The following is a 56,115-nucleotide window of genomic DNA, read 5'->3' as shown; positions in this document are numbered from 1 at the left end:
TGCAGCAATGGAACGCGGCCAGCGTCTATCAGCAGGCCATCGCGATCATGGCTGCCCGAATCGATGAATGACGCCTGGCTGGCACCACCGGCCGCGCCCCCAATTTTGCCACAATGTCGCCACAGTGCCCAAGATTTCGGGCTAATTTCTTGGTTTCCAAAGCGTAATCAATCGGCGGAATTCCACACTTTTTTGCAGAATGGTCAAATTTTCTCCCCGATGTCCTGCTAGTTTGCCGTCAATGATGCCGACTTGAAGGAAAGTCTTGTGACCTCGAAGCACTCATATCACGGTGGCCTGCAGTTCCAGGGCGACCCGGATGGCGCGCTTGAACGCTTCGGTGAGATCGCGGCGGCCACGCTTGAGGACTACGGCCATCTGGTCGAGCGCAAGGCTCTGCTCAGCGCGACCGAGGCCAGTATCGTAACCAGCCAGTATCTGGTTTCCCTCATCGTCGAAACGGACGATCCGGAAACGCCTCCGCAATGCCGTCGCGATCAGATGGCCGGGCTGAAAGCGATCATCCGCCCCGCCGCGGCCCGTCCCAGAAACCGTCTGACGGTGACGTTGTCGCCCGTGTCCGGGCTGCTCGACGATTCCGAGATCTCGGAACTGATGCTGGTGGTGATGCTGTACCGGATGGTCGATATCTGCACCACCCAGCGCGTGGAATGGCTGTCGCCGAAAACCGTTCTGACGACCGAGCAGTTCATGGGCGCCTTCGACACGTTCATGCCGCGCAAGGCTCGCAGCCAGCGCGACGCATTCCGGGTCATCAGCGGACCGTTTGCCGGGCTGCAGACCGAAAGCACCGACGCCGAGAGCGTCGAACCGCCGGCCCCGAAGGCAAACAGCGGCCGCCCGATCCAGCTGACGGATGACCAATTGCTGAGCATCGCCTTCAGGGCCGAGGCGGACGAACCGCAGGAACAGGTGACCGAGGACGAGGACCGCCCCAGCGATGCGCTGCGTCTGGCAAGCTGGGCGCTGACCGGCGCTGTTGCCACGATCTCGGCGCCGATTGCCTTGTCCATGACGGCGGTGAACCTGATACGCGGAGAAGATTTCCGACTGAACACGCAAGTCCTCGCCTATACCGTGGCCATCGTTTCGCTGAGCTCCAGCGGTGCGATTGCCGGAGCGGCCAACGCGCTGGGCATGTAGCCGAAATTCGAAGAACCCTCCTTGGAGGCCCCGCCGTCAGGCGGGGTTTTCCATTACCGGCAGGTGCCCGACCGGCACGACATAGGTGTGGATCGAGAACACCACGGCCCGTGTCTCGGGCAACCGCAAAAGCGCTTGTCGCTCGCTGCGCAGGTATCGGGCAGTACCACGGTCACGGATCTCGCGCGGGGTGCTGGCACTGCGGGGCTGGTGCAGTTCGGGGTCGTCGTACCACAGCGCGTTGAAGCGCCACAAAGGCCGGCCGACCTGAATCCCGTCGAACAGGCGCTGTACCCGGCGCGCGATGTTGGGATCATAGCTGTCGACCGGCGCGTGAATGGCGATCAGCGGTCGCATGAATTTCTCGGACAGACGCCAGCTGGCGGGAAAGCACAGGATGGCGCCGGTCAGCACATGCTCGTCGCCCCGTTTCTGCAGGATGCAGAAATCCTCCTGCGCCAGCAGGCAAAGCGTATCCAGAGGGTTGTCGCGGTCAATCGGAACGGCCACGCCATCCGGGCGCTGCGCAGCGTCGGTCGCCTCGGGATAGGCCTGCGCCAGAACCAGATCCAGCAGTTCGACGGCGGCCGGATGGGCCTGCCCGTCCAGCGCCAGAACGTCGTCCCGACGGGTTTCCAGCAGGTGCTGGCGGTGGCGCATCTGCGCGGCGAAGGCATCATCGCGATGCAGCCAGTCCTCCATCGTCGTCGGCGCGATGCCCGGCAGCGGGCGCTGTTGGGTCGGATCGTAGGGCAGTGTTCTTTGCAGAATGGCTGTCATGGCGCTGGGTTAGCACCCCAAACGGACCTTGTCGGTCAAAAAGCGACTGGCAAATCGTCGCAATTCACCCAGACGGGGCCGCCCTGCCCCGTCAGGCTGAACCGGCAAGCAGGGAGGCGCGCCGTGAACCACCACTACCGAGACACCCGCAAGATCGACCCAAGCCGTGGCGCGACGTTGGGCGACGGCACGCCGAACGACAATGACCGGATCGAGATCGGCCCCACCCAACTGGCGTTCAGCGAATGGGCCGCCGCTGGCCTGCAACTGCCCAACCTGGACCGGATGCGCGAATATCGCTGGAAGCGGCTGACCCAGGCGATCGTCGACCGGGGCTATGGCGGGCTGCTGATGTTCGACCCGCTCAACATCCGCTATGCGACCGACAGCACCAACATGCAGCTTTGGAACACCCACAACCCGTTCCGGGCCGTGCTGCTGTGCGCCGATGGCTACATGGTGATCTGGGACTACAAGAACTCGCCCTTCCTGTCGAAATTCAACCCGCTCGTGCGAGAACAGCGCTCGGGCGCGGACCTGTTCTATTTCGACCGGGGCGACAAAGTAGATGTGCAGGCGGACGTGTTCGCCAACGAGGTGCGGGTTCTGATGCAGAACCACGCCCCCGGCCACACCCGGCTGGCGGTGGACAAGATCATGCTGCACGGCCTCCGCGCGCTCGAGGCGCAGGGCTTCGAGATCATGGAAGGTGAGGAGGTCACCGAAAAGACCCGTGCCATCAAGGGTCCCGACGAGATCCTGGCCATGCGCTGCGCCAGCCACGCCTGCGAAACCGCCGTGGCCGAGATGGAGAAGTTCGCCCGCGCCCATGTCGGAGACGGCAAGACCTCCGAGGATGACATATGGGCCGTTCTGCATGCCGAGAACATCAAGCGCGGCGGTGAATGGATCGAAACCCGCCTGCTGGCCTCGGGGCCGCGCACCAACCCGTGGTTTCAGGAATGCGGGCCGCGGATCACGCAGAGAAACGAGATCATCGCCTTCGATACCGATCTGATCGGCAGCTACGGCATCTGCGTCGACATCTCGCGCACCTGGTGGATCGGCGATGAAAAGCCGCGCCCCGACATGATCTATGCCATGCAGCACGCGCACGAGCACATCATGACCAACATGGAGATGCTGAAGCCCGGCGTGATGATCCCCGACCTGACCGCCAACTGCCACAGGCTGGACGACAGGTTCCAGGCGCAGAAATACGGCTGCCTGATGCATGGCGTGGGACTGTGCGACGAGTGGCCCTTGGTGGCCTATCCCGACAAGGCGGTGCCCGGCGCCTATGACTATCCGCTGGAACCCGGCATGGTTCTGTGCGTCGAGGCCGCCGTGGGCGAAGTGGGCGGCGATTTCTCGATCAAGCTGGAAGATCAGGTTCTGATCACCGAAGATGGCTATGAAAACCTGACCACTTATCCGTTCGATGCCGCCCTCATGGGGCTCGAATAACCCTCATTCCGCCCAGTGCGAACGACGCACATTTCCGTGCCAATCCTCGGGCGCGGGCCGCTCGATGCCGGCTTGTTCGGAGTCCAACGGCCAGGTCTGGCCCGCAGCGAAACCCAGCGCAGCAGCCAGCAACAGCCCCGGCAAAAGCCGGGGGTGATGGCGGTGACGGAGATGGATCGGTTCAGCATGTGTCATCGAGGAACTCCTGTTTCATTGTTCGACGAACCATGAACATGGGAGCAGATTCAACATTCCTGAAACGAATAATTGACGGGATCATCATCACAATTGCTGAACCAAAACTGTCCCGAGACAAACAATCCGCTGGCCTCTCACGATTCGACGCTCCCCCCTCACCTTGGCGTGACGAGCGTGATACAGGGGTTGAGGCCCCCGCGCGCGGACCCCAGTATTGCCGGAACCCGATCAACGTAAGGAGCGGCCATGCCCACCGAACGCATCACCTTTGCCGGACATGACGGCAGCCAATTGGCCGCACGCCTGGATCTGCCCGACGGGCCGGTGCTGGCGACGGCGCTGTTTGCCCATTGCTTCACCTGCTCCAAGGACATCCCCGCCGCCCGACGCATCAGCGCGCGGCTGGCGGCGATGGGCTTTGCGGTGCTGCGGTTCGATTTCACGGGCCTTGGCCATTCCGAAGGCGAGTTTGCCAACACGACCTTTACCACGAACGTGCAGGACCTGATCGCGGCGGCGCAGTATCTGGCCGGGCGTGGCATGGCACCCGATCTTCTGATCGGGCATTCTCTGGGCGGGGCGGCGGTGTTGCGGGCGCGGGCCGGGATCCCCTCGGTCAAGGCGGTGGTCACCATCGGCGCCCCGGCTGACCCCGGCCATGTGGCTCATCACTTCGAGAGCGCGCGCGGGCAGATCGAACAGGATGGCAGCGCCGAGGTTCTGTTGGGCGGGCGTCCGATCCGCATCGGGCGGGACTTCGTGCGCGACATTTCGGAATCGGCGCTGATCCCGGCAATCGAGTACCTGAAGGCCGCGCTGCTGATCCTGCACGCCCCGCGCGACGAAACCGTGGGCATCGACAATGCCAGCACGATCTTTCTGGCCGCCAAGCACCCCAAAAGCTTTGTCACGCTGGACGATGCCGACCACCTGATCACCCGGCCCAGGGACGCGGACTATGCCGCCGACGTCATCGCCGCCTGGGTGTCGCGCTATGTGCCGCTGTCGCCGCCCGCCCCACCGCCGGGCGCCCCCGAAGGCGTGGTGCGCGTGACCGAGGTGGACCCGAACGGATTCCTGCAGGACATCCAGTCAGGCCCGAACCACCATGCCGTCGCCGATGAACCGGTTTCCTACGGCGGCACCGATCGGGGCATGTCACCTTACGGATTCGTGTCCGCGGGCCTTGGCGCCTGTACCTCGATGACCATCCGCATGTACGCCCGGCGCAAGCAATGGCCGCTGACAGGGATCACCGTGGATGTCTGTCACGACAAGGTGCATGCGCAGGATGCGGGGCTGGCCGGCGATGGCAAAGTGGACCAGTTCCGCCGCAAGATCCGCCTGGATGGGCCTCTGGACGAGGCCCAGCGGGCCAGGCTCCTTGAAATCGCCGACAAATGCCCGGTACATCGCACGCTCGAGAACTCGGCCCATATCACGACCGAGTTGCTTCCGGCGCAGGACCGGGTCGTTACGGTCTGACCCGGCCCGAGGCAAAGACCGACCGGGGATCGGCGGGCGGGCCGCCAGAACGGCGCTTGTGCAGGGGCAAACCGTCTCAGTCCGCCCGTCGCGGCTTGTCCCATGCGCCGGAGGCGGCTAAGACCCGCACCGTCACCCATTGCCAATCACGAAGGTGCTGCCGCCCATGATCCCCCGCTATTCCCGCCCCGAAATGGTCGCCGTCTGGTCGCCCGAGACCAAGTTCCGCATCTGGTACGAGATCGAGGCCCATGCCTGCGACGCGATGGCCGATCTGGGCGTCATCCCGCGCGAAAACGCCCAAGCCGTCTGGAAGGCCAAGGACGTGGAATTCGACGTGGCCCGCATCGACGAGATCGAGGCCGTCACCAAGCATGACGTCATCGCCTTTTTGACCCATCTGGCTGAACATGTCGGCAGTGAAGAGGCCCGCTTCGTCCACCAGGGCATGACCAGCTCGGACGTGCTGGATACCTGCTTCAACGTGCAGCTGACCCGCGCCGCCGACATCCTGATCGCCGATCTCGAAGGCCTGCTGGCCGCGCTCAAGCGCCGCGCCTACGAGCACAAGGACACCGTCCGCATCGGCCGCAGCCACGGCATTCATGCCGAACCCACCACCATGGGGCTGACCTTCGCGCGCTTCTACGCCGAGATGGACCGCAACCTGTCGCGGATGCGCGACGCCCGCGCCGAGATCGCCACCGGCGCCATCAGCGGCGCGGTCGGCACCTTCGCCAATATCGACCCCCGCGTCGAAGAGCATGTCTGCGAAAAGCTGGGCCTGGTGCCCGAGCCGATCAGCACGCAAGTCATCCCGCGCGACCGCCACGCGGCCTTCTTTGCCACGCTGGGCGTGATCGCCAGCAGCATCGAGAACATCGCCATCGAAATCCGCCACATGCAGCGCACCGAGGTTCTGGAGGCCGAGGAGTTCTTTTCCAAAGGCCAGAAGGGCTCGTCGGCGATGCCGCACAAACGCAACCCGGTGCTGACCGAAAACCTGACCGGCCTGGCCCGGCTGGTGCGCATGACCGTGATCCCGGCGATGGAGAACGTGGCGCTGTGGCACGAGCGCGACATCAGCCACAGCTCGGTCGAGCGCAACATCGGCCCCGACGCCACCGTGACCCTGGATTTCGCCCTGCACCGCTTGACCGGGGTAATCGACAAGCTGGTGGTCTATCCGGACAACATGCTGGCCAACATGAACAAGTTCCGCGGTCTGGTCATGAGCCAGCGCGTGCTGCTGGCCCTGACCCAGGCCGGCGTCAGCCGCGAAGACGCCTATCGCCTGGTGCAGCGGAACGCGATGAAGGTCTGGGAAGAAGGCAAGGACTTCAAAACCGAACTGCTGGCCGACCCGGACGTGACCGCAGCGCTGAGCAAGGAAGAGATCGAAGAGAAATTCGACCTCGGCTATCACACCAAGCATGTCGACACGATCTTCGAGCGGGTGTTCGGCGAGTAACCCTCGACGCAGGAACGGCTTTTTGGGGGCCCGGGTCGCACGGCGCGATCCGGGCCGCTGTCTTTTGCGGAAACGTCCGAAATCGGCTATGCTGGGTGGGCAATTTCCGTTCAAGGAGAGCCCACCATGATCCGCACGACCCTCTGCGCACTGGCCCTTGCCCTGTCTGCGTCGTCCGCAATCGCCTGCCAAGGCCACAGCAAGCAGACTCAATCCTGTGCGCCCGGCACGACTTGGGATTCGGCCTCGGAAAGCTGCGTGAAAAACGCCAGCAGCTGAGCGTCTGACCCAGTTGTGAACTGACCCGGACGATTTCCTGTTAGCTTTTCCTCGGAACGCGCTATGGTTTGCCCAAGCCAATTTCGAGATGGAGTTTGACATGCGCCTTTTGTTGGCCTCGGCGATTGCCCTTCAAAGTTTTGCCTTTGCCCCCGCGGTCAGCGCCGCGGGCGGGGACAGCAGCCCCCCGAAACCGACGAACACCACCAAGAAATGCCTGTTCGGCCGGGTCTATGACGAGGCCGCAGGCCGCTGCGTCAAGCCCAACAAGACCAATTTCACCGACGACCAGCTGTATCAGGCCGTGCGCGAGATGGCCTATGCCGGCCAATACGAAAACGCCCAATCCGTGCTGCGCGTCATGGATCAGGACGATGACCGCGTCCTGACCTATTGGGGCTTCACCTACCGCAAGATGGGAAAGGTCGATCTGGCCAACGCCTTTTACCAGCGCGCGATTGCGGCGAACCCCGACAACATCTTGGCACGCAGCTACATGGGTCAGGGTTTCGTGGCCGAAGGCAAGACCGACCTTGCCATCGCCCAATGGCGCGAGATCAAGGCCCGGGGCGGTGAAGGCAGTTGGGCCGAAGCGTCGCTGCGCCGGGCGATCCGCACGGGGCTCACCTACAGCTACTAGGGTTCAGCTTTTCTTTACGCGACTCTCGCTAATCTGTCTGCGCAACGAATTTGACAGCACAGGCAGATGCAAGACTCCAACGCTTTGGTACAGACGGCCCCGGGCGCCGCGCCTCCGGTGGCCGAACAACAGGACGACGCGCCGCGCGTCGTTCCCCGTCACCTGACACCCGGACAAAAGGCCGCGATCATCGTGCGCCTGCTTTTGAACGAGGGCGCGGATTTCCCGCTCGAGGAATTGCCGGACGAGTTGCAAGAACGGTTGACCGTGCAACTGGGGCAGATGGGTCTGGTCGATCGGGTGACGCTGGCGGCGGTGGCCCAGGAATTCGCCGATGCGCTCGACAGTGTCGGGCTGGCGTTTCCGCACGGGTTGGCGGGTGCGCTGGACGCGGTGAACGGCAAGATCGCCCCCACGACGGCCGCGCGGCTGCGCAAAGTGGCGGGTATGCGCCAGGTGGGCGACCCGTGGCAGCGCCTGCGCGACGTCCCGGTCGAGGATCTGGCCCGCATGGCCCAGGCCGAAAGCACCGAGGTGGCGGCGGTCATGCTGTCCAAGCTGGATACGGCAAAGGCCGCGAAACTGCTGGGGCATCTTCCCGGCCCGGTGGCGCGCCGGATCACCTATGCGGTCTCGAAAACCACCAATGTCTCGCCCGAGGCGGTCGAACGCATCGGCTGGTCGCTGGCCGCGCAGTTGGATCAGCGCCCGACCCCGGCCTTCGGCGACGACCCCGGCGCCCGGGTGGGGGCAATTCTGAACCAATCTTCGGCGGCCACCCGGGAGGAGTTGTTGAGCGCCCTCGAAGAAGAAGACAAAAGCTTTGCCCAAGCGGTGCGCCGCTCGATCTTCACCTTTGCCCACATCGCCAAGCGCATCGCGCCGCGGGATGTTCCGGCAATCTTGCGCGGGATCGAGCAGCCCGTTCTTGTCACCGCGCTGGCCGGGGCAAACAGCGAAGAAGACAAGGCCTCGGCCGAATTCCTGCTTTCCAACATGTCGTCGCGCATGGCCGACAACCTGCGCGAAGAAGTCGCCGAGCGTGGCAAGGTCAAGCAAGCCGACGCCGAAGACGCCATGACCCAGGTCGTGGGCGCCATCCGCGCGCTGGTCGATGACGGCACGATCACCTTGATCGAAGAGGAGGCCGAGGGCGGGGACTGATCCCGCCCGGCCGCCCGCCCATACGGTGCTTGTGGTCGCCCGGCACCCTCTGTATGTCTGGCCTCGCAAATCACATAACCCGTCGAGACCCTCGCATGCCCGCCGAAAAGTCGGAACTGAGCCGCATTCAGCTTGCCAAATACTATGTTGCCAACCTGTTCCTGAAGGGCGTGATCGGCACCATGCGCCTGCTGCCGTACGAGCGGCGGATCGCCGCGATGGGCGCGATTGCACGCGCGCTGTCGCCTCTGGTGGGGTTCACCAAGCGGGTGCGCAGCAACCTGAGGTTGACCTGCCCCGAGCTGCCCGAAAGCGAGGTCAAACGCATCTGCCGCGCAGTACCGGACAATGCGGGCCGCGCGATCATGGAGCATTTCTCGCCCGAGGATTTCACCGAACGGCAGAAGACCGCCGTCGTCACCGGGCCGGGCGTGGCTGCCTTTGACCGTGCCGTGGCCGAGGGCCGCCCGGTGATGATGATCACCGCGCATTTCGGGCATTACCTGGCCGCGCGGATCGCACTGCAGGCGCGCTGCGGCAAACAGATCGGCTGCCTGTACCGGCGCATGGCCAACCCCTATTTCAACGAGATGTATGTGGAAGCCTTCCACAAGACCGGCAAGCCGATGTTCGAACAGGGGCGCCGGGGCATGGTGGAAATGGTGCGGTCGTTGAAGAATGGTGGCATCATCGCCATCGTGTCCGACCTGCACGCCCATGGCGGCGAAGAGCTGACGTTTTTCGGCAAACCGGCCGTGACCTCGGTTCTGAATGCCGAGCTGGCTATGAAATACGATGCAGTGCTGATCCCCTGCTATGCGGTGCGCCAACCCAATGGCATCGATTTCGAGATCGTTCTGCATGACCCGGTGCCGCATTCCGACCCCAAGACCATGACCCAGTTCATCAATGATGATCTGGAAGGAATAGTGCGCCAGCACATGGGTCAGTGGTTCTGGATCCACCGGCGCTGGAAAGCCTGGAACGGCCTGGGCGTTCAGCCCGAGGACATGCCCTGAACCCTCAATCCACCCGCGCGGCCGCGATGATCGGCCCGTGCCCGGCCTGCTGAACCAAGACCACGGCCGGCAACTCGGACACCCCCGAGACCTGGAACACCTGCGGCCCGGCGCCATCCCATTGCCCGCCGGCATGCCAGGCGTCGACCACGTTGGCATAGTCCAGCTCGCGCCCGGCCAGTTCGCCCCGGCGGATCGAGGCGTGACGCAATGGCGTGTATTGCACGACCCGGACGTCATAGACGGCGCCCGATGGCAGATCGACCGGGGCGACCTGGACCGAAACGGTGTCACCGGTTCGCGTCGCCGACACCTGCGCCATCGGCGGCGCACCCAAATGGGCATCGATCACCCGTTCCAACTGTTCATGTCTGGCCCCCACGATATCCTGCTGACCGTTGACCACCATCTGCGGCGTATAGATCATGTCGCGCCCGCCCCGGCGCGCATAGATGCGCTGGCGCGTGGTGTGGAACGGGTCGCCGTATTCGTCCGTCCAGCCGATATAATCCCAGTAATCCACGTGCAGGGCCAGGCCGATCACGTCATCACGCTTGGCCAGTTCGTGCATGATCGCATCCGCCGGCGGACACGAGGAACAGCCCTGCGAGGTGAAAAGTTCGACCACCACCGGGCCGTCGGCCGCGGCCGGGACGGCAAGAAACAAGGACAGAACGGCGGCAGTCAGGCGATGTCGCGGCATGGTCGGCTCGGGGGCTTGTGGTTCACGGGAACCGGTTTACAGCCCGGCCGCATCAAGGGCCAATCAAGGTTTCTTGAGACCGGTTTCGGCGGCAATCCGCAAAAATGTGTGCAATGGTATACAAAAATTGCCGCACCCGCCCTGTTGGACCTTGAACCGCAGGCCTTGGTGATGCAGATACCGCTCAGCGAATCCCAATTCCACGTCATTTGAGAGGGAGGCCACAGATGCCCATCAAAGTCGGACAGGATACCGCCAAGACACGCCGCAGCCTGAGCGTGAATGGCAAGTCCATCTCGTATTACTCGATCCCCGCCGCGCAAGAGGCCGGCCTGGGCGATTTCTCCAGGCTTCCCGCCGCACTGAAAGTGGTGCTGGAAAATATGCTGCGGTTCGAGGATGGCGGTTTCTCGGTCTCGGTCGATGACATCAAGGCCTTTGCCGAATGGGGCGCCAACGGCGGCAAGAACCCGCGCGAGATTGCCTATCGCCCGGCCCGCGTGCTGATGCAGGACTTTACCGGCGTTCCGGCCGTGGTGGACCTGGCCGCGATGCGCGACGGCATCAAGGCGCTGGGGGGCGATCCGCAGAAGATCAACCCGCTGAACCCCGTCGATCTGGTCATCGACCACTCGGTCATGATCGACGAGTTCGGCAACCCGCGCGCCTTCCAGATGAACGTGGACCGCGAATATGAACGCAACATGGAACGCTATCAGTTCCTGAAATGGGGTCAGAAGGCGTTCAACAACTTCCGCGTGGTGCCGCCGGGCACCGGCATCTGCCACCAGGTGAACCTGGAATACCTGGCCCAGACCGTCTGGACCGACACCGACCAGAACGGTGAAGAGGTCGCCTATCCCGACACGCTGGTCGGCACCGACAGCCACACCACCATGGTCAACGGCATGGCCGTTCTGGGCTGGGGCGTCGGCGGGATCGAGGCCGAGGCCGCGATGCTGGGTCAGCCGATCTCGATGCTGATCCCCGAGGTCGTCGGCTTTGAACTGACCGGCGAGATGGTCGAAGGCACCACCGGCACCGACCTGGTTCTGAAGGTCGTCGAAATGCTGCGTGAAAAAGGCGTGGTGGGCAAGTTCGTCGAGTTCTACGGCGAAGGTCTGGACCGTCTGCCTCTGGCCGACCGCGCGACCATCGCCAACATGGCGCCCGAATACGGCGCGACCTGCGGCTTCTTCCCCATCGACAACGAAACCCTGCGCTACCTGCGCAACACCGGCCGCGACGAGGACCGCATCGCGCTGGTCGAAGCCTATGCCAAGGAAAATGGCTTCTGGCGCGACGAGAACTATGCCCCGGTCTACACCGACACCCTGTCGCTGGACATGGGCACCATCGTCCCGGCCATCTCGGGCCCCAAGCGCCCGCAGGACTATGTGCCGCTGACCAACGCCAAGGCCGCCTTCCGCAAGGAAATGGAAGAGACCTTCAAGCGTCCGATGGGCAAGGAAGTGCCGGTCAAGGGCGAAGACTACACGATGGAATCGGGCAAGGTCGTGATCGCCTCGATCACCTCGTGCACCAACACCTCGAACCCCTATGTGATGATCGGCGCCGGTCTGGTGGCGAAAAAGGCCCATGAACTGGGCCTGAACCGCAAGCCCTGGGTGAAAACCTCGCTGGCACCGGGGTCGCAGGTCGTGTCCGAATACCTCGAGGCCGCCGGCCTGCAAGAGCATCTGGACGCCATCGGCTTCAACCTGGTGGGTTACGGCTGCACCACCTGCATCGGCAACTCGGGCCCGATCCAGAAAGAGATCTCGGAAGCCATCGCCGAAGGCGACCTGGTGGCGACCTCGGTTCTGTCGGGCAACCGCAACTTCGAAGGCCGGATTTCGCCCGACGTGCGCGCCAACTACCTGGCCTCGCCGCCGCTGGTGGTGGTCTATGCGCTGGCCGGCACGCTGGACATCGACCTGACCTCGGAACCGATCGGTCAGGACAAGAACGGCAACGACGTCTACATGAAGGACCTGTGGCCGAGCCAGAAGGAAATCGCCGATCTGGTCGAAGCCACCGTGACCCGCGAGGCGTTCCTGAAGAAATACGCCGACGTGTTCAAGGGCGACGAGAAATGGCAGGCGGTCGAGACCACCGATGCCGAAACCTATGACTGGCCGCCGAGCTCGACCTATATCCAGAACCCGCCCTACTTCCAGAACATGAGCCCCGAGCCGGGCACCATCTCGAACATCGAGGGCGCGCGCATTCTGGCCATTCTGGGCGACATGGTCACCACCGACCACATCTCGCCGGCCGGGTCGTTCTCGACCACCAGCCCGGCGGGCAAATACCTGCTGGAACGCCAGGTGCAGCCGCGCGAGTTCAACTCGTACGGGTCGCGCCGCGGCAACCACGAGGTGATGATGCGCGGCACCTTCGCCAACATCCGCATCAAGAACGAGATGCTGGACGGCGTCGAAGGCGGCTATACCAAGGGCCCCGATGGCGAGCAGACCTCGATCTATGACGCGGCGATGGCCTACAAGGAGAAGGGCATCCCGTTGGTGGTCTTCGGCGGCGAACAGTACGGCGCCGGTTCCTCGCGCGACTGGGCGGCCAAAGGCACCGCGCTGCTGGGCGTCAAGGCCGTGATCGCCGAAAGCTTCGAGCGTATCCACCGCTCGAACCTGGTGGGCATGGGAGTCATCCCGTTCGAGTTCACCGGCGGCGACAACCGCAAGACGCTGGGCCTGACGGGTGATGAAACCATCTCGATCCACGGTCTGGACACGATCCAGCCGCTGCAGGAGGTGCCCTGCACCATCACCTATGCGGACGGGACCGAGAAGACCATCACGCTCAAGTGCCGCATCGATACCGCGCCCGAGATCGAGTACATCGAAAACGGCGGCGTGCTGCACTATGTGCTGCGGAACCTGGCCAAGGCCAGCTGAGCAGGCACAAAGCCAAGAACGCAAGGGCGCCCCGAACGGGCGCTCTTTTTCGTTTCAGGTCTGGCCACTATCGCGTTGTGTTCCGTGCAGAGAAGCGGTCTGCTGGGGGCATGGAAAAAGTTGCCTTGATAACCGGCGGCGCGCGTGGAATTGGCCGCGCCATCGCGTGCGATCTGGCCGCGGATCATCGCGTCGCCCTGACCTGGCACAGGACCGAACCGCAGCCCTTGCCCAATGATCGGCCGGCGCTGACCCTGCACAGCGATCTGACGCAGGAAAGCCAGCCCGAAGACGTGGTGCGCCGCGTCATCGACAGTTTCGGCCGGCTGGATGTGATCATCAACAATGCCGGGCTGGTTCAGGCCACGCCCAAGGACCGGTTCAGCCAAAAGGATCACAGGGCCATTCTTGACCTCAACCTGCTCGTTCCGGCCGCGCTTCTGGCTGCCGCGTTGCCTCACCTGCGGCGCGGGGCGTCGATCGTCAGCATCTCGTCGGTCAACGCCGAACTTCCCCCGCGCGACGCCGCGACCTACGGGGCCAGCAAGGCCGCGCTGAACCTTTGGACCCGCGCCATGGCGAAAGAACTGGGTCCGGACGGCATTCGCGTCAACGCGGTGGCACCCGGAGCGATCAACATCCCCGAAGCCCCCAGGCCAGACGACCTGACCGCTTTGTTCGTTCAGAACACCGCGCTGGGGCGTGTTGGCACCCCCGAAGACATCGCGCGCGCAGTTCGCTTTCTATCATCCGAAGACGCGTCCTTCATCACCGGAGAGGTTCTGACCGTCTCGGGCGGGTATCGCCTTTAACCCCGGCGTTACTGCGCGGCGGCTTTCTCCAGCGCCGGGCGAATGGTGTTTTCGATCACGCGCTGGGTGATCGGGCCGGCAAACCGCAGGATGATCGTGCCGTCACCATCGATCACGTAGGTCTCGGGCACGCCGTAGACGCCCCAGTCCAACCCCATGCGGCCATTTTCATCGCGCCCGATGGCGGCATAGGGATCGCCCAGTTCAGCCAGGAACGCATCGGCATTCGCCAGTTTGTCCTTGTAGTTGATCCCGTAGACCGGAATACCTTCCTGCGCCAGTTTCTCGAGGTTCGGATGCTCGGCACGGCAGGGTGCACACCAGCTGGCCCAATAGTTCACCAGCTTGACCTGGCCGTCGCGCAGGGTCGCGTCGTCGAACCTCTGTTTGCCTGGAAACTCGGCCAGGACAACGGGCGGCGCGGGCTGGCCTTCGCGGGCCGAGGGCAGCGCGTTGGGGTCTTCGCGGAACATCCCGATGGCCGCCAGCACGGCGAAGGCGCCGAAGATCAGCGGCGGAGCAATCATCAACGGCGAGATCTTAGCCATTGCGCGACATCCTCTGTTCGATCTTTTCCATCTCGGCCCGGACCTTGCGACCACGCAGGATGCTGAAAACCACCAGTGCCACCAGCAAAACGATCGAGGCCGCGTAGGAAGACAGAACCGTTTCGGCGTATTTTCCCAGATCAGGCATCATCCGTTAACCCTTTCCCGTGCCAGCAACGCCTTGATGCGCCGCGCGCGGATTTCGGTGCCGGTCCGGTACAGGACCAGCGCGATGAACAGCAGCACGAAGCCGATGATGCAGGTCAGCAGCGGGTAGAAGAACACGTTGCTGACCTTCTCGGTGGTGTCCGTGCCGGTGATCGCTCCTGCGCGCATCACCGATGCGCCCTGATGCAGGCCCTGGTTCCAGAAATTCACCGCATAGCGGCTGAGAATGGCAAAGACCGACCCCACGATGCACAAGACCGAGGTCAGGTCCGCCGCCGTGTCGGGGTCTTCGATCGCCTCCCACAGGGCGATGTAGCCCAGATAGAACAGGAACAGGATCAGGAACGAGGTCAGGCGCGGATCCCAGGCCCACCAGGTGCCCCACATCGGCTGCCCCCAGATGGCGCCGGTGGCCAGCGCGATCAGGGTCATCACGATGCCGATCGGCGCTGCGGCGCGTGCGGCAAGGGCGCTGACATGGTGCCTGCGCACCAGCCAGACCAGCGAGGTGACCAGCATCATCAGCCAGCAATTGATGGCCATCAGTGCTGATGGCACATGCAGGTAGATGATCTTGACGGTCGACCCCTGCTTGTAGTCATCCGGCGTGAAGAAGAACCCCCACACCAGCCCGACGACCAGAAACAGGGCCGAGCTGATCCAGAAGAACGGCAGGACCCGCTCGCTGGTGGCGAGGAACTTGCGCGGGTTGGCGTATTCCCACAGGGCATTGGCTTTGGCTGCTATCGACATGGGCTCTATCTAGTCCGAATCGGGGTGTATCTCAATTGGCATCGGTCAACGTGCCCCACTCATCTGAGGTTGATGCGCAGCACCGCCGCGCTGGCAAAAGGCAGAAGGGCGACCGCGGCGGCAGTGATCCCGGCCAGCATCAGCAGCGGGGTCTGGACCTCCATCCCGGTGGCGCCGCGGCGCGCGACCTCGGCCCCGAAGATCAGCGTGGGCACATAAAGCGGCAGCACCAGCAGCGACAGCAGCAGGCCGCCGCGCTTGAGCCCCACGGTCAGGGCTGCGCCAAAGGTGCCGATCACGCTGAGCGCGGGCGTGCCGATCAACAGCGAGACGACCAGCCAGCCGAAGCCGGGGCCGGGCAGGTTCAGCAGCACCCCAAGCACCGGCGCGGCCAGCACCAGCGGCAGGCCGGTGGTGATCCAATGCGCCAGCGCCTTGATCGTGACCACCGATTCCAACGGCAGCGGCGCGGTGGCCAGCAGGTCGAGCGACCCGTCCTCCCAATCCAGTGCCAGCAGACGATCCAGCGACAGCAGACAGGCCAGCAATGCGCCCAGCCACAGCACCCCCGGCGCGATGGTCGCCAACAGCGAGGATTGCGGACCCACCGAAAACGGCACCAGAACGGTGACGATCAGGAAGAAGGCCAGCCCGAGGCCAAACCCGCCCCCCGCGCGGAAGGACAGTTTCAGGTCACGCAACAGCAGGGCGATCACAGGAAGCCTCCGTCGAAGTCATCCAGCGCCTTGGGGCGCGCCTTGTTGGGGCCGACATCCAGGACCTCACCATCCAGGCCCAGATCGATGTGGGTGGCAATCAGGGCCGAGCCGCCCTGCCTCAGATGCGCCCGCACCGCATCGGCGAACATTGCCACGGCGGTCTTGTCCAGTGACACGGTGGGTTCGTCCAGCATCCAGATCGGGCGGCCGGTCACCAGCATCCGCGCCAGACCCAGCCGGCGTTTCTGACCCGCCGACAGGTTGCCCGCGTGACGATCGGCCAGTTCGTTCAGGGCAAAGGCCTCCAGCGCGGGCTGGATGTCGCGCGTGCCAAAGACCGATGCCCAGAAGGTCAGGTTCTCGGTCACGGTCAGGGTGGGTTTGAGCCCGTCGGAATGGGCGGCATAGGCGATCCGGTCCTCGGCCCCCTCGATCCGGCCCGAGAGCGGCGGTTGCAGACCGGCCAGCGTGCGCAAAAGGGTGGTCTTGCCGATCCCGTTCGGGCCGCGCAGGATCAGCGCCTTGCCCGCGGGCAGCGCGAAACTGAGGCCTTCGAGCACGGGCACGCCCCCTCGGGCAATGGCAAGGTCGGTCACGGTCAGCGTCATGAGACCCGCTTATCCGATTGGTTGCGGGGGAAAAAGGACGGATTTGCCGCAGGGCCTGTTGGCGGGGCGGATGTGAGGGGCCAGCCCCTCACGCTCCCCGGGATATTTGAGGCCAGATGAAGCGGTCAGACCGGCAACAGGGCCAGAGCGATGCGGCGGCCTTCGGACAACAGCACGTTGTAGGTGCGGCAGGCGGCGGGAGAGTTCATGATCTCGACCCCGATGCCGACCTCTTCGAGGGCTGTGCGCAACTCGGGCGGGATCTGCGACAGATCGGCGCCGGTGCCGATGAACAGCACATCAATCTGTCCGGCAAGATCAAGCAAGGGTGCGGTATCCTGCAGGCCCGACCACGGGCCGGTGCCGCCGGGTCCCGTCAGGACAGCACCGTGGAACACCTGACCGCCGATACGGAAGAAACCGGGGCCGTAGCCGTCTATTGGGGTGGCGTCGGTGAAAGTGATCTCGTTCAGGCGCATGGGATCTTTTAGCCCCAAAGCGGCAGGCCCGACAAGGCCGATGCGGCGATGGCGGCGTATGCAATGGCGCGGTAGAGGCGGTCATGTGTCGGGCGGAATAGCCAACCGCCCAGCCAATTACCCAGTAGGTTCGGGATTGCAAGCGTCAGGCCCAGCACGGTCGTTGCAACCGTGAGGCGGCCCATCACGCCGAGATAGCCGAAGATCAGGAAATCGAAGGCAAACAGAAACAGAAGAACCGTTGCGCGTATGACCGTCACGGGCAGCGGCCGCGACATGTAGAACAGGATGACGGCAGGCCCGGGCAGACCTGCAACGCCGCCGAGGAAGCCCGCCGCCGCGCCGATGGCCGCGACCATGCCACGACGGACCGGGCCGGTGTAGCGCAGACCAAGGACCAGCGCCGCCAGCATCGAAAGGCTGAGCGTGCTGACGGCATAACGGAACAGCTCGGGCGGGACCTGCGACAGCACCCACAGCCCCACCGGCAAGGTCAGGGCGCAGCCCGTGATCAGGCGTGTCAGATCGGGGCGCTCGACATGCGCCCAGGCGCGGCGCAGGTTCGGCAGAGGGCCGAACACGTCCATGCAGGTCAGGGCGATCAGGGCGCCGAACGGGCCCAGATGCGGTGTTGCAATCGGCAGAAAAACCAGCGCGGTGCCAAACCCGGTGAACCCGCGCACAAGCCCGCCCAGAAGCGCCGCAAAAACGACGATGGCCAGCCCCGCGGGGGGCTGGCCGAACAGATCAGGCGTCGATATTGGCAAACTGGTTTCCGGCCGTGTTCGACGGCTTGGACCAGTCGCGCTTGACCCCCAGCCACAGCAGGATCGTCGAGGCCACGAAGACCGACGAATAGGTCCCCACGATCACGCCCCAGATCATTGCGAAGACGAACCCGCGGATCACGTCACCGCCCAGGACATAGAGCGAGACCAGCGCCAGCAGGGTCGTGACCGAGGTCATCACCGTCCGGCTGAGGGTCTCGTTGATCGAGAGATTCAGAACCTCCTTCAGGTCTTTCTTCTTGTGTTTGCGCAGGTTCTCGCGCACCCGGTCGAACACGACCACGGTGTCGTTCAGCGAGTAGCCGACGATGGTCAGCAGGGCCGCGATGATCGCCAGGTCGAAGCGGATCTGAAGTTCCGAGAAGATGCCGATCGTCAACAGCACGTCATGCACCAGCGCGGCCACGGCACCCAGCGCGAACTGCCATTCGAAGCGCAGCCAGATGTAGACCAGCACCGCCCCGATCGCCAGAACCACGGCGATCACGGCGGTCTGGATCAGCTCGCCCGAGACCTTGGGCCCCACCGATTCGACGGACACGAACTGGATGTCGGGTACGACGGCGCGCAGCGCATCTTCGATCGCGGTGATGGTCGCGGCCGAGACGGCCTCGGCATCGTCCTGCGCCTGAATGCGGATCATGGCCACGTTTTCGTCGGGGCCGAAGGTGGGATCGAACACTTCGGTGATCGACACGTCGCCCAGGCCCAGCGGGGTGATCGCATCCCGGTACAGGCCCACATCGATTTCCTGCGCACTTTGCGTGCGGATCGTGGTGCCGCCGCGGAAGTCGATGCCAAAGTTCAGCCCCTGCAGCAGGAACGACGTGAAGGCGACAACCATCATCAGCCCCGAGATGCCCAGCCAAAGCTTCCAGCGGCTGAAGAAATCGAACGAGGTGTTTTCGGGTACGAGTTTCAGTCTCATGTCAAACCTCGATCGTTTTCGGGCGGCGGCGTTCGAACCACATGACGACCATCAGGCGGGTCACGAAGATCGCCGTGAACACGGACGTCAGGATGCCCAGGCCCAAGGTGATGGCAAAGCCGCGTACCGGGCCGCTGCCCATTGCGAACAGGATCACGGCGGTGATGAATGTGGTGACGTTGGCGTCCAGAATGGCCGACAGCGCCTTTTCATAGCCCAGTTCGATCGCCCGGGCGGGGCCTTTCGCCGATTTCAGTTCCTCTCGGATACGCTCGAAGATCAGAACGTTGGCGTCCACCGCCATGCCCACCGTCAGAACGATACCGGCGATGCCCGGCAGGGTCAGCGTGGCCCCTATCAGGGACAGAAGGCCGAAGATCAGCCCCACGTTGATCAGCAGCGCGATGTTGGCGAAGATGCCGAACAGGCCATAGCTGAGCGCCATGAAGACCAGCACTGCGGCAAAGGCCACGATGGTCGCCACCTTGCCCGCTTCGATGCTGTCCTGCCCCAATTCGGGGCCGATGGTGCGTTCTTCCAGGAACTCCAGCCCCGCAGGCAGCGCTCCGGCGCGCAGCAGGACGGCCAGGTTGGTGCTTTCCTCGACGGTAAAATTGCCGGTGATGATGCCCGAGCCGCCGGGAATGTGGCTTTGGATGACCGGCGCCGAGATCACTTCGTCGTCCAGCACGATGGCGAAGGGCGCGCCGATATTGTCGCGGGTATAGTCGCCGAACTTGCGCGCGCCCGTTGTGTTGAACCGGAAACTGACGGCCGGGCGGCCGTTCTGATCGAAGGACGGCTGCGCGTCCACCAGTTCTTCGCCGGTCACGACGGGGGCGGCCTCGATGGTGTAGTACACGCCGTTTTCGTCGATCGAGGGCACGACCTTTTCGCCGATTCCCGCCGGGGCGTCGGGGTCCGTCCCGCGCGAGACCACGGGGTTGAAAGTCAGCTGCGCGGTGGTGCCGATGATCTCTTTCAACTCGCTGGCGCTGCCGATACCGGGCACCTGGATCAGGATACGGTCGGTGCCCTGGCGCTGGATCGTGGGTTCGCGGGTGCCGACCTCGTCGATCCGGCGGCGCACGATCTCGAGCGCCTGGCGCACGGTGCGGTCGTCCGAGGCCAGTTTCTCGGCCTCGGACAATTGCACCACGATGGTGTCGCCCTCGGCGCGCACCTCGATATCGGTGGCGCCTGCCCCGGTCAGCGATTGGATCGGGCGGGCCAGACCTCGCACCACTTCCAGCGCGCGGGGCATGCCTTCGGGCCGGCTGATGCGGACGCGAATCTCATCGGGCTCAGACGGCTGCCGGCGGATCGTGCCGACCTCGGAGCGCACGTCGCGCAGCGCGTTTCGGATTTCCGGCCACATGGCCTCCATCCGGGTTTCGTACACATCGCTGACCTGCACTTCGGCCAGCAGATGCGCTCCACCGCGCAGATCAAGCCCCAGATTGACCAGCGATGACGGCAGCCAGCTTGGCCATTGCGCGGCCTGCGCCTGCATCTCGGGTGTGTCGTTGCCCAGTTCAATGGCCGCCCTGGCGTCGTTCGATTGCTCGACCCGCGTGTAGAAGGCGTTCGGCAGGGCCAACAGCAAGCCAACCACGCAGACCAGCCAGACCAGGACCCGTTTCCAGGTGTCAATTTGCAGCATTACCCTGCCTTTTCCGTGGATTGTCGCGCAAAGTTACTTTGCCGGCTCGGTCTTGTTCAAAACTTGCGCGATGGTCGATTTGATCACGCGGACCTTCACGCCATCGGCGATTTCGACCTCGATCTCGTTCTCGCCTTCCTTGACCTTCGACACCTTGCCGATCAGGCCGCCCTGCGTGACCACCTGATCGCCGCGGCGCACGGCCTCGACCATGGCCTGATGTTCCTTCATCTTCTTCTGCTGCGGACGGATCAGCAGGAAGTACATGATCGCGAAGATCAGGATGAGCGGGAGAAACTGGGCGATTGCGCCACCTTCCATGGGATATTCCTTTTTTCTTGAGGTCGCGGATGGAACGCCGCGAATTTGGCGGGAAACTATGCCCTGCAATCGACCTTTGCAAGCAACGCCGCCCTGGATTCGCGCGGCTGTGGGGCAACGGCAGGGCACACCGGGGCAAAACGTTGCAGGATTACACTATCAACACCGGTCACCTCGGTTATATTCGAAACGATTGGAGGGCCCATGCGACATTTCTTCAAACCGCTGTTCGGATTGGCTCTTTTGCTGTGCGCCCTCACCCTGACGGCGGTGGCATCGCCGCCCGCCAGCGCGCAAGAAACCCCGCCCCAGCCAAGCGAAGAAGAGATCGCCCAGGCCGAAGCTTTCCGGGCCCCGGTGATCGTGGACGGCGATACGCTGTTCCACATTCGCGGGTCCAGCGCCCTGCCCGCCCCCGAACGGGCCGAGAACATCCAGAATGCCATCATCACCGTGGCCGAGTCGTCGGACCGGCCCGACGTCAGCATCACCTTCGAAGAAACCGATCTGGGCACCCGCATCCTTGCCGACGGGGTGATGGTCTCGATCGTCACCGAGGCCGATGCCGAACTGGACCAGATGGACCTGAAGGTCTTGACCGCTCTGCATGCCGACGCGATCCGCGAGGCGATCCGGTCCTATCGCGCCAACCGCACGGACGAGGCGCGCGTGTCCGGCGCGATCGAGGCCGGCGCCTGGACGCTGGGCTTTGTGGTCTTTGTCGCGGCCATCCTGTGGCTGCACCGGCGCATCCGGCGCCGCACCCTGAGTGTCGTCCGGCGCTATCTGCGCGATGTCGAGGAAGCCACCGCCAAGAGCGTACAGGCCGAGGCCATCGCCGCCCTGATCCGGTACGCGCTGAATTTCATCCTGCTGATCCTCTTTTTCCTGGGCTTCTACTACTATCTGTCTTTCGTCCTGCTGTCCTTTGCCGAGACCCGGTATTTCGCCCAACTGCTGCTGACCTACCTGACCGAACCGGTGCTGCTGATCTTCAGGGGCATCATCGCCTACATTCCGAACCTGATCATGCTGGCGCTGATCGCCTGGGTGGCGATGTACATCAACAAGGGCATGCGCGTGTTCTTCGACGCCGTCGAAGCCGGGACCTTCGAGCTGGGCGATTTCGAGAAACACTGGGTCAACCCCACGTTCAACATCGCCCGCGTCGTGGTGATCCTGATCGCGCTGGTCTTTGCCGTGCCCTACATACCGGGGTCGGATTCGGCGGCCTTCCAGGGGCTGACGATCCTGGTCGGCGCGATGCTGTCGCTGGGCGCGAACTCGGTGGTCAGCAACATGCTGGCGGGGCTGTTCGTGATCTATCGCCGGTCGACCTCGATCGGGGACCGCATCCAGATCGGCGACCATATCGGCGACGTCGTGCAGATCAAATTGATGGAAACCCATCTGAAATCCATCAAGAACGAACTGATCTCGATCCCGAATGCGCAGCTGATGAATTCGGACGTGATCAATTTTTCCAAACCGACCGACGGCAACGGCCTTCTGGTGCACACCACCGTCGGGATCGGCTATGAGGAGCCACCCGAAAAGATCGAGGCAATGCTGATCGAGGCGGCGCGGCGCACCAAGGGGCTCAAGGTCCGCCCGGCCCCGTTCGTTCTGTGGACCGCGCTGGCCGACTATGCCATCAACTACCAGATCAACGCCTATACGACCCGCGGCAATTCGATCCCCAAGATCCGCTCGGACCTGCACCGCAACATCGTGGCGGTGTTCAATGAAAACGGCGTGCAGATCATGACCCCGTCCTACATGGCCGATCCGCCCGAACCCAAGATCCCTTCGGCGCCCTGGGACGGGCGACTGGCCCATGACGCGCGCGAAGACACTGATGATTGATGCCAATCCGGCGCTACACCCCGCGCGCCAGATGGTGCATAAGCGGGCAGAGTGATTCATTTGCCAGGGATCTGAGCCATGCATGACATCCGCGCAATCCGCGAAAACCCAGCTGCCTTCGACGCCGCCCTTGCCCGCCGGGGCGAAGCGCCGATCTCGGCCGAGCTGTTGCGCCTGGATGAAGCCCGCCGCGCCAAGATCCTGGCCGCCGAGACCGCGCAGGCCGAACAGAACAAGGCCAGCAAGGAAGTGGGCGCCGCCAAGGCCCGCGGCGACGAGGCCGAGTTCCAGCGCCTGCGCGCACTGGTGGCCGAGAAAAAGGCCGAGATCGCCCGCATGCAGACCGAGGCCAAGGATCTGGACGCGCTGCTGACCGATCAGTTGATCCGCATTCCCAACCTGCCGGCCGAGGACGTGCCGGACGGCAAGGACGAAAACGACAATGTCGAGGTGAACCGCTGGGGCACCCCGCGCGCGTTCGATTTCGACGCCAAGGAGCATTTCGAGATCGAAGCGGTCCAGAACGGCATGGATTTCGAAACCGCGGCCAAGCTGGCGGGCTCGCGTTTCGTGCTGCTGTCGGGCGGCGTCGCGCGCATTCACCGGGCGCTGGCGCAGTTCATGCTGGACACGCATATCAACGAGAACGGCCTGACCGAGGTGAACGCCCCGGTTCTGGTTCTGTCCGAAATGATGATGGGCACCGGCCAGTTGCCCAAGTTCGGCGAGGACAGCTATCAGACCCGCGAAGGGTGGTGGCTGATCCCCACTTCCGAGGTGTCGCTGACCAACATCGTCAACGACACGATGATCGAGGAGAGCTATCTTCCGCGCCGCTACACCGCGCATTCGCTGTGCTTCCGGTCCGAGGCCGGATCGGCCGGCAAGGACACCCGCGGCATGCTGCGCCAGCACCAGTTCGAAAAGGTCGAGATGGTCTCGATCACCCATCCCGACAAGTCGGATGAGGAACAAAAGCGCATGCTGCGCTGCGCCGAGTGCATCCTGGAGAAGCTGGGCGTACCCTATCGCACCGTGATCCTGTGCACCGGCGACATGGGGTTCGGCGCGCGCCGGACCTATGACATCGAGGCCTGGCTGCCGGGGCAGAACACCTATCGCGAGATCAGCTCGGTTTCCACCTGCGGCGATTTCCAGGCTCGCCGCATGAACGCGCGTTTCCGCCCCGAGGGCGGCGGCAAGCCGGAATATGTGCATACGCTGAACGGCTCGGGCCTGGCTGTGGGGCGCTGCCTGATCGCGGTTCTTGAAAACGGCCAGCAGGCCGACGGCACCGTGGTGCTGCCCGAGGCCTTGGCCCCCTATCTGGGTGGCAAGCTGACCCTGCAAAAGGACGGCACGCTGGCCTGATCCGATACGGATCGCGGCCTGACGGCAATTGGCGGAGAAGTCATTTCTTCTTCGCCTTTTTCTTTTCCTTCTTGGACTTCTTGTCCTTTTTGCCCGTCTTTCCCTTGCCTTTTTCCGCCTCTTTCCGGGCCTTTCTTTCTTTTTCCTTTTTCTTTTCCTTCTTCCACTTGGCCTTGAGCTTTTCCTTGGCCTTGCGGATCGCTTCCTCCATTTCCTTGCGTTTGCGGGCCGCCTTTTCGGCCTTGGCCCTGATCTTGGCCGCCTTGCGGGCCTTGGCCTCCGCATCGGGTTTCTTCGCTGCGGCTTCAATCTTCGGTGCTGGTGCCTCTGACTTGCCGGGCTCCGCGCGGCCAGATTTCGGCTTTGGCCCGGTTGCAGATCGGGCTTTTGGCTGGGCGGGTGTTGCGCCACCCGCAACCGCCTGGTTTGCAGCCAGGATCAGTGCTTGCGCGCGCCGGGGGCCGATACGCGGAATCGCGGCCAGGTTTCCGGGGTCGGCACTGGCAAGGTCCTGCGCGGTCTTGATTCCCCGACGTGACAGCTCCTGACCCAAGGCCTTGCCCACACCACGCACGTTTGTCACTGATGTCATTCAAATGTCCTTTCGATTTCGAAGGCAGCGATCCAGCCCCGCGCACCAAGCCATTCACTGCCCCAGACGCATGGCACCTGCGGCTCGAATATCAATTGACGGGTGCGAAACTGCCCGAGTTGTTCTTTTTGGGGAAGGGAACCAAACGCTTCGCGTCCTCGTCCCAAAGTTTCAGGTTCAGCGCGGCCACGGCCTCGGGGAACTTGATCCGGCGCGGGGTGTACTCGGGCGGCAGGTTGTAGTGGCAGGCCCGCAACCGATAAGACGGGATGCGCGCGTTGAAGTGGTGGATGTCATGCAAGGTGATACAGGCCACCGCCATGTCGAACCACCATCCGAAATCCAGCGCCGACGACCCCTGCAGTGCTGCAAGCTGCGGATCCAGGTCCGGTCGGCGGTCCCAGTAGGTGTCCTCGAAATTGTGCTGCAGATACACCAGAAACACGCCCAGCATGCCGCCCAAAAGTGAAAACACCAGCCAGACCAGAATGCCGGTCAGCCCGGCGATCCAGTAGAGCAGCCCAAGGAACACCACGATCGATAGGTTGTGCAGCAGCACGCCGCGCACCCCGAACCGCATCGTGTTCTTGGGCCAGCGATAGCGGATGAAATAGGTGAACAACGCCCCGACCGGCACCAGGATGAACGGGTTGCGGTACAACCGATAGAACAGCCGCGCCTTCCAGTCGGCCGCGTTCCATTCGCGCAGGGTCATGGTGTGGATCTCACCGGTTTCGCGGTGTTCCAGGTTGCCGATGCCCGCGTGGTGCAGATTGTGGTTCTGCTTCATCACCTCGAACGGCGCGAAGGTGAACGGCGACAGAATATGGCCCGCCCATTCATTCTGCTGCCGGGTTTCAAACAGTGAATGATGTCCGCAATCGTGCTGCAGCACGTACAGCCGCACGGCGGAAAACGCGAACACCACCCCGGCCGGGATCAGGATGTACCAGCGATCGACATAGGCGATCGCCAGCGCCAGCGACGCGAAATAGACAGCAAATGTTCCAAAATAGCTCAGCGCCGCCAGCCGATTGTCCTGCACCGCATATTGCCTTGTGTACTCTCTCAGGTCCATCCAGCCCGCTCCCCACGATGGTCCGGTTCAACAGTCCTTTCGAAAACAAGCACGCGGAACCCGCGCACAAGCCGCGCGCGAAATGGGTGCGCGCCAGCAAATGCTAGCGCGATGTGTGGGGCCTGTCACGCCCCACGCCTGAAAATGCATGAAATTGGCGCGGTTACGCCCTGCCCCTGAGGTGCTTGGCCAACGCGCCCGCGTTCTTCTTTCGCCGGCCCTTGTAGGGGTTCTTGTCCCCCTGCCCGCGCAGCGTCAGGCGGATCGGAGTGCCGGGCATGTCGAAATCATCCCGCAGACCGTTGACCAGATAGCGCGAATAGCTGGCCGGCATCTTGTCGGGATGCGAACACATCACCACGAACCCCGGTGGCCGGGTCTTGGCCTGGGTCATATAGCGCAGCTTGATCCGGCGGCCCTGAGGGGCGGGCGGCGGGTGCTGTTCCAGCATCGCCGTCAGCCAGCGGTTCAGGGCCGCGGTCGGAATGCGGCGGTTCCAGACTTCGTGGGCGCGCAGGATCGCCTCGTGCAGCCGGTCCAGCCCGCGCCCGGTCTTGGCCGAAACCGTGACCAGAGGTGCGCCGCGCAGCTGTGGCAGCAGGCGTTCGAACTGCGCCTTGAGGTCGCGCAGCTTTTCCTGCTTGGCCTCTTCGACATCCCATTTGTTGACGGCGATCACCACGGCGCGGCCTTCCCGTTCGGCCAGGTCCGCGATGCGCAGATCCTGCTGTTCGAACGGGATCGCGGCGTCCAGCAGCACCACGACGACCTCGGCGAACTTGACGGCGCGCAGCCCGTCCGAGACCGACAGCTTTTCCAGCTTCTCCTGCACCTTGGCCTTCTTTCGCATGCCGGCGGTGTCAAAGATGCGCATGGGCGTGCCGTTCCAGTCGATGCGCAGGCTGATGGCATCGCGGGTGATGCCGGCCTCGGGGCCGGTCAGCAGGCGGTCTTCGCCCAAAATCTTGTTGATCAGCGTGGACTTGCCCGCATTGGGGCGGCCGACCACGGCCACTTGCAGGGGCTTGGCGGCGGTGATCGCGGGGGCCTCGCCCTCGGTCTCTCCGGCCTCGTCCAGATCGATGTCTGTTTCGGGGGCGTCCTCGGCCTGCTTCTCCTCGATCGCGTCGGCCAGAGGCATCAACGCAGCATACAGGTCGGTCATGCCCTCGCCATGTTCCCCCGACAAACGGATCGGCTCGCCCAGTCCAAGGCCATAGGCCTCGAGCACGCCCGCATCGGCCGCCGCGCCCTCGGCCTTGTTGGCCGCCAGGATCACGTGCTTGGAGCGTTTGCGCAGGATCTCGGCGAACAGCTCGTCGGTGGGGGTGACGCCCGTGCGCGCGTCGATCATGAACAGGCAGACATCGGCCATGTCCACCGCGCGTTCGGTCAGGCGCCGCATCCGGCCCTGCAGGCTGTCGTCGGTGGCGTCCTCCAGCCCCGCGGTGTCGATCACGGTAAAGCGCAGGTCGCCCAGCCGCCCCTCGCCCTCGCGCAGGTCGCGGGTGACGCCGGGCTGGTCATCGACCAGCGCAAGACGCTTGCCCACAAGGCGGTTGAACAGGGTGGACTTGCCCACATTCGGGCGCCCCACGATGGCGAGGGTCAAAGACATGATACTCAACTTTCAAGACTCAGACGCGCCCTTTAGCGCATCTTGCCGTCAACGGAAAGCGTGCAGTTGCCCTTTGGTCGAAACCACAAACAGGGTCTGACCGGCCACGACCGGGGATGTGGTGGCACCGCCGGGCACCTCGACCTGATGCACCAGGGCACCGTCCACCGGATTGAAGAACCGCAGATAGCCGTCATTCGAGGCGATGACGATCCGGCCGCCGGCCATGATCGGGCCGTAATGCGCGAAGATCGGGCCACGCTTGCCGGGCTTGTCCTTGACGAAGCCCGGAAGATCAACGGCCCAGACCACCGAACCGTCAGCGGCATCGAGCCGCACCAGCTGGCTGCGATCGCTGATCAGGAACACGCTGTTGCCGGCCGGCCAGACGGTATCGACCGCGCCTTCGAAGGCCGTCCACTTGCGCTCGCCGGATTCGGCATCGAGCGCGACGGTGCGACCGGAATGGTTGCCGATATAGATCGTGTTGCCTGCCACGATCGGCCCGCCGGTCACATCCAGGATCTGCGCCGCGGCGCGCCCGCGCCGCCCACCGGCGACCGAACTGTTCCAGCGGCGGATGCCGCCCTTGCGGAAGGCTGCGGCGACATCGCCGGACCCGAAGGCAAAGACCACGAATTCCGAGGCCAGCACCGGGGCCGGCGCCCCCAGAACGTTGCCAACGCTGGGAATGCCCTCGATCTGCCACAGAACGCGCCCGTCCTTGATGTCGATGGCCCAGCCGGTCTGATCTCCGGCGACCAGATACAGCAGACCGCCCGACACCAGCGGTGCGCCGCTGCCGGTCGCGTCCAGTTTCTGCTGCCAGCGGATCGCGCCCGTCTTGGCGTCAAGCGCCGTCAGCCGGCCAAAGCCTGACGAGACGTACAGAACGCCGTCGGCATGGGCCAGACCGCCACCGGTGGCCTGATCGTCCCGTTCGGTCGAAGGCACGAGGTTGGTGCTCCACACCACCTGCCCCTGCGGCGATACCGCCGAGACCGTCGCGCCGGAATCCAACGTGTAGATCAGGCCGCCCGCCACCACCGGCTCGGCGGTGATGCGTTGCTTGCGCCCGTCACCTTTGCCGATATCTGCGAACCAGACACGCTGAGGTGTCGCCGACAGGGCCGCATTCGTGGTGCGGAAGGACTGGGTGCCGGGGCTTTGCGCCCAAGCGGTATTGCGCTGCGCCGCAGGCAGGCTGATCGGCTTGGACCCGCTGCGCTGGACGGTTTCAAGATCCTGCGACGGGCGGATGTCTTCGCGTTCTCCGGGCAGGATGATCTCGGGCTCTTCGCAGGCGCTCAGAGCAGTCAGGGCGAGCGCCGCAACCGTCAAGCCAACGCGGGAAATAAGTGGTTTTGACATGGAAATCGGTACTCGCCTGTCTTGCATTGCGTGCTGGCTGTCGCGCCTCAACCCTGTTGGGCCACGACCGGTTCGGGCGTGCCCCCCAGGGCAACGATCAGTTGCCCGGCCCGCTGCCGGATCTCGGCTCCGGCCTCGGCATCCAGGCGCAGGGCCTGCAGCCGGTCCAGCGCGGCCGGTACGTCACCCTCGGAGACGTCGATCAGGGCCAGCTGCTCCTGGGCCAGCAGGCGCAAGGGCGCGCCCGGCACGGCCAGAGCTTCGAACTGCTGACGGCGATCCGCCGCCGGCAGGGTATCAGCCTGCAGCAACAGCGCCTTGAAGCTGGCGATCGCGCGGTAGATCTCTGGCAGGTCCCCCTGCACGGCGATGGCGTTCAGCCGCTCGACCGCCTGCGGAACCGACCCCGCCTCGGCCAGCGAGGCCGACAGCAGGAAGTTCACCACCGCGTCGCCGCCGGGCGTGTGCGCCTCGATCCCCTCGAGCGCCGCCGCGCGGTCCGCGGGTTCGTTCTGAACCATCGCCGCCAGAATCGCATCGCCCAGTTCCTGGGCCTGGGCGGTGCTGCGGGCCTTGCGGTATTCGTTGAAGGCGGCGCCCCCGACGATCAGCACCACCAAGGCCACGCCGACCCAGCCCCACCGGCGCAACAGCATGTAAAGCCTGTCGCGGCGCACCTCTTCGGTGACTTCATCAATGAAACTGTCGACGTCGCTCATTCCTGCCCCCGGGGGATTTCGTCATCTGTCTGGCGACATGTCATACCCCGCCGCCACCATCAAGCCAAGTGGCACAAACGCACAAATGCGCCGGCTGCCTCCACTCTTGCGAAAGAAATCGAACCGAACTATTCAGTTCAGTATGGACAAGTGGCCCGGCCCACCCCATCTCTTGCCACACGTTTGCGTATTTCGGGCCCCAATTTCAAGGAGAGACACGGCATGCGGTTGATATCCCTGATCAACGCCGTTCTGGTCACAGTAGCGTTGTATTTTCTGGTATTCGAGCGCGATGCCCTGTTTGCCTTTGCCGGCCGCGAGGACCCGGCCACGCAGACCGAGGCCCCGGCCGAGGCCGCCGATACCGCCCCGACCAAGGCCGTCCGTGTCGTAGCCCTGCGGTCCACCGCCCGCGAGATCGACAGCGCGGTTCTGCTGCGTGGCCAGACCAAGGCCAACCGCCAGGTGCAGGTCCTGGCCGAAACCACGTCGACCGTGATCTCGGAACCGTTGCGCAAGGGCGCCTTCGTCGAGCCCGGCGATGTCATGTGCCAGCTTGATCCCGGACCGCGCCCGGCCCAATTGGAACAGGCCAAGGCTGCTCTGCTCGAGGCCCAAAGCCGAATCCCCGAGGCCGAGGCCAAATTGCAAGAGGCCAATGCGCGCGTCGCCGAGGCCGAAATCAACCTGCGCGCCGCCCGCAAGCTGTCCGAAACCGGCTTTGGCTCGGAAACCCGCAAGATTTCCGCCGAAGCCGAAATGGCCGCCGCCCTGGCCGGAGTGAAATCGGCCGAGGCACAACTGAAATCCACCCAGGCCAGCATCGAGGCCGCCGAAGCCGCGGTGGACGCCGCCCAACTTGAGGTGGACCGCCTGACGATCAAGGCGCCGTTCCGTGGCCTGCTGGAAAGCGACGCGGCCGAGCTGGGCAGCCTGATGCAGCCCGGATCGCTGTGCGCCACCGTGATCCAGCTGGACCCGATCAAGCTGGTCGGGTTCGTCCCCGAAACCTCGGTCAACCGCATCACGGTCGGCGCCCCGGCTCAGGCACAGCTGGTCACCGGCCTGCAGGTCGAGGGCCGCGTGACCTTCCTCAGCCGGTCCGCCGATGAGACCACCCGCACCTTCGAGGTGGAAATCACCGTGCCCAACCCCGAACTGCTGATCCGCGACGGGCAGACCGCCAGCATCCAGATCGCGGCCGAAGGCGCCAAGGCGCATCTGCTGCCGCAATCGGCGCTGACTCTCAACAACGAGGGTCAACTCGGCGTGCGCACCGTCGGATCGGGCAACATCGTGAACTTCCTGCCCGTCCGCCTGCTGCGCGACAGCGCCGACGGGGTCTGGGTGGGCGGACTGCCTGAAACCGCCGACGTCATCGTGGTCGGCCAGGAATTCGTGACCGCCGGCGTGGCCGTCGAGCCGACCTATCGGGATGCGTCGCAATGACCGGTATCGTCTCCTGGGCCGCTGATCGGGCCCGCATGGTTCTGGCGTTCATCGCCATCTCGCTGATCATCGGCGGCTATGCCTATGTCGGTCTGCCCAAAGAGGGCGAGCCGGACATCGAAATCCCCGCGCTGTTCGTGTCGGTGCAATTTCCCGGTATCTCGGCCGAGGACAGTGAAAACCTGCTGATCAAGCCGATGGAAACCGAGCTTGCGGATCTGGACGGTCTGAAGGAAATGACCGCCACCGCCGCCGAAGGCTATGCCGGGATCGCGCTGGAATTCGACTTTGGCTGGGACAAGACCGCCATCACCGCCGACGTGCGCGACGCGATGAACAGCGCTCAGGCCAAGTTCCCCGAGGGCGCCGAGCAATACACGCTGACCGAGATCAACTTCTCGGAATTCCCGATCGTCATCGTGAACCTGTCGGGTCCGGTGCCCGAACGCACCATGGCGCGCATCGCCAAAGATCTGCAGGATGACCTCGAAGCACTGGATTCCGTGCTCGAGGCCGGGATCGCGGGCAACCGCGACGAGATGCTGGAAGTGATCATCGATCCGCTGCGGCTCGAGGCGTACAACGTCACCGCGGCCGAACTGATCAACGTGGTACAGAACAACAACCAGCTGATCGCCGCCGGCGAGGTCGAAACCGAACAGGGCGCGTTTTCGGTCAAGATCCCGTCGTCGTTCAAGACGCCCGAGGACGTCTATGGCCTGCCGATCAAGGTCAATGGCGACCGCGTCGTGACCCTGGGCGAACTGGCCGAGATCAACTATACCTTCGAAGACCGCGAAGGGACCGCCCGGTTCAACGGCGAACCGACCGTGGCGCTGCAGGTGGTCAAGCGCAAGGGCTTCAACCTGATCGACACCGTGGCCCAGGTGAAGGAAACCGTCGCCAAGGCCGAAACGAAATGGCCCCCCGAATTGCAGGCGGCGGTGGATGTGGGCACCTCGAACGACCAGAGCCGCATCGTGGGTTCGATGGTCAGCCAGTTGGAGGGCTCGGTCCTGACGGCCATCGCGTTGGTGATGATCGTGGTTCTGGCCTCGCTGGGCACGCGGGCGGCGCTGCTGGTGGGATTCGCGATCCCGACCTCGTTCCTGTTGTGTTTCGCGTTCCTCGCCATCATGGGGGTCAGCATCTCGAACATCGTGATGTTCGGCCTGATCCTGGCCGTGGGGATGCTGGTCGATGGCGCCATCGTGGTGGTGGAATATGCCGACAAGCGCATCGCCGAAGGCGTCGGCCCCATGCACGCCTATGTCGAGGCCGCGCAGCGGATGTTCTGGCCCATCGTCTCGTCCACCGCGACGACGCTGTGCGCCTTTCTGCCCATGCTGTTCTGGCCGGGCATTCCGGGTGAATTCATGGGAATGCTGCCGGTCACGCTGATCTTCGTTCTGTCGGCCTCGCTGATCGTGGCGCTGATCTACCTGCCGGTGATGGGCGGTGTCTCGGGCCGGCTGAGCCGCCTGTTCGACCGCAGCTCGAACTGGCTGCGCGCGCGGACGCCCTGGTGGGTGCGTGCCATCATGGTGCCGCCGGCGGTCTACATGATCTTCCTGGGCGCGATGCAGTTGCTGAACCCCGCCTACCTGTTGCCCGAAGGCGCCCGGGGCGGGCTGCTGCTGGGCGTGGTGCTGTTCCTGTTCGGCGCCTTCGCCGGATCGGTCACGCTGAGCGCAGCCCGGATCGAGCGCAAGCCGGACGAACGTGTCCACACGGCCAAGGAGCATACGCCCTTCGGGTATGTCATCAAGTTCCTGGTCGGCAATCCGATCATGCCCATCGTCTCGATCGTGGCGGTGGGCTTCGCGGTGATGACGGTGATGACCATGTACGGCCAGAACAACCGCGGCGTCGAATTTTTCGTCGAAAGCGAGCCGGAACAGGCCACCGCCTATGTCCGTGCACGGGGCAACCTGTCGCTGGCCGAAAAGGACGCTCTGGTCTACGCGGCCGAACAGGTGATCAGCCAGCATCCGGCGGTGATCAACGTGTTCTCGTTCGCCGGCGCAGGCGGCCTGAACCAGAACAACGGCGGGGCGCAGGCTCCGGCCGATACGGTGGGCCGCGTGCAGTTCGAGATCATCCCGTGGGAGGATCGCCCGAACGTGTCGGAGCCCGCTCTGGGCGGGTTGTTCGAAAAGCACACCGTGGCGCCCGAGTATGACGGCGATTTCGTGATCGACCAGTTGAACGCCGAACTGGCCAAGCTGCCGGGTTTCGTGGTCGAGATCCTGCCGCTGGAACAGGGGCCGGCCTCGGCCAAGCCCGTGCATCTGCGGATCAAGGGCGACAACTGGGACGACCTGACCAACGCCACGCTTACCGCGCGCGAAATGTTCGAAAACACCCCGGGCCTGATCAAGATCGAGGACACCCTGCCCTTGCCCGGCATCGACTGGCAGATCGACGTCGACGTGGCCAAGGCGGGACGGTTCGGGGCCGACGTGGCAACCGTGGGCGCGATGGTGCAGTTGGTGACCCGTGGCATCCTTCTGGGCGAAATGCGCCCCGAAAGCGTCGATGAAGAGATCGAGATCCGCGTGCGCCTGCCCGATCAGGATCGGGTCCTGTCCACGTTGGATACGCTCAAGGTCCGTACCGCGGACGGGCTGGTGCCCTTGTCGAACTTCATCACCCGTAAACCGGTGGCAAAGCTGGCCGAAATCAACCGCGTGGATCAAGAGCGCTATTACGACGTCAAGGCCGACGTGGAGTCCGGTCTGAGCAAAGTGGTGATCGACACCTCGGACGGAGAACAGCGGCTGGCCGTGGTGCGCGAAGTGACCGAAGGCTCGGAGCCTGCAGGGGCTACGATCAACGGTGCCGATGGAACGACCTATACCTTGGTTCAGTTGACCGACGCCGAAACCCTCCGGGACGTGCAGGCCGCCATCGATGACGGCGACGCCCGCCTGATGCCGGTCAACCCCAACGAGCGGATCGCGGTATTGACCGAGTGGCTGGACACTCAGCCCTTTGCCAACACGATCACCTGGGAATGGACCGGCGACCAGGAAGATCAGGCCGAGAGCCAGGCCTTCCTTTCCAGCGCTTTCCTGGCCGCGCTGGGACTGATGTTCGTGATCCTGCTGGCGCAGTTCAACTCGTTCTACAACTCGGTGCTGGTGCTGCTGGCGGTGGTTCTGTCCACCACCGGCGTGCTGATCGGGATGATGGTGATGGAACAACCGTTCTCGATCATCATGACCGGGACGGGCATCGTGGCGCTGGCGGGGATCGTGGTGAACAACAACATCGTTCTGATCGACACCTACCAGGAATACAGCCGCTACATGCCCCGGATCGACGCCATCGTGCGCACGGCCGAGGCGCGGATTCGTCCGGTTCTGCTGACCACACTGACCACGATGGCCGGGCTGACACCGATGATGTTCGGCCTGTCGCTGGATTTCATCAACGGCGGCTATTCCATCGACAGCCCCACCGCGTTGTGGTGGAAGCAGCTGGCGACGGCGGTGGTGTTCGGCTTGGGCATCGCCACGGTTCTGACGCTGATCGTGACGCCCTCGTTCCTGGCGTTGCGGGTGTGGGTGACCACCTATGCCGTGCGGCTGGGCAAACTGTTGGCCCGCGTGACCGCCGGCCGATCCAGCCAGATCGCGCAGGACATGGCGATCGGAGACTCGGCCCGCCGCATGCAGGCATCGGAAATCGTCTGGACCGACGATGAGGCTGCAGATGCCGAGGAAAGCCCGGGCGACACACCGGGGCATCCGCTGAAAGCGGCGGAGTAACACAGGAAACGGGCCGGTACTGCCGGCCCGTTTTCATTTGGAAACATAGCTGACGAGGTTTCAGGCCGCCTGCGTATCCGATTGCTGGCGGTTCCACAGCTGGGCATAGCGCCCATCACGGCGCAGCAGCTCATCATGGGTGCCCTGCTCGATGATTTCGCCCTTTTCCAGAACGACGATCTGATCGGACTCGGCAATCGTGCTCAGGCGGTGGGCGATGGTGATCACCGTACGCCCTTCGCCGGCGCGGGCCAGGGCATCCTTGATGTCCTGCTCGGTGTCGGTATCCAGCGCGCTGGTGGCCTCGTCCAACAGCAGGATCGGCGGGTTCTTCAACAGCGTCCGCGCAATGCCCACGCGCTGCTTCTCGCCGCCCGACAGCTTCAGGCCACGCTCACCCACCTTGGTCTCGTATCCTTCGGGCAGAGAGGTGATGAAGTCGTGGATCTGGGCGGCCTTTGCGGCGGCTTCGATCTCGGCCTGCGAGGCCCCCTCGCGGCCATAGGCGATGTTGTACCGGATCGTATCGTTGAACAGCACTGTATCCTGCGGCACCACGCCGATGGCAGCGTGCAGGCTTTCCTGCGTCACGTCGCGCACGTCCTGCCCGTCGATCCGCAATGCGCCCTGGGTCACGTCGTAGAACCGGAACAGCAACCGCCCGATGGTGGATTTGCCCGAGCCGGTCGCGCCCACGATGGCAACGGTCTGCCCCCCCGGCACCACAAGAGAGACACCGCGCAGGATCTCGCGGTCGGGGTCATAGCCGAAATGCACATCGTCCAGTTCGACCCGGCCTTCGGTGATCTGCAGGGGCTTGGCGTCTGGCTTGTCCACCACTTCGGCCGGCTGCTCCAGCAACTGGAACATCTGGCCCATATCCACCAGAGCCTGTCGGATCTCGCGGTAGACGGTGCCCAGGAAGTTCAGCGGCACGGTGATCTGGATCATGTAGGCGTTGACCATCACGAAATCGCCCACCGTCAACTGCCCGTTCTGAACGCCGATCGCGGCCAGAACCATCACCCCGATCAACCCGCATGTGATCAGGAAAGACTGACCGAAATTCAGGAAGGCCAGCGAGTATGCCGTTTTCAACGCGGCCTGCGCATAGGCCTTCATCGACACGTCATATCGTTCAGCTTCGCGCCGCTCGGCGTTGAAATACTTGACGGTTTCGAAATTCAGCAGGCTGTCGATAGCACGCTGGTTGGCCTCGGTGTCCTGATCATTCATCTCGCGCCGCAGCTTCACGCGCCATTCGGTGACCGTGAAGGTGAACCAGATGTAAAGCGCGATGGTGACGGCCACCACGACCAGATACCAGACGTCGAACAGCCACATCAGAACCACCGCTACCAGCAGCAGTTCAAGGATCAGAGGGCCGATCGAAAACAGCAGAAAACGCAGCAGGAACTCCACGCCCTTGACCCCACGCTCGATGATCCGGCTGAGGCCGCCCGTCCGGCGGGTCACGTGATAGCGCATCGACAGCTGGTGGATGTGCTGGAAGGTTTCCAGCGCCAGAGCCCGCAGCGCGCGTTGCCCCACCGGCGCGAACAGCGCATCGCGCAACTGCTGAAACCCCACGGTCATCATCCGGGCCACGCCATAGGCCACCGTCAGCCCCACGGCGCCCAGCGCCAGCGGCGGTGCGCCCTCGCCCGCCAAAGCATCGACCGCGCTCTTGTACAGGATCGGCGTATAGACCGCGATCAGCTTGGCCAGAAACAACATGGCCATGGCCAGCACCACCCGCCGCTTGACCCAAGGCTCGTCCGCCGGCCACAGGTACGGGGCGACCTTGCGGATGGTCAACCAACCCGACTTGCGTTCATCCATCTGTGGCAGGTCCTCGGAATTCATCGGCGCAAGTCTTCTCATGTAGCTACCCAAACACGGTTGCGGCCGGGAAAGCCCCGGCCGGCACCAGACCTACGCCTTTATTCGGGAATGGTGAAGACCTGCCCCGGGTAAATCAGATCCGGGTCGCGGATCAGGTCGCGGTTGGCCTCAACCAGGCGCACGTACAGTATCCCGTCGCCATACCGCTCGCGCGAGATCGCCCACAGGGTATCGCCCTTTTGCACCGTGACGGACCGGATCGGAGCCGACGGTTCGAGACCGGAGTCCGCCTCCTGCGCCCCCGCCGCGCGCAAGGCTTCGACCGGCTCGCGCTTGAACGGGGTTTCCACGCGGCTGAGCACCGTGCCGTCCGTGCCCACCTCGTCGACGCGCAGGGTATACAGGCCCGGATCGATCCCCTCGATCTGGCCGCGCCAATCGCCGTCCTGCTCGGGCGTAATGTCGGCGACCAGGCGGTTGTTCAGATACAGTCGCACCGCGGCGCCCTCGACGACGCGGCCCGTCAGTTGCACGTCGCCCTGCTCGGAATAGCCGATCGAATCCAGCGCGACCTGATCGGGTGCCTGGCTTTGGACCGACGGCGATTGCACCACCGACACCCCCTCTTCCCCCGAGCGCAGAACCGCAACCTGCCGCTGTTCGTCGGCATTTTCGGGCGTCATCGCGGGCGGTGTCCCGGGGGCCTGATCCTCGGGCGGGGCATCCTCGGCGGTCGTATCCTCGGCCTGGGTCGCGCCGGTCGCGGCGGGGTCCGGGCGCTCTTCGGTTTCGTTGGCGGTCGCGCCATCGGCGCTGGCGATATCCTCACCAACCGGAGCCGGTTCAACCGGTTTTGGCAGGGCCGCGATCAGATAGTCGTCCGACCGCGCGGTTCGGTCGCCTTCGGTGGTTTCCAGTACCAGTCCGCGCGCGGCCTCGCTGAAGGGAATGGCCACGAATTCGGCGAACTGGCCGCTCTCATCGACGGTGAAACTGTGCACCGGCGCCCCGTCAAGCAGGATCCGAACCCGGCTGCCGGGCCGGGCCGAGCCAGACAGCAAGGCAGTGCCGTCGGGTTCGACGAAGATCTGGTCCAGCACCGGGCGGGGCAAGTCGGCCTGTGTGCTTTCGGGTACGGTTTCGGCCGCGTTTTCCTGTTCCGCGCCATTGGCCGGTGCTTCGGCCTGTGTATCGGCGGGCGTCGTTTCGTCGGCCTCTGACGGCGCGACGGCGCCCTCGTCCTGTTTCTGCGGCGCTTCGGTCAGCGGCTTCGTCTGCGTGGATCCGGCCTGCTGGGGCTGTTCCTCCGTCGAAACCAAGGCGTCTTCGGGCGCCGACGGCGAAGACCCCGAGAACACGCCCAAAAGATAAAACCCGGCCGCAACCAGGATCGCCAGAACACCGGCCAGAACCCCAAAGATGAAGGATCCGGACCGTCCGCTTCCCGATTTGGCGTCCATGTTTCCCCTTTCACTCTGCCGCGCAACCGCTTTGTCTGAAAAGCATTCCTGCGGGCGGTTGAGCCAATCTATCAATCCCGCTATCACGGGTCAAAACCTCTGACACAACCCCGGAGTCGCCTTTCCATGCCCCAGAAGTCCGTCTGTGTGTACTGCGGGTCACGCAATGGCGCCCGCCCCGCCTATTCCGACCAAGCCCGAAGCTTTGGCACACTTCTGGCCCGCGAAGGCTGGCGGCTGGTCTATGGTGCGGGCGACGTGGGCCTGATGGGCGAGGTTGCCCGCGCCGCGCAGGCCGCCGGGGGCGACACGTTTGGCGTGATCCCGGCGCACCTGCTGCGCCGCGAAGTCGGCAAGACCGACCTGACACGTTTCGTCGTCACCGAAACCATGCACGAACGCAAGAAGGTGATGATCATGAACGCCGACGCGGTGGTGGTGCTGCCCGGCGGACCGGGGTCATTGGACGAGCTGTTCGAGGCGCTCACCTGGCGCCAGTTGGGCCTGCATGACAAGCCCATTCTGGTGATGAATGTCGAAGGATACTGGGACAGCCTGCACAGCCTGCTGGACCAGGTGGTCGATCAGGGCTTTGCGGAAAGCTCGCTCGCGCAGTTCATCACCTGGGTGGACGATGCGCCCTCGGCCATGGCGGCGCTGCGTCGGGCGTTGTCCTGAATCTCAGGGCGTGTGATCGGCCAGCACTTTCTCGATCTTCTTCAGCGGATGGTTGGTCAGGGTCTTGTCGATCTCGGCCACGATCTTTGCCTGCACGGTTTCATGCAGGTTGCGGCGCAGCAGCCCAAGAACCTGGGGGCTTGCGATCAGCACCAGATGCGAAAAGGCGCCCTTGTGCCCTTCGCGGTTCAGCAGATCGGCCAGGTCCTGCGCGAACAGCGCGCGGGCATGGGTGCGCCAGGTGTCTTCTTCAACGGCCGATTTCTGGTTCGGCCCCCCGTCGGCCCGGCGTCCGGGCCGGTCGGTCGGACGGGGCTGCACCGCGTCGGGGTCCTGCTGCTCGACCGACAGAACCTTCAGCTTCGGCTCCCAGCCAGAGGCGGTGTTCTCGGTGAACAAGGCTTTTTCGCCATCCGCAATCACAACCCAGGTTCCCGGTACCAGCTTCACCATTTCGTCCTCCTGTCGATCTGAATGCCTGGGGCCGCAACCGTCGCGGACCGTGCAGTGTTCACCTATGTATCAAAAAGAGACTTGCAACGGCAAAGGGGCAATCTTGGCCGACAGCCGCCGGAGGACAACGAAAAACCCGCCAGCTTTCAGGCTGGCGGGCCGTGATCCGGGCGTTCCGGGCCGTACCGTCACATACGCGAGGCGACGTTTTCCCAGTTCACCAGGTTGTTCAGGAAGTTCTCCAAGTAAGCGGGGCGCTTGTTGCGATAGTCGATGTAGTAGGAATGCTCCCACACGTCGCAGCCCAGCAGCGCGGTCTGGCCGAAGCACAGCGGGTTCACGCCGTTCTCGGTCTTGGTGACGGCCAGCGATCCGTCGGCGTTCTTGACCAGCCATGCCCAGCCCGAGCCGAACTGACCGGCGCCGGCGGCGGCGAACTGCGACTTGAACTCGTCGACCGAGCCGAAATTTTCGACCAGCGCCTTCTCCAGCTCGCCGGGCATTTTCGATTCAGCCGGGGTCATCATCTCCCAGAACTGGTTGTGGTTCCACAGCTGGCTGATGTTGTTGAAGATGCCGTTCTGGGCCACCGCGCCGGCCTGGTAGGTGCCGACGATGATCTCTTCCAGCGACTTGCCTTCCCACTCGGTCCCGGCGATCAGCTTGTTGCCGTTGTCGACATAGGCCTTGTGGTGCAGATCGTGGTGATATTCCAGCGTTTCCGCCGACATGCCCTTGGCTGCCAGCGCGTCATGTGCATAAGGAAGATCAGGAAGTTCAAAAGCCATCTCGGCCCCCTGTAAATTATTGTTGCGTTCCCAAGGTTAAATGCTTTGGCAACCGCCGCAGGTCAAGGCCCGAGAGCAGAAAACCCGGAGGTCCGCGATGCTGACGCAGGCGCGCAAGATGTTCTACCGCGCCCGCGGTCATTATGCAGGCAACCTGAACGGCGAGCCGTTCCGACTGGACCCCTACCATTCGAAATTCTGGCGCAAGGCCTCGGCCGGCAACTGGGAGCCCGAAACCTTCGCCGTGCTCGACCGCCATCTTTCGCCAGATCGCGACTATCTGGACATCGGCGCGTGGATCGGGCCGACGGTTCTGTATGGCGCTCGCAAAGCCCGGCATGTCTGGTGTTTCGAGCCCGACCCGACCGCCTATCGCCATCTGGCCTGGAACCTCGACCTGAACGACATCCGCAATGTCTCGGCCTTTGGCGTGGCCTTGTCCGACCGGTTCGGCTTGGCCCGCATGGCTTCGGTCAGGGGCGAGCGTGGCGACTCCACCAGCTCGCTCTTGCATGACGGCGCGCACGGAACCGACGCCCTGACCATCGCATGGGATCAGTTCGCCTCTGCCACCGACCTTTCCGGCGTGTCGCTGGTCAAGATGGATATCGAAGGGGCCGAATTTGCGGTTCTGCCGACACTTGCCGATTGGCTGCAGGATCAAAAACCAGCCCTGTATCTGTCTCTGCACGCGCCCCTGCTGGACGAAAGCAAGCGTTCCGAACAGGTCGAAGGCCTGCTTGCGGCGCTGTCCTTCTATCCGACCACGCGCGATGAGGCCGGGCAGCCAATCTCGGCCAAAGACCTGCTGAGCCCAAGTGCTTTGGCGCAGTTCCGAAGCGTGTTGTTCACGGGATAGAATACGGCGACAAGAATTCTCTTTAAACGAGAAATTACCCTTGCGCTTTCAGTGATGCTCTGGTCATTTTCCTGCGTTAACCTCTGAATACACAGGAAAATTGACTTGAAACTCATCCTATTTGTTGCTGCCGCAGTTTTTGCACAAACCGCCGCTGCAGAAACAATCGCTTATCATTGCAAGATGACCAAACAAGACGCCCATGGCTGGATTGCACCCGAGTATGGGTTCCAGATTGACCTCTCTACCGCATCGGCGATGGCCGCCAGTTCATACCAGGATTGGGTCAAGGCAAAATTCAAGGACCGAGGTGCCAACCGGTATCGTATCGTCTGGAACCTCGATCGAAAAATGGTCGCGGGGGGCAATGCCCGTGTACGATATCAGGCGAATCTGAACACAAGCGACAACACGGTTGCCGTTCGCATGGCGTTCCTGCGGGGGAATTTTGCGAACAAGCCCTACGGAGTCGGGACCTGTTCGAAAGTAAAGTAACAAAAGCCCCGGCAGAACCGGGGCTTTCCTTTTCTTTCAGTAGTACCCAACCTCGCTGCCGGGCTGGGCTGCAACCTTCAACAGCTTGAACACGTAGTCCGCAACCGATCGGAAGCACACCACGCGAAAGGTTTCCTCGTCGTCCATCCAGAACGCTCCGGCCACCTGCGCCAGACGCGTGCGGCGGATCTGGCCCGGCTGGAACGCATCCCGCGACAGATCGACGGGCGCGAGTTTGCCCAGAACCTCACGCGCGGTCGCCCCCGAGACCCGGAACACCGCCCGCGCGTCCGAGACGTTGACCGCCAAGGCATGAATGCCGCTCAGCGCGCCCTGCATGGCGGCCAGTTTTTCCTCGACCTCGGCGTAAGGAACAAGCACCAGCAGCTCGTCCGGCGACATCCAGCAGACCCCGGTTTCGCCATTGACGAAGGCCTCGCGCTGGCCGGGCATCTTCTGGCCGGTGGCGTCCTTGACCGCCTTGATCACGACTTTGTCGGACAGGTCGCCGCGCAGGGTGATCATTCCCTGCAGGCCGCATTCCTCGATCCGGGCGATGCCGTCAAAGCTGGCGTGGTTCAGTGCGCTGATGGGTTCAGACATTCTGCTTCTCCCCGTCCTTGTCGTAGAACACCGGGTCCACGATCTTGGCCTTGTAGATCTTGTCGTCGGTGCTCGGGAACTCGATCACCTCTCCCATGCGGTTCGGCCCGTTCTTGACCAGCCCCATGGCGATGCCCCGGCCCAGGTTGGCCGAGAAATAGGTGGAGGTCACGCGCCCGATCACGTTGCGCTGACCGTTGGCGTTTACGCCCTCGCCAACCGCATAGGCACCGTCGGGCAGAACGGAACCATCCACAGTCTCCAGACCCACCAGTTTCCAGCGATCCGGGTCGGTCATGTGAGAGCGTTCCTGCGCGCGCTTGCCCAGGAAATCCTCTTTCTTCTTCGAGATCGCCCAGTGCAGCCCCAGATCCTGCGGGATCACGGTGCCGTCGGTCTCGTCGCCGATCATGATGAAGCCCTTCTCGGCCCGCAGAATGTGCAGACATTCCGTGCCATAAGGCATCACGCCGAACTCTTTCCCGGCCTCCATCAGGGCATCCCAGAAGGCCTGACCTTGGCTGGCGGGCACCGCGATTTCATAGGACAGCTCGCCCGAGAACGAGATGCGGTAGGCCCGGCAGTCGAAGCCGCCGATCTGGCCGTCGCGCCACTCCATGAAGGGCAGCGCCTCTTTGCTGACATCCATGCCGCCGAGCTTCTCCAGCACCTTGCGGGCGTTGGGGCCCACCACGGCGATCTGGGCGTATTGCTCGGTCACGTTGGCGACATAGACCTTCCAGTCCCACCACTCGGTCTGCAGCCATTCCTCCATATGGGCATGGATGCGTTCGGCCCCGCCGGTGGTGGTGTGGCACAGCCAGGTGTCCTCGTCGATGCGGGCCACGACGCCGTCGTCGATCAGGAAGCCGTTTTCCGAGCACATCAGTCCATAGCGGCATTTGCCGACCTTCAGCGTGGACATCATGTTGGTGTACATCATGTCCAGGAACTTGCCTGCATCCGGCCCCTTGACGATCAGCTTGCCCAGGGTCGAGGCATCCAGCAGCCCGAGGTTCTCGCGCGTATTCCGGACCTCGCGGTTCACGGCGTCATGCACGGTTTCCCCGGCTCGCACATAGGCATAGGGGCGCCGCCACTGGCCCACCGGCTCCCAATCGGCACCATTCCGGTCATGCCAATCATGCATCGGCGTGCGCCGGATTGGCTGGAACACCTCGCCGCGCGCCTCGCCTGCGATGGCGCCCATCGAGATGGGCGTATAGGGCGGGCGGAAGGTGGTGGTGCCGACCTTGGGAATCTCCGACTCCAGTGCATCAGCAAGGATCGCCAGACCGTTGATATTGCTCAGCTTACCCTGATCGGTCGCCATGCCCAGCGTGGTATAACGCTTGGTGTGCTCGACGCTTTCATAGCCCTCGCGCGCGGCCAGTTGCACATCCGAGACCTTCACGTCGTTCTGGAAGTCCAGCCACGACTTCATGCGCAGCTGCACCTCGGCCTTGGCGGGCATCAGCCAGACGGCCTGCATGGGCGCTTCGGTCTCGGCCTCGCCCTGCGGTGCCTTGGTGTTCTTCGGCTTGAAGCCGGCTGCCTTGGCCGCGGCCTTGCCCGCGGCATGGGCATCGGCCAGAACCTCGCCCAGCGCCAGCGGCCCGTTGGCCGACCCCGCCGGCACGACAAAGCCTGCGCCATCCGCGCCCAGCGGCGGACGGTCGGGGTCGGGGCGGAAATGGGCGTTGGCTTCGTCCCAGATCAGCTTGCCGCCGCAATGCGACCACAGGTGCACCACCGGAGACCAGCCGCCCGACATGGCAACCGCGTCGCATTCGACCTCTTCCCGAGCGCCGCCAATGCCTTCCTGGTTGCAGATCGCGACCTTCTTGACCCGCTTGCCGCCCTTGACCTTGGCGATGGCCTTGCCGGGATCGACCCGGATGCCGAGGCTGCGCGCCTCGTCCGCCAGCGGACCGGCCGACGGGCGCGCATCAATCACGCGCAAAACATCCACGCCAGCCTGTTTCAGGATGATCGCGGTGCGGTAGGCGTCGTCATTGTTGGTAGCGACGATCACGCGCTCGCCTGGGGTCACGCCCCAGTTGACCACATAGTCGCGCATGGCCGAGGCCAGCATCACCCCCGGCACGTCATTGCCGGCAAAGGACAGCGGGCGCTCGATAGCACCGGTCGCCGTAACGACCTGTTTTGCGCGGATGCGCCACAGGCGGTGGCGCGGGCCTTGAGTGCCCGGTTTGTGGTCGGTCAGACGCTCGTATCCCAGCACGTAGCCGTGGTCATAGACCCCGGCCCCCATGCAGCGCGACCGCAGGGTGACGTTATCCATTGTTTCGAGTTCGGAAACCAATTGTTCCACGAACTTATCCACAGGCTCGTCGTTGACGGTGCCGCCGTCGACGGGCGCGCGACCACCCCAATGGGCGGTCTGTTCGATCAGCATGACCTTGGCACCCGATTGCGCCGCGGCTTTGGCAGCCTGCAGGCCCGCAACACCGCCGCCGATCACCAATACGTCGGTGAAGGCATAGAAGTGTTCATAGGTATCCGCGTCGCGGCTGTCCTTGTCGGGGGCCTTGCCCAGACCGGCCGACTGGCGGATGAACGGCTCGTACACATGTTTCCAGAACGGTTTGGGGTGGATGAACGTCTTGTAGTAGAAGCCCGCCGGCAGGAACCGCGCCAGCGCCGTGTTCACCGCGCCGATGTCATATTCCAGACTGGGCCAGTGGTTCTGCGAGATCGCGGTCAGACCGTTGAACAGCTCGGTCGTGGTGGCGCGCTGGTTCGGCTCGAACCGGTTGCCCTGCCCCAGACCAACCAACGCGTTGGGCTCCTCGGCGCCACTGGCCACGACGCCGCGCGGACGGTGGTATTTGAACGACCGGCCGACCATCATCTGATCGTTGGCCAGCAGGGCCGAGGCCAGCGTGTCGCCCTGATAGCCCTGCATCGCAGTGCCGTTGAAAGTGAAGGTGACCGGTTTCGACCGGTCGATCAGCCGGCCTTGCTTGGCGAGACGGGTGCTCATGTTTCGGACCTTTCGCGGATGGAGGGCATGGTGCCTCCGGCGGGAATGTTCTTGAATGGGCGGGGCATCAGGAGAACTCTCTCCAAGTCCAGCCCGGCCGTTTGGCCGAGATCGCATCGCGGATCTCCTGCGGCGGCTCGGTGACCTGGGCCGAATAGGTGCCGAACACCTCGAGGGTGGCGGTGCAGCGCGCGGCGTGGAACCACTTGCCGCAGCCGTTGCTGTGGCGCCAGCGTTCGAAATGCGCGCCCTTGGGGTTTTCACGGGCGAACAGATAGTCGTGGAACTCGTCATCCGACGAGCCGGGGCCGAAGCGTTTCAGATGCGCTTCGCCGCCGGCGGTCAGTTCGGTCTCTTCGGCGTCGACGCCGCAATAGGGGCAGGTCAGGATCAGCATCGGGTCAAAACACCTTTGGTCATGGATTCGGCTCGACCGTTTCTTGGGCGGTCAGCGGAACAAGGTTGTTGAAGTGGAACATCGCCTCGATCGGGATGGTGACGCGGCCCGGGCGCAGGGCGACGATGTCGTTGGCCAGCCGATAGGCGACCAGACCGGCCGCGCTCAGGGCCGAGACGATCGCATCCTGTTCGGCCGGGTCGCCGGCGTTGCATTCAACGATGGCCAGCGACAGCCCCAGGCGCGCGGGATCAAAGCTGTCGAGGACAGAGCGTTCGTGCCCTTCGACGTCGATCACCAGGATATCGGCGGCGGAAACGCCCGTTTCGGCCAGAATGTCGTCCAGCCGCCGCGCGGCGACGGTTGTCTCGGCCACGGCCGAATGCGGCACGTCCGCCCCCGTCCTGCGGTTGGCGCGGTCGATCGCGGCCACCATCCGGCCACGGTCCAGCGACGCGCAGCCGCGCAGCCAGCCCGGATAGGCGCCGGAATAGGTCTCGTCGAGGTGATACAGCGTCATGCTGCCCGCCACCTGCGAGACGGCGGCATTGACCAGCGTCACGTTCGGGTTGGCCGCATGCAGCGACGCAAGGGCCGAGAAATACAGCGGGTGCGGCTCGATCAGGACACCTTTCCAATGCGGCTTCGACCAGTACGGCAGGATGGGATCATCCAGCTTGCCGTCATTGGCCCCGACCTGCACCACCTGAACGCTGTCGGACTGGGCGTCGAAACACGCCAGCAGAAAGTCCAGCAACGCCAGCCGGCTTCGGCGCGGCCGGTCAGGTATCGCCGTGGGAAGGGATTGGATGTCCATCAATGCGCGACCCCGGCGGCGACGCTTTCGTCGATGAAGCGGCCCTCTTTGAACCGGTCCAGCGAGAACGCCTCGGTCAGCGGGGAATGCCCGGTGGCCATCAGCTGCGCCATGCCCCAACCCGAGCCGGGGATGGCCTTGAACCCGCCGGTGCCCCAACCGCAATTGATGAAGCAACCGCCCAGCGGCGTCTTGGACAGGATGGGCGAGCGGTCGCCGGTCATGTCCACGATGCCACCCCACTGGCGCAGCATCTTCAGCCGCGAGATCATCGGGAAGGTTTCGACCAGGGCGCGGACGGTTTCCTCGATATGGTGGAAGCTGCCGCGCTGGGTGAAGTTGTTGAACCCGTCGGTGCCGCCGCCGATCACCATCTCGCCCTTGTCGGATTGCGACATGTAGCCATGCACGGTGTTGGCCATCACCACCACGTCCATGCAAGGCTTGATCGGCTCGGACACCAGCGCCTGCAGGGCCAGCGCCTCGACCGGCAGGCGGAAGCCCGCCATCTCGGCCAGCTGGCCCGAGTGGCCCGCCACCACGATGCCCAGCTTGTCGCACTCGATGGCGCCCTTGGTCGTCTCGACCCCGGTGACGCGGCCGTTGGCCGAGCGGATGGCCGTGACCTCGCATTGCTGGATGATGTCCATGCCCATGTTCGAGCAGGCCCGGGCATAGCCCCAGGCCACCGCGTCGTGGCGCGCGGTGCCGCCGCGTTCCTGCCACAGCGCGCCCAGAACCGGATAGCGCGGGCCGTCGATGTTGATGATCGGCACCAGTTCCTTGACGCGTTCGGGACCGATCCACTCGGTCTTGACGCCCTGCAGCGCGTTGGCGTGCGCCGTACGCTGATAGCCGCGCACCTCGTGTTGGGTCTGGGCCAGCATCATCACGCCGCGCGGGCTGAACATGATGTTGTAGTTCAGCTCCTGGCTCAGATCCTCGTACAGGCCGCGCGCCTTTTCATAGATCGCGGCCGAGGGATCCTGCAGATAGTTCGAGCGGATGATGGTCGTGTTCCGGCCGGTATTGCCGCCACCCAGCCAGCCCTTTTCGATCACCGCGACGTTCTGGATGCCGTAGTTCCGGCCCAGGTAATACGCCGTCGCCAGACCGTGCCCGCCCGCGCCGATGATGATGACGTCATAGCGCTTCTTGGGTTCGGGCGAACGCCAGGCGCGCTCCCATCCGGTGTGATAGCGCAGCGCCTCGCGCGCCACGGCAAAGGCTGAATAGTGTTTCATGAGCGAATCCGTCCGGTTCGTGTTTGGCCGAAGATATGCCGTGCAGCGGCAGAATACCCCTGCCATGCAGCGCCGCAATATCGCACTATTGCGACATGTAGGCCATTCGCGGCCATTTGTCCCTTTTGTCGGACCGCAAGCAGGTCTAAGTCAGGGCAACCATTGTCGGAGGGACCATGACGTTCTGGGTTCTGCTCATCTTGTTCGCGCTGCTGATCGCGGCTTTCCTGGCCTATGGGCTGCTGCGGGAACGCCGAAACGAAGAACCGGCGGCGGCCTATGACCTGCGTGTCTATCGCGAACAGCTGGCCAGCGTGGACCGCGACCTGGCCCGCGGCGTGATCGGCCAGGCCGATGCCGAGCGGGTGCGGACGGAAATCTCGCGCCGCATTCTGGCCGCGGACGCGCAGATGCAGGCGTCCGCGACGGGGTCCGGCCCCTCGCGGGCAATGCGCGTGGCGGCACCGGTGGTTCTGACCATGCTGCTGATGGGCGGCGCCCTGGCTCTGTATCGACAACTGGGCGCGGCAGGGTATCCCGACCAACCTCTGTCGGCCCGCCTGGAAATGGCCGACGAACTGCGCGAGAACCGCCCCGGCCAGGCCGAGGCCGAACAGGCCGCCCCCCCGGTCGAGCCGCCGCAACTGGACGAAAGCTATGCCAAGCTGCTGGACCAGTTGCGCGAAACTGTGGCCAGCCGCCCCGACGACCTGCAGGGGCACATGCTGCTGGCTCAGCACGAAACCAATGCCGGCAACTTCAAGGCCGGGTACGAGGCGCAGAAAAAGGTCATCGAGCTGTCGGGCGCGGATGCCTCGGCCGATGCCTATTCGAACCTGGCCGAGATGCTGATCCTCGCGGCGGGCGGCTATGTCTCGCCCGAGGCCGAGGACGCCCTGCGTGAAGCCCTGAAACGCGACCCCACCCATGGCCCCGCGCGCTATTACTGGGGGCAGATGCTGGCCCAGATCGGCCGGCCCGATCTGGCCTATCGGGTGTGGGCGGATACGCTGCGCAGTTCGCCGCCTCAGGCGCCCTGGGCGCAGGCGATCCGCGCCCAGATCGACGATCTGGCCTGGCGCGCCGGCGTGTTCAACGCCCCCGATCTTTCGGCCGCTCCGGCCGGCGCCGGCCCCAGCCAGGCCGACATGGAGGCCGCTGCCGAGATGACGGCCGAAGAACGGCAGGAGATGATCCGCGGCATGGTTGACGGGCTGTCCGACAGGCTGGCGACCGAGGGCGGCACGCCGCAGGAATGGGCGCGGCTGATCTCGGCGCTGGGTGTTCTGGGCGAAACCGAGCGCGCCACCGCGATCCGCGACGAGGCGCTGGCCAAGTTCGCCGACAACCAAGAGGCGCTGGAGATGATCGTCTCGGCCGCGCGTCAGGCCGGGATCGCGCAATGATTCACGACGGGTTCGAGGAGTTTGCCGCCGCCCTGCCCCCTATGCAGGCGCTGATGGGGCTGGACCTGGGCGAAAAGACCATCGGTGTGGCCGTGTCGGACCGGATGCGCGGCGTGGCCAGCCCGCTGGAAACCGTGCGGCGCAAGAAATTCAAGCTCGACTCGGCGCGCCTTCTGGAAATCGCGACCGACCGGGAAATCGGCGGGATCGTCCTGGGCCTGCCCCGCAACATGGACGGGTCCGAGGGGCCGCGGTGCCAATCCACCCGCGCCTTCGCCCGCAACCTGTCGCAACTGACCGATATTCCGATCGGGTTCTGGGACGAACGCCTGAGCACAGTTGCGGCGGAAAAGGCACTGTTGGAGGCGGATACGACACGAAAACGTCGCGGACAGGTGATCGATCACGTCGCGGCGGGCTATATCCTGCAAGGGGCGCTGGACAGGCTGCGCTTTCTGTAACGGGTCGGAGACCGCGCATGACGAACATGATCTGGAAACGGAACGAGGTCGAAAGCCCCTGCGTGCAGATCTGCGTCGTGCATCCGACCGAGAAGATCTGCACCGGCTGCTACCGCACCATGGACGAGATTTCTCGCTGGTCGAAGATGGACAGCACCGAACGCGCCGCCATCATGGAAGAGCTGCCCAGCCGCAAGCCCCGCCTGGCCAAACGGCGCGGCGGACGCGCGGCCCGGCTGGATCGGTCATAGGGCCGTCGTCCCGTCAGAGCCTTTTTTTGAGGCCTGATCGTCGCACCCAGACGCGATTTGCCGGTCGGGTGCCCTGTGGCCTGCCTTCTTGGCCATGAGTTCGCGCTGGAACAGCCGGGTGATCTCGGCCCGGTTGGTTCTTGCGCGGTCTTCCGCTGCGGTGTCGCCGTCAGGCGTGCCCCCTGGGGAACCGCACCTGACCTTCCCGGAAATCAGCTTGAACAGTCGCAATTCAGCCCCCTTCGAACAGCTCGGCGCCGGTGCGATCCAGCCGAACCCTCGGGGACAATGCCTGTACCGGAATACACGGCAGATTGCAGCAGCGACCGGTGCCTACCGAACTTCGGATCCGTGATTAAGGGGAAAACCTCGCTGAAATTCGCACGAATTTGTCCAAATGGACAAAAAAACATGGCAAGTTCCGATACTTCCGCGCGCGCGCCATCGGCGACGGCGCGCAACGGACGTAACGTAACGAATTCAATACCTTCGGCACGGCCCGGACTGACCCAAGGTCAGCCGGGGAAAATCAAGGGCCAATCGGCCGAATCGCGGACCCGGACGGATCAGCCCGACGCCAGCCAGGTCTTGGCCTCTTCATACTCTTCGGACGGGAAATACTGGGTACGCGTGCCCAGGATGTGCCGCGCGACGCGCTGCGCCATGTGCTGCCAGGCCTTGTCGCCCACGATCGCGGCCCGGTCCAGCATGCCGATATGATTGCGCGCCAGCCGGAAATGCGCCGCCAGCGCCGACAGGCCCTGCCAGCCGTCGAACTCGCGCAGATCGATCAGCAGGCGGAAACCCTCCTTCTGGCTCAGCAAGCTGTCCAGGCTCGCCTCGGCCTCTTCGTACTCCTTGGGGTCCACCTTGCCCAACAGGCTGACCTGCACGCAAGGCCCGCCCAGATCGACGACGTGAATGGCCCCGAGCGATTCACGCAGCCACAGGCGCGCCTCGTCCAGTTGCGACATCTCGAACACCTGCACAGGGCATGGCATCAGCGGAGCCGCCAACCGCGCGCCGGTCTTCGCCCAAGCTTTGTCGGTGACCACCGCGATCCGGTCGAACCCGCGCCAATGGCTGAGTCCCAGCTTGGTGTCCTCCCACGCGGCACCCAGATCGTAGCCTTTGAATTTGGGCCCCACGATCACCAGCATCCGAACCTGGTCATGCTCTTGCAGCGCGGCCTCGATCGCGGGAACCAGAGTGTTGGTGTAATCTGTGCTGGAGACTTCTCCAGTCAGTTCGATTTCGAGCAAAGCTCCGTCAGACGTCTTGTGAATCGCAATCATCGAATGGCCTCCAAATCAGAGAATGGCCCGAGGTTACGGTGTTTCGATCCAATCGGCCACACCGCCGGGCAGTTCGGGCCGGAAATAGGCGATCATCCGTCCGTCGGGTCCGGCCGTTGCACCGTCACGCCAAGGGGCCACCCCGTGCAGGCAATGCCGGTGCAGTGCGATGGCCTCTCCCGGCCGGGCCGGAATCTCGATCCGGGGGCAGGTTTCAAACACCTCTCGGCGAGCAGCCTGATAGGCTTGGGTTATGTCCACCCCTGCCCAATCCGCGCGCGCGACGCCCGCCAGCGCCCGGCGGAATGCCGCCTGCATGATCCGGTGGCTGCCATCCCAGACGACCAGCGGCGCCGCATCGGCGCTGGCCTCGGTCAACGGCAGCCCCAGAATCCAGGCGTGCGGCTCGTCGACATGGCGGCGCCGATCCGGGCCGGTGGGCTTGAGCCCGTCCACATGGGCCCCGTCGCGCCGGGCCCGGTATCGGGCGGCGGCTTCGCCCTCGCCCCGGCGCGGCAGTGGATAGCCCGGATAGACCACCGAGACCTGCCCCGGGTGCAGCGCGACCGGACCGTATTGCGCGCGCAGGAAGTCAAACGCCGCGCCGCCCAACGGCCCCGAACCGCCAACCCGCCCCGCCGCGTCGTTTGGCAGGGCGTCGACGCCGATGAACCACGTCCCTTCACAGTCAAGCCAATGGAGATGGGCCGGATCCCGCACCGCCGCGCGGGCCGCCGGCAGCGCATGCGCCACCCAGTCGGCGACGGCGGGCTCGGCCGGGAAAACCTCCCACCCGCGCGCCCGGAAGGGCCTCACCACCCCAACGCCTGGCGCAGCATGTTCAGCGCCACGAGGGTCAGAAAGACCGCAAAGACGCGTTTGAGCGGTTTGGGATCCATCGCATGAGCCAGCTTCACGCCCCAGGGCGCGGTGATCATGGTCATGGCAACGACCACGCCGAAAGCGATCAGGTTGACGGCCCCGATCGTGAAAGGCGGGCGATAGTCCGGCGCGATGGGCAGAAACAGGAAACCGATGACCGATGGCACCGCGATGATGACGCCGAACCCGGCCGCGGTGGCGACGGCCCGGTGAATGGGCGTGTTGTACAGGCTCATCAAAGGCACGCCGAAACTGCCGCCGCCGATCCCCATCAGCACCGACAGAAACCCCACCATCGGAGAAATCAGCACCCGACGCAGCCCGCCGGGCATGCCATCGCCCAGCCGCCATTCGGATTTCCCCAGGCCCAGATAGGCCCCGATGCAGATGCCGAGAATGCCGAACAATGCCTGCAGCGCCTCGGTCCGCAGGGCGGAGGCGACCATGACGCCCACAATGGCCCCCACGGCGATCCCCGGCCCCCAGCCACGCAGGATCTGCCAGTCCACCGCGCCTTTCTTGTTGTGGCTCAGAACCGAGCGGACAGAGGTCACGATGATCGTGGCCAGCGAAGTCGCCAGGCACATCTGCATCAGTTGCGGGCCGCCATAGCCCAATGTCTGGAAGGTGTAGAAGAACGCGGGCACCAGAACGATCCCTCCGCCCACGCCCAGCAGGCCGGCCAGCACCCCGGCCAGCGCTCCGATCACAAGCAACAGGCCCAGCATCTGGACCAGCAAAAACGTCTCGGGCATCCGTCCCCCTTGGTATGCGGCCCTTCGGCCTTGTCAATTTGCCGGGGCGGCGACGGCGTCCGGCGCCACGCGGGCCAGCGCCTCCAGCACGACCTCGGGACCGGCATGGTCCCGGACCGCCCCTTCCGACAGGGCCCGTCGCCACCCCCGCGCGCCCGGACGGCCCGCGAACAGGCCCAGCATGTGCCGGGTGATCTGGTGCAACCGCCCCCCTGCGGCAAGGTGCCGATCGATATAGGGCAGCATCTTGCGCACGACGTCGACCGGATCGGCGGCGGCCCCGGTGCCAAAGATCAGCGGATCGGCCTCGGCCAGAATGTCGGTGGGTTGGTGATAGGCCGCCCGCCCGATCATCACCCCGTCCAGCCCGGCCTCAAGCTGGGCACGCGCCTCGGCCAGCGACGCGATTCCCCCGTTGATCGAGATGTGCATGTCCGGAAACGCACCCTTCATCCGATGCACCAGCTCATAGTCCAGCGGCGGGATGTCACGGTTTTCCTTGGGGCTCAGACCTTGCAGCCAGGCCTTGCGGGCGTGGATGGTGACCCGCTGACATCCGGCGGCCCGGATCCTGTCCAGAAAGTCGGGCAGCACCTCTTCGGGGGTCTGCTCGTCCACCCCGATGCGGCATTTCACCGTCACCTCGACGCGCACGGCTGCGCGCATCGCCGCGACACAGTCCGCCACGCGCGCGGGGTCTTTCATCAGGACTGCGCCGAAGGTGCCCGACTGCACCCGGTCGGATGGGCATCCGCAATTCAGATTGATCTCGTCATACCCCGCCTCGGCCCCCAACATGGCAGCCTGCGCCAGTTCCTCGGGGTCGGACCCGCCCAGTTGCAGGGCCACGGGGTGTTCTTCAGGGCTGAACTCCAGTAGGTGAAGCGCGCCACCTCGGACAAGAGCGGGTGCGGTCACCATCTCGGTGTAGAGAAGCGCATTGGAACTCAGAAGTCTGTGCAGGTACCGGCAATGACGATCCGTCCAGTCCATCATCGGTGCAACTGACAGCCTCGCGGCCTTTGTTATTAAGGGCTTATCTGTCATTTGGGCAATTTCTGTTGGCTTGCACGATGACCTGTTTGGGCCTTATTTTGCGGGGTTTTGCAATATTTAGAGTTTTTGGCATACCGTTTGGCATACCCACTTGGAGCTTGGCATACCGGGAACCTATAACACCGGTGTGCCAAAAATAAAGAATGGGAAATAATGGGCACTATCGTTGAGCGCAAGAGCAAATCCGGCATCAAGTACCGAGCGCAGGTCATCAAAAAGGACAATGGGAGGATCGTTTTCTCCAAGTCGGCCACCTTTCCAAGAAAAACAACGGCCACAGCTTGGATCCGACGGATTGAAAAAGAGTTCAATGCTGGGAAACTCGTCAGTCATCAGGTCCGCACCAAAGTACAAGAATTGATCGATCAAGTTATCGCCACCCAGCGCAAGGAGATGGGTAAGACCAAATCTCAGGTTCTGAACACAATCAAACTTTTTGACGTCGCTGATTTAGAAGTCACGTCTCTTCGACCCTCAGACCTTGTCGAGTTTGCTATCCAGGTAGCAGAGGGCGAACACGGATCTGCGGCTCGGTCGCCCGCAACTACGTCAAACTACATGAGCCATTTGGCTGGCTGCCTCCGGCTTGCCAGACCAGCGTTCGATGTTCCTTTCGACAAAAGGGTCATCGAGGAAGCCCGAGAAACCACGACCTCACTAGGCATTACTGGAAAATCAAAGAAGCGCACGAGACGCCCAAGTATTGCCGAATTGGATGCGCTCATGGAAAGCTTTGTGCGGCGGGAAACTCGCGACACTCGGGCGATTCCAATGAGCAAGATTGTTCCGTTCGCGATTTTCTCCGCAAGACGCCAAGCCGAAATTTCTCGCATTTTGTGGGATTGACCTTCCCCCACTGAAGTGGTCCGCCGTTATGTTGAGGAAAACGGAGGATCAGAATGGGAACGAAACGACACAAGCCGGAAGAGATTGTCACGAAGCTGCGGCAGGTTGAGGTGCTCGTCGGGCAAGGAATGGCGCGGGTGGATGCGATCCGTGAGGTTCGCATTACCGAGCAGACTTACTACCGCTGGCGCAAGCAGTATGGTGGGATGGGAACCGACCAGCTCAGAGAGCTCAAACGGCTTCAGAAGGAGAATGAGCGGCTAAGGAAGGCCGTGTCGGACCTGACGCTGGACAAGCTGATCCTGGCGGAGGCGGCAAAGGGAAACTTCTGAGCCCCGCCCATCGTCGAGCTTGTATCGAACTTGTCCGCAACGAACTGGGCGTCTCGGAACGTCGTGCTTGCCGGGTGCTGCGCCAGCACCGCTCGACACAGCGCAAGCTGCCGAGGGGACGTGCTGACGAAGAGCGCCTGGTAGCGGACATGATCGAGCTGGCGCGCCAATATGGTCGCTACGGCTACCGTCGGATCGCAGCCTTGCTGAGAGATGCCGGCTGGCATGTGAACGACAAGCGCGTGGAACGGCTGTGGCGACGGGAGGGGCTGAAAGTGCCATCGAGGCAGCCGAGGAAAGGGCGGCTCTGGCTGAATGACGGTTCATGTATCCGGCTTCGACCAGAGTATCGCAACCACGTGTGGTCCTATGACTTCGTCCATTGTCGAACCGACGATGGCAAAGCTTTTCGGACGCTGAACATCCTTGATGAGTACAGCCGAGAATGCCTGGCGATTAAGGTGAAGCGCAAGCTGAACTCCACAGATGTCATCGACGCCCTAAGCGATCTGTTCATCCTACGCGGTGTGCCGGCCTGCATCCGGTCGGACAATGGCCCGGAGTTCGTGGCACAGGCTGCCCGGGACTGGATTTCCGCGGTCGGCGCCAGGACGGCCTACATAGAACCCGGCTCACCCTGGGAGAATGGCTATTGCGAAAGCTTCAACGCCCGGTTCCGCGATGAGCTGCTCGATGGCGAGATATTCTATACCCTGCGCGAGGCACAGATCCTGATCGAACAATGGAAGAGGCACTACAACACGAAACGACCGCACAGCGCCTTGGGTTACCGCCCACCGGCCCCGGAAACCGTCGTCCCGATGGACCACAGGCCGACTATGCACTAACAGTCAAACTGGACCACTCAGGTGGGGCTGATCAAGACACTCCACGATTCTGGTGCGAGACATGAAAGATCCTGGAGAAAAAGAAGGGAACGATAGAGGTGGTTCGGTTCGTTTGAACAGTTTCGAGCCGTTTTGTAGGTGGATTTCCCGCTCGGTTATGCCGCGACCGGGATTGGTCGCGACGGGTTGATGTATGCCTGATCGGGCGTCTGCCCGTCCAGCGATGAATGCGGTCTCCGCGTGTTGTAGAATGCCAGATACCGGCGAAGGCTTTCACGGGCGGCCGAGACGCTGTCATAGGCGCGCAGGTATACCTCTTCATATTTGATCTGTAAAACACACGACTTGATCTGACATTTCTGCTCTTTTGGAGCGCAAGCAAGGAGTGTCGATCAATGACAAGCATTCAGGAAAAGATCATCAAA

Annotated in this window: 56 protein-coding genes (1 of these 56 only partly in view); 24 read left to right on the top strand and 32 right to left on the bottom strand. The window is 63.8% G+C overall.

Going from position 1 to position 56,115, the window contains the following annotated elements:
* Together F3H26_RS04235 and F3H26_RS04230 are read left to right on the top strand one after the other, a co-directional pair.
* On the top strand, positions 1-71 hold the 3' end of the coding sequence (locus F3H26_RS04235) for a lytic murein transglycosylase (RefSeq protein ID WP_149774827.1). Its footprint begins 724 nt before the window's first position; 71 of the gene's 795 nt are visible here — the last part of the coding sequence; the start codon falls outside the window, past its left edge; its stop codon occupies positions 69-71.
* Between the two features lie 181 nt (positions 72-252).
* Positions 253-1,164 (top strand): hypothetical protein, encoded by a 912-nt coding sequence (locus tag F3H26_RS04230; RefSeq protein WP_149774826.1) that lies wholly within the window; start codon positions 253-255, stop codon positions 1,162-1,164.
* Positions 1,165-1,200: 36 nt separating this feature from the next.
* Here F3H26_RS04230 and F3H26_RS04225 read toward each other — a convergent pair whose 3' ends face one another.
* The gene (locus F3H26_RS04225) at positions 1,201-1,944 is read right to left on the bottom strand and encodes a heme-dependent oxidative N-demethylase family protein (protein ID WP_149774825.1); all 744 of its coding nucleotides are present in this window, start codon (positions 1,942-1,944) and stop codon (positions 1,201-1,203) included.
* Between the two features lie 123 nt (positions 1,945-2,067).
* Here F3H26_RS04225 and dddP point away from each other — a divergent pair, with 123 nt between their 5' ends.
* Positions 2,068-3,411: a dimethylsulfonioproprionate lyase DddP gene (gene dddP, locus F3H26_RS04220; protein WP_149774824.1), complete on the top strand. Its 1,344-nt coding sequence runs from the start codon at positions 2,068-2,070 to the stop codon at positions 3,409-3,411.
* Positions 3,412-3,414: 3 nt separating this feature from the next.
* Here the strand turns inward: dddP and F3H26_RS04215 are convergent, their stop codons facing one another.
* Positions 3,415-3,606 carry a hypothetical protein gene (locus tag F3H26_RS04215; protein ID WP_149774823.1) on the bottom strand — a complete coding sequence of 64 codons (192 nt, stop codon included), beginning with the start codon at positions 3,604-3,606 and terminating at the stop codon, positions 3,415-3,417.
* Positions 3,607-3,855: 249 nt separating this feature from the next.
* Here F3H26_RS04215 and F3H26_RS04210 point away from each other — a divergent pair, with 249 nt between their 5' ends.
* The 6 genes from F3H26_RS04210 to F3H26_RS04185 all read left to right on the top strand — a co-directional run bounded on the left by F3H26_RS04210 (position 3,856) and on the right by F3H26_RS04185 (position 9,667).
* Complete coding sequence (locus tag F3H26_RS04210; RefSeq protein WP_149774822.1) at positions 3,856-5,094, top strand: bifunctional alpha/beta hydrolase/OsmC family protein; 1,239 nt, start codon at positions 3,856-3,858, stop codon at positions 5,092-5,094.
* A 166-nt stretch (positions 5,095-5,260) separates the two neighbouring features.
* Positions 5,261-6,565, top strand: coding sequence for an adenylosuccinate lyase (gene purB / locus F3H26_RS04205; protein ID WP_149774821.1), 1,305 nt, complete (start codon positions 5,261-5,263; stop codon positions 6,563-6,565).
* 126 nt (positions 6,566-6,691) lie between these two features.
* Positions 6,692-6,844 carry an adenylosuccinate lyase gene (locus F3H26_RS04200; RefSeq protein ID WP_149774820.1) on the top strand — a complete coding sequence of 51 codons (153 nt, stop codon included), beginning with the start codon at positions 6,692-6,694 and terminating at the stop codon, positions 6,842-6,844.
* 100 nt (positions 6,845-6,944) lie between these two features.
* On the top strand, positions 6,945-7,484 hold the full coding sequence (locus F3H26_RS04195; protein ID WP_188127686.1) for a tetratricopeptide repeat protein: 540 nt from the start codon (positions 6,945-6,947) through the stop codon (positions 7,482-7,484).
* Between the two features lie 66 nt (positions 7,485-7,550).
* On the top strand, positions 7,551-8,648 hold the full coding sequence (locus F3H26_RS04190; protein WP_223162425.1) for a flagellar motor switch protein FliG: 1,098 nt from the start codon (positions 7,551-7,553) through the stop codon (positions 8,646-8,648).
* 95 nt (positions 8,649-8,743) lie between these two features.
* Positions 8,744-9,667 (top strand): lysophospholipid acyltransferase family protein, encoded by a 924-nt coding sequence (locus F3H26_RS04185; protein WP_149774818.1) that lies wholly within the window; start codon positions 8,744-8,746, stop codon positions 9,665-9,667.
* Positions 9,668-9,671: 4 nt separating this feature from the next.
* Here F3H26_RS04185 and F3H26_RS04180 read toward each other — a convergent pair whose 3' ends face one another.
* Positions 9,672-10,238 carry a DUF1223 domain-containing protein gene (locus tag F3H26_RS04180; protein ID WP_262504547.1) on the bottom strand — a complete coding sequence of 189 codons (567 nt, stop codon included), beginning with the start codon at positions 10,236-10,238 and terminating at the stop codon, positions 9,672-9,674.
* On the opposite strand from F3H26_RS04180, the gene F3H26_RS19580 reads away from it, so the two are divergent.
* From F3H26_RS19580 to F3H26_RS04170, 3 genes are all read left to right on the top strand, one after another.
* Entirely contained in the window at positions 10,233-10,583 is a 351-nt protein-coding gene (locus F3H26_RS19580; protein WP_223162429.1) for a hypothetical protein, read from the top strand. The two genes, F3H26_RS04180 and F3H26_RS19580, sit on opposite strands and share 6 nt — an antisense overlap.
* A gap of 14 nt (positions 10,584-10,597) precedes the next feature.
* The gene (gene acnA, locus F3H26_RS04175) at positions 10,598-13,288 is read left to right on the top strand and encodes an aconitate hydratase AcnA (protein ID WP_149774816.1); all 2,691 of its coding nucleotides are present in this window, start codon (positions 10,598-10,600) and stop codon (positions 13,286-13,288) included.
* 110 nt (positions 13,289-13,398) lie between these two features.
* On the top strand, positions 13,399-14,100 hold the full coding sequence (locus F3H26_RS04170) for an SDR family NAD(P)-dependent oxidoreductase (RefSeq protein ID WP_149774815.1): 702 nt from the start codon (positions 13,399-13,401) through the stop codon (positions 14,098-14,100).
* Between the two features lie 8 nt (positions 14,101-14,108).
* On the opposite strand, the gene F3H26_RS04165 is transcribed toward F3H26_RS04170, so the two are convergent.
* The 10 genes from F3H26_RS04165 to yajC form a co-directional block, all read right to left on the bottom strand.
* On the bottom strand, positions 14,109-14,648 hold the full coding sequence (locus F3H26_RS04165; protein ID WP_149774814.1) for a DsbE family thiol:disulfide interchange protein: 540 nt from the start codon (positions 14,646-14,648) through the stop codon (positions 14,109-14,111).
* Complete coding sequence (gene ccmD, locus F3H26_RS04160) at positions 14,641-14,799, bottom strand: heme exporter protein CcmD (protein WP_005982370.1); 159 nt, start codon at positions 14,797-14,799, stop codon at positions 14,641-14,643. Before ccmD ends, F3H26_RS04165 begins: the two co-directional genes overlap by 8 nt.
* Complete coding sequence (locus F3H26_RS04155) at positions 14,796-15,569, bottom strand: heme ABC transporter permease (RefSeq protein ID WP_005982368.1); 774 nt, start codon at positions 15,567-15,569, stop codon at positions 14,796-14,798. Before F3H26_RS04155 ends, ccmD begins: the two co-directional genes overlap by 4 nt.
* 59 nt (positions 15,570-15,628) lie before the next feature.
* Positions 15,629-16,285: a heme exporter protein CcmB gene (ccmB, locus tag F3H26_RS04150; RefSeq protein WP_149774813.1), complete on the bottom strand. Its 657-nt coding sequence runs from the start codon at positions 16,283-16,285 to the stop codon at positions 15,629-15,631.
* Entirely contained in the window at positions 16,282-16,896 is a 615-nt protein-coding gene (ccmA, locus tag F3H26_RS04145) for a heme ABC exporter ATP-binding protein CcmA (protein ID WP_149774812.1), read from the bottom strand. Before ccmA ends, ccmB begins: the two co-directional genes overlap by 4 nt.
* 125 nt (positions 16,897-17,021) lie before the next feature.
* The gene (locus F3H26_RS04140; RefSeq protein WP_149774811.1) at positions 17,022-17,375 is read right to left on the bottom strand and encodes an Mth938-like domain-containing protein; all 354 of its coding nucleotides are present in this window, start codon (positions 17,373-17,375) and stop codon (positions 17,022-17,024) included.
* A gap of 8 nt (positions 17,376-17,383) precedes the next feature.
* Positions 17,384-18,142, bottom strand: a complete 759-nt coding sequence (locus F3H26_RS04135; protein WP_149774810.1) for a TSUP family transporter — start codon at positions 18,140-18,142, stop codon at positions 17,384-17,386.
* The gene (gene secF, locus F3H26_RS04130; RefSeq protein ID WP_149774809.1) at positions 18,123-19,091 is read right to left on the bottom strand and encodes a protein translocase subunit SecF; all 969 of its coding nucleotides are present in this window, start codon (positions 19,089-19,091) and stop codon (positions 18,123-18,125) included. Before secF ends, F3H26_RS04135 begins: the two co-directional genes overlap by 20 nt.
* Position 19,092: 1 nt before the next feature.
* A complete protein-coding gene (gene secD / locus F3H26_RS04125; RefSeq protein ID WP_149774808.1) occupies positions 19,093-20,754 on the bottom strand; it encodes a protein translocase subunit SecD in 1,662 nt (553 codons plus the stop codon).
* Positions 20,755-20,787: 33 nt separating this feature from the next.
* On the bottom strand, positions 20,788-21,075 hold the full coding sequence (gene yajC, locus F3H26_RS04120; RefSeq protein ID WP_073279584.1) for a preprotein translocase subunit YajC: 288 nt from the start codon (positions 21,073-21,075) through the stop codon (positions 20,788-20,790).
* 204 nt (positions 21,076-21,279) lie between these two features.
* Here yajC and F3H26_RS04115 point away from each other — a divergent pair, with 204 nt between their 5' ends.
* Positions 21,280-22,941 carry a mechanosensitive ion channel family protein gene (locus F3H26_RS04115; protein ID WP_149774807.1) on the top strand — a complete coding sequence of 554 codons (1,662 nt, stop codon included), beginning with the start codon at positions 21,280-21,282 and terminating at the stop codon, positions 22,939-22,941.
* Positions 22,942-23,019: 78 nt separating this feature from the next.
* Positions 23,020-24,312 (top strand): serine--tRNA ligase, encoded by a 1,293-nt coding sequence (gene serS / locus F3H26_RS04110; RefSeq protein WP_149774806.1) that lies wholly within the window; start codon positions 23,020-23,022, stop codon positions 24,310-24,312.
* A gap of 40 nt (positions 24,313-24,352) precedes the next feature.
* On the opposite strand, the gene F3H26_RS04105 is transcribed toward serS, so the two are convergent.
* From F3H26_RS04105 to F3H26_RS04085, 5 genes are all read right to left on the bottom strand, one after another.
* The gene (locus F3H26_RS04105; protein ID WP_149774805.1) at positions 24,353-24,904 is read right to left on the bottom strand and encodes a helix-hairpin-helix domain-containing protein; all 552 of its coding nucleotides are present in this window, start codon (positions 24,902-24,904) and stop codon (positions 24,353-24,355) included.
* Positions 24,905-24,995: 91 nt separating this feature from the next.
* The gene (locus tag F3H26_RS04100) at positions 24,996-25,982 is read right to left on the bottom strand and encodes a fatty acid desaturase (protein ID WP_149774804.1); all 987 of its coding nucleotides are present in this window, start codon (positions 25,980-25,982) and stop codon (positions 24,996-24,998) included.
* 163 nt (positions 25,983-26,145) lie between these two features.
* Complete coding sequence (gene der, locus F3H26_RS04095) at positions 26,146-27,600, bottom strand: ribosome biogenesis GTPase Der (RefSeq protein WP_149774803.1); 1,455 nt, start codon at positions 27,598-27,600, stop codon at positions 26,146-26,148.
* A gap of 48 nt (positions 27,601-27,648) precedes the next feature.
* Complete coding sequence (locus F3H26_RS04090) at positions 27,649-28,971, bottom strand: PQQ-like beta-propeller repeat protein (protein WP_149774802.1); 1,323 nt, start codon at positions 28,969-28,971, stop codon at positions 27,649-27,651.
* Positions 28,972-29,018: 47 nt separating this feature from the next.
* Positions 29,019-29,690 carry a hypothetical protein gene (locus F3H26_RS04085; RefSeq protein WP_149774801.1) on the bottom strand — a complete coding sequence of 224 codons (672 nt, stop codon included), beginning with the start codon at positions 29,688-29,690 and terminating at the stop codon, positions 29,019-29,021.
* Between the two features lie 222 nt (positions 29,691-29,912).
* On the opposite strand from F3H26_RS04085, the gene F3H26_RS04080 reads away from it, so the two are divergent.
* Positions 29,913-31,139, top strand: a complete 1,227-nt coding sequence (locus F3H26_RS04080) for an efflux RND transporter periplasmic adaptor subunit (protein ID WP_149774800.1) — start codon at positions 29,913-29,915, stop codon at positions 31,137-31,139.
* A complete protein-coding gene (locus tag F3H26_RS04075; RefSeq protein WP_149774799.1) occupies positions 31,136-34,912 on the top strand; it encodes an efflux RND transporter permease subunit in 3,777 nt (1,258 codons plus the stop codon). The genes F3H26_RS04080 and F3H26_RS04075 overlap by 4 nt, the downstream gene beginning before the upstream one ends.
* A gap of 60 nt (positions 34,913-34,972) precedes the next feature.
* Here the strand turns inward: F3H26_RS04075 and F3H26_RS04070 are convergent, their stop codons facing one another.
* Both F3H26_RS04070 and F3H26_RS04065 read right to left on the bottom strand, forming a co-directional pair.
* Positions 34,973-36,796 (bottom strand): ABCB family ABC transporter ATP-binding protein/permease, encoded by a 1,824-nt coding sequence (locus F3H26_RS04070; RefSeq protein ID WP_149774798.1) that lies wholly within the window; start codon positions 36,794-36,796, stop codon positions 34,973-34,975.
* Between the two features lie 59 nt (positions 36,797-36,855).
* Positions 36,856-38,217 (bottom strand): LysM peptidoglycan-binding domain-containing protein, encoded by a 1,362-nt coding sequence (locus tag F3H26_RS04065; protein WP_149774797.1) that lies wholly within the window; start codon positions 38,215-38,217, stop codon positions 36,856-36,858.
* Positions 38,218-38,343: 126 nt separating this feature from the next.
* Here F3H26_RS04065 and F3H26_RS04060 point away from each other — a divergent pair, with 126 nt between their 5' ends.
* A complete protein-coding gene (locus F3H26_RS04060) occupies positions 38,344-38,895 on the top strand; it encodes an LOG family protein (protein ID WP_149774796.1) in 552 nt (183 codons plus the stop codon).
* A gap of 3 nt (positions 38,896-38,898) precedes the next feature.
* Here F3H26_RS04060 and F3H26_RS04055 read toward each other — a convergent pair whose 3' ends face one another.
* Both F3H26_RS04055 and F3H26_RS04050 read right to left on the bottom strand, forming a co-directional pair.
* A complete protein-coding gene (locus tag F3H26_RS04055) occupies positions 38,899-39,348 on the bottom strand; it encodes a host attachment family protein (protein ID WP_149774795.1) in 450 nt (149 codons plus the stop codon).
* A gap of 188 nt (positions 39,349-39,536) precedes the next feature.
* Positions 39,537-40,136 (bottom strand): superoxide dismutase, encoded by a 600-nt coding sequence (locus tag F3H26_RS04050; RefSeq protein WP_149774794.1) that lies wholly within the window; start codon positions 40,134-40,136, stop codon positions 39,537-39,539.
* Positions 40,137-40,233: 97 nt separating this feature from the next.
* On the opposite strand from F3H26_RS04050, the gene F3H26_RS04045 reads away from it, so the two are divergent.
* Both F3H26_RS04045 and F3H26_RS04040 read left to right on the top strand, forming a co-directional pair.
* Positions 40,234-40,995, top strand: a complete 762-nt coding sequence (locus F3H26_RS04045) for an FkbM family methyltransferase (protein WP_149774793.1) — start codon at positions 40,234-40,236, stop codon at positions 40,993-40,995.
* A gap of 105 nt (positions 40,996-41,100) precedes the next feature.
* The gene (locus F3H26_RS04040; RefSeq protein ID WP_149774792.1) at positions 41,101-41,490 is read left to right on the top strand and encodes a hypothetical protein; all 390 of its coding nucleotides are present in this window, start codon (positions 41,101-41,103) and stop codon (positions 41,488-41,490) included.
* A 36-nt stretch (positions 41,491-41,526) separates the two neighbouring features.
* Here F3H26_RS04040 and F3H26_RS04035 read toward each other — a convergent pair whose 3' ends face one another.
* From F3H26_RS04035 to F3H26_RS04015, 5 genes are all read right to left on the bottom strand, one after another.
* The gene (locus tag F3H26_RS04035) at positions 41,527-42,093 is read right to left on the bottom strand and encodes a sarcosine oxidase subunit gamma (protein ID WP_149774791.1); all 567 of its coding nucleotides are present in this window, start codon (positions 42,091-42,093) and stop codon (positions 41,527-41,529) included.
* Positions 42,086-45,100, bottom strand: a complete 3,015-nt coding sequence (locus F3H26_RS04030) for a sarcosine oxidase subunit alpha family protein (RefSeq protein WP_149774790.1) — start codon at positions 45,098-45,100, stop codon at positions 42,086-42,088. The genes F3H26_RS04035 and F3H26_RS04030 overlap by 8 nt, the downstream gene beginning before the upstream one ends.
* 67 nt (positions 45,101-45,167) lie before the next feature.
* Positions 45,168-45,497, bottom strand: coding sequence for a sarcosine oxidase subunit delta (locus tag F3H26_RS04025; RefSeq protein ID WP_149774789.1), 330 nt, complete (start codon positions 45,495-45,497; stop codon positions 45,168-45,170).
* Between the two features lie 19 nt (positions 45,498-45,516).
* A complete protein-coding gene (locus F3H26_RS04020; RefSeq protein ID WP_149774788.1) occupies positions 45,517-46,314 on the bottom strand; it encodes an FkbM family methyltransferase in 798 nt (265 codons plus the stop codon).
* Positions 46,314-47,558, bottom strand: a complete 1,245-nt coding sequence (locus tag F3H26_RS04015) for a sarcosine oxidase subunit beta family protein (RefSeq protein ID WP_149774787.1) — start codon at positions 47,556-47,558, stop codon at positions 46,314-46,316. The genes F3H26_RS04020 and F3H26_RS04015 overlap by 1 nt, the downstream gene beginning before the upstream one ends.
* A gap of 176 nt (positions 47,559-47,734) precedes the next feature.
* On the opposite strand from F3H26_RS04015, the gene ccmI reads away from it, so the two are divergent.
* The 3 genes from ccmI to F3H26_RS04000 are packed head-to-tail and all read left to right on the top strand — an operon-like array spanning position 47,735 to position 49,676.
* On the top strand, positions 47,735-48,964 hold the full coding sequence (gene ccmI, locus F3H26_RS04010) for a c-type cytochrome biogenesis protein CcmI (protein WP_149774786.1): 1,230 nt from the start codon (positions 47,735-47,737) through the stop codon (positions 48,962-48,964).
* Positions 48,961-49,425 carry a Holliday junction resolvase RuvX gene (gene ruvX / locus F3H26_RS04005; RefSeq protein ID WP_149774785.1) on the top strand — a complete coding sequence of 155 codons (465 nt, stop codon included), beginning with the start codon at positions 48,961-48,963 and terminating at the stop codon, positions 49,423-49,425. The genes ccmI and ruvX overlap by 4 nt, the downstream gene beginning before the upstream one ends.
* Before the next feature lie 17 nt (positions 49,426-49,442).
* Entirely contained in the window at positions 49,443-49,676 is a 234-nt protein-coding gene (locus F3H26_RS04000) for a DUF1289 domain-containing protein (RefSeq protein ID WP_005982310.1), read from the top strand.
* Positions 49,677-50,242: 566 nt separating this feature from the next.
* Here the strand turns inward: F3H26_RS04000 and F3H26_RS03995 are convergent.
* From F3H26_RS03995 to dusA, 4 genes are read right to left on the bottom strand one after another with little or no spacing between them, the layout of a single operon-like run.
* Positions 50,243-50,971: a SpoIIAA family protein gene (locus F3H26_RS03995; RefSeq protein WP_149774784.1), complete on the bottom strand. Its 729-nt coding sequence runs from the start codon at positions 50,969-50,971 to the stop codon at positions 50,243-50,245.
* A 33-nt stretch (positions 50,972-51,004) separates the two neighbouring features.
* Positions 51,005-51,790, bottom strand: coding sequence for a phytanoyl-CoA dioxygenase family protein (locus tag F3H26_RS03990; RefSeq protein ID WP_394349761.1), 786 nt, complete (start codon positions 51,788-51,790; stop codon positions 51,005-51,007).
* Positions 51,784-52,608 (bottom strand): sulfite exporter TauE/SafE family protein, encoded by an 825-nt coding sequence (locus F3H26_RS03985; RefSeq protein WP_149774782.1) that lies wholly within the window; start codon positions 52,606-52,608, stop codon positions 51,784-51,786. Before F3H26_RS03985 ends, F3H26_RS03990 begins: the two co-directional genes overlap by 7 nt.
* A gap of 33 nt (positions 52,609-52,641) precedes the next feature.
* Entirely contained in the window at positions 52,642-53,655 is a 1,014-nt protein-coding gene (dusA, locus tag F3H26_RS03980) for a tRNA dihydrouridine(20/20a) synthase DusA (protein WP_149774781.1), read from the bottom strand.
* 162 nt (positions 53,656-53,817) lie between these two features.
* On the opposite strand from dusA, the gene F3H26_RS03975 reads away from it, so the two are divergent.
* Both F3H26_RS03975 and F3H26_RS03970 read left to right on the top strand, forming a co-directional pair.
* On the top strand, positions 53,818-54,510 hold the full coding sequence (locus F3H26_RS03975; RefSeq protein ID WP_149774780.1) for a hypothetical protein: 693 nt from the start codon (positions 53,818-53,820) through the stop codon (positions 54,508-54,510).
* Positions 54,511-54,563: 53 nt separating this feature from the next.
* Positions 54,564-55,690, top strand: a protein-coding gene (locus tag F3H26_RS03970; RefSeq protein ID WP_149774779.1) for an IS3 family transposase whose coding sequence is annotated in 2 segments (ribosomal slippage) — positions 54,564-54,828 and positions 54,828-55,690 — 1,128 coding nt in all. Because the reading frame shifts where the segments join, the coding sequence is not laid out codon by codon here.
* Between the two features lie 155 nt (positions 55,691-55,845).
* Here F3H26_RS03970 and F3H26_RS03965 read toward each other — a convergent pair.
* Complete coding sequence (locus F3H26_RS03965; RefSeq protein WP_262504550.1) at positions 55,846-56,040, bottom strand: integrase core domain-containing protein; 195 nt, start codon at positions 56,038-56,040, stop codon at positions 55,846-55,848.
* Positions 56,041-56,115 lie beyond the last annotated feature (75 nt).

The sequence above is a fragment of the Ruegeria intermedia genome, from assembly GCF_900129345.1.
GTDB lineage: Bacteria > Pseudomonadota > Alphaproteobacteria > Rhodobacterales > Rhodobacteraceae > Ruegeria > Ruegeria intermedia.
This window is presented reverse-complemented; position numbering and strand designations above follow the sequence as displayed.

Bases quoted from the DNA above. Each gene is read 5' to 3' on its own strand.
- F3H26_RS04225 (WP_149774825.1), bottom strand. From the start codon at position 1,944: ATGACAGCCATTCTGCAAAGAACACTGCCCTACGATCCGACCCAACAG.
- F3H26_RS04215 (WP_149774823.1), bottom strand. From the start codon at position 3,606: ATGACACATGCTGAACCGATCCATCTCCGTCACCGCCATCACCCCCGG.
- F3H26_RS04210 (WP_149774822.1), top strand. From the start codon at position 3,856: ATGCCCACCGAACGCATCACCTTTGCCGGACATGACGGCAGCCAATTG.
- purB (WP_149774821.1), top strand. From the start codon at position 5,261: ATGATCCCCCGCTATTCCCGCCCCGAAATGGTCGCCGTCTGGTCGCCC.
- F3H26_RS04200 (WP_149774820.1), top strand. From the start codon at position 6,692: ATGATCCGCACGACCCTCTGCGCACTGGCCCTTGCCCTGTCTGCGTCG.
- F3H26_RS04195 (WP_188127686.1), top strand. From the start codon at position 6,945: ATGCGCCTTTTGTTGGCCTCGGCGATTGCCCTTCAAAGTTTTGCCTTT.
- F3H26_RS04190 (WP_223162425.1), top strand. From the start codon at position 7,551: ATGCAAGACTCCAACGCTTTGGTACAGACGGCCCCGGGCGCCGCGCCT.
- F3H26_RS04185 (WP_149774818.1), top strand. From the start codon at position 8,744: ATGCCCGCCGAAAAGTCGGAACTGAGCCGCATTCAGCTTGCCAAATAC.
- F3H26_RS04180 (WP_262504547.1), bottom strand. From the start codon at position 10,238: ATGCACGAACTGGCCAAGCGTGATGACGTGATCGGCCTGGCCCTGCAC.
- acnA (WP_149774816.1), top strand. From the start codon at position 10,598: ATGCCCATCAAAGTCGGACAGGATACCGCCAAGACACGCCGCAGCCTG.
- F3H26_RS04170 (WP_149774815.1), top strand. From the start codon at position 13,399: ATGGAAAAAGTTGCCTTGATAACCGGCGGCGCGCGTGGAATTGGCCGC.
- F3H26_RS04165 (WP_149774814.1), bottom strand. From the start codon at position 14,648: ATGGCTAAGATCTCGCCGTTGATGATTGCTCCGCCGCTGATCTTCGGC.
- ccmD (WP_005982370.1), bottom strand. From the start codon at position 14,799: ATGATGCCTGATCTGGGAAAATACGCCGAAACGGTTCTGTCTTCCTAC.
- F3H26_RS04155 (WP_005982368.1), bottom strand. From the start codon at position 15,569: ATGTCGATAGCAGCCAAAGCCAATGCCCTGTGGGAATACGCCAACCCG.
- ccmA (WP_149774812.1), bottom strand. From the start codon at position 16,896: ATGACGCTGACCGTGACCGACCTTGCCATTGCCCGAGGGGGCGTGCCC.
- F3H26_RS04140 (WP_149774811.1), bottom strand. From the start codon at position 17,375: ATGCGCCTGAACGAGATCACTTTCACCGACGCCACCCCAATAGACGGC.
- secF (WP_149774809.1), bottom strand. From the start codon at position 19,091: ATGAGACTGAAACTCGTACCCGAAAACACCTCGTTCGATTTCTTCAGC.
- secD (WP_149774808.1), bottom strand. From the start codon at position 20,754: ATGCTGCAAATTGACACCTGGAAACGGGTCCTGGTCTGGCTGGTCTGC.
- yajC (WP_073279584.1), bottom strand. From the start codon at position 21,075: ATGGAAGGTGGCGCAATCGCCCAGTTTCTCCCGCTCATCCTGATCTTC.
- F3H26_RS04115 (WP_149774807.1), top strand. From the start codon at position 21,280: ATGCGACATTTCTTCAAACCGCTGTTCGGATTGGCTCTTTTGCTGTGC.
- serS (WP_149774806.1), top strand. From the start codon at position 23,020: ATGCATGACATCCGCGCAATCCGCGAAAACCCAGCTGCCTTCGACGCC.
- F3H26_RS04105 (WP_149774805.1), bottom strand. From the start codon at position 24,904: ATGACATCAGTGACAAACGTGCGTGGTGTGGGCAAGGCCTTGGGTCAG.
- F3H26_RS04100 (WP_149774804.1), bottom strand. From the start codon at position 25,982: ATGGACCTGAGAGAGTACACAAGGCAATATGCGGTGCAGGACAATCGG.
- der (WP_149774803.1), bottom strand. From the start codon at position 27,600: ATGTCTTTGACCCTCGCCATCGTGGGGCGCCCGAATGTGGGCAAGTCC.
- F3H26_RS04090 (WP_149774802.1), bottom strand. From the start codon at position 28,971: ATGTCAAAACCACTTATTTCCCGCGTTGGCTTGACGGTTGCGGCGCTC.
- F3H26_RS04085 (WP_149774801.1), bottom strand. From the start codon at position 29,690: ATGAGCGACGTCGACAGTTTCATTGATGAAGTCACCGAAGAGGTGCGC.
- F3H26_RS04080 (WP_149774800.1), top strand. From the start codon at position 29,913: ATGCGGTTGATATCCCTGATCAACGCCGTTCTGGTCACAGTAGCGTTG.
- F3H26_RS04075 (WP_149774799.1), top strand. From the start codon at position 31,136: ATGACCGGTATCGTCTCCTGGGCCGCTGATCGGGCCCGCATGGTTCTG.
- F3H26_RS04070 (WP_149774798.1), bottom strand. From the start codon at position 36,796: ATGAGAAGACTTGCGCCGATGAATTCCGAGGACCTGCCACAGATGGAT.
- F3H26_RS04065 (WP_149774797.1), bottom strand. From the start codon at position 38,217: ATGGACGCCAAATCGGGAAGCGGACGGTCCGGATCCTTCATCTTTGGG.
- F3H26_RS04060 (WP_149774796.1), top strand. From the start codon at position 38,344: ATGCCCCAGAAGTCCGTCTGTGTGTACTGCGGGTCACGCAATGGCGCC.
- F3H26_RS04055 (WP_149774795.1), bottom strand. From the start codon at position 39,348: ATGGTGAAGCTGGTACCGGGAACCTGGGTTGTGATTGCGGATGGCGAA.
- F3H26_RS04050 (WP_149774794.1), bottom strand. From the start codon at position 40,136: ATGGCTTTTGAACTTCCTGATCTTCCTTATGCACATGACGCGCTGGCA.
- F3H26_RS04045 (WP_149774793.1), top strand. From the start codon at position 40,234: ATGCTGACGCAGGCGCGCAAGATGTTCTACCGCGCCCGCGGTCATTAT.
- F3H26_RS04035 (WP_149774791.1), bottom strand. From the start codon at position 42,093: ATGTCTGAACCCATCAGCGCACTGAACCACGCCAGCTTTGACGGCATC.
- F3H26_RS04030 (WP_149774790.1), bottom strand. From the start codon at position 45,100: ATGAGCACCCGTCTCGCCAAGCAAGGCCGGCTGATCGACCGGTCGAAA.
- F3H26_RS04025 (WP_149774789.1), bottom strand. From the start codon at position 45,497: ATGCTGATCCTGACCTGCCCCTATTGCGGCGTCGACGCCGAAGAGACC.
- F3H26_RS04020 (WP_149774788.1), bottom strand. From the start codon at position 46,314: ATGGACATCCAATCCCTTCCCACGGCGATACCTGACCGGCCGCGCCGA.
- F3H26_RS04015 (WP_149774787.1), bottom strand. From the start codon at position 47,558: ATGAAACACTATTCAGCCTTTGCCGTGGCGCGCGAGGCGCTGCGCTAT.
- ccmI (WP_149774786.1), top strand. From the start codon at position 47,735: ATGACGTTCTGGGTTCTGCTCATCTTGTTCGCGCTGCTGATCGCGGCT.
- ruvX (WP_149774785.1), top strand. From the start codon at position 48,961: ATGATTCACGACGGGTTCGAGGAGTTTGCCGCCGCCCTGCCCCCTATG.
- F3H26_RS04000 (WP_005982310.1), top strand. From the start codon at position 49,443: ATGACGAACATGATCTGGAAACGGAACGAGGTCGAAAGCCCCTGCGTG.
- F3H26_RS03995 (WP_149774784.1), bottom strand. From the start codon at position 50,971: ATGATTGCGATTCACAAGACGTCTGACGGAGCTTTGCTCGAAATCGAA.
- F3H26_RS03985 (WP_149774782.1), bottom strand. From the start codon at position 52,608: ATGCCCGAGACGTTTTTGCTGGTCCAGATGCTGGGCCTGTTGCTTGTG.
- dusA (WP_149774781.1), bottom strand. From the start codon at position 53,655: ATGACAGATAAGCCCTTAATAACAAAGGCCGCGAGGCTGTCAGTTGCA.
- F3H26_RS03975 (WP_149774780.1), top strand. From the start codon at position 53,818: ATGGGCACTATCGTTGAGCGCAAGAGCAAATCCGGCATCAAGTACCGA.